General features: G+C 61.4%; 52 protein-coding genes (2 of these 52 running past the window's edge). 38 read left to right on the forward strand and 14 right to left on the reverse strand.

Annotation, left to right across the window (positions count from 1 at the left end):
- From FA04_RS06220 to FA04_RS06235, 4 genes are all read right to left on the reverse strand, one after another.
- Nucleotides 1-247 carry the 5' portion of an amino acid ABC transporter ATP-binding protein gene (locus FA04_RS06220; RefSeq protein ID WP_064816988.1) on the reverse strand. The gene continues 530 nt to the left of window position 1, outside the view, so the window shows 247 of its 777 coding nt (coding positions 1-247); the start codon lies at nt 245-247; its stop codon lies beyond the left edge, outside the window.
- A 17-nt stretch (nt 248-264) separates the two neighbouring features.
- Nucleotides 265-1,422 (reverse strand): amino acid ABC transporter permease, encoded by a 1,158-nt coding sequence (locus FA04_RS06225; RefSeq protein ID WP_034796753.1) that lies wholly within the window; start codon nt 1,420-1,422, stop codon nt 265-267.
- 4 nt (nt 1,423-1,426) lie between these two features.
- Complete coding sequence (locus tag FA04_RS06230; RefSeq protein ID WP_034796751.1) at nt 1,427-2,620, reverse strand: amino acid ABC transporter permease; 1,194 nt, start codon at nt 2,618-2,620, stop codon at nt 1,427-1,429.
- Nucleotides 2,621-2,713: 93 nt separating this feature from the next.
- Complete coding sequence (locus tag FA04_RS06235) at nt 2,714-3,739, reverse strand: amino acid ABC transporter substrate-binding protein (RefSeq protein ID WP_034796750.1); 1,026 nt, start codon at nt 3,737-3,739, stop codon at nt 2,714-2,716.
- 340 nt (nt 3,740-4,079) lie between these two features.
- On the opposite strand from FA04_RS06235, the gene FA04_RS06240 reads away from it, so the two are divergent.
- Nucleotides 4,080-5,270 (forward strand): cystathionine beta-lyase, encoded by a 1,191-nt coding sequence (locus FA04_RS06240; protein ID WP_034796748.1) that lies wholly within the window; start codon nt 4,080-4,082, stop codon nt 5,268-5,270.
- 110 nt (nt 5,271-5,380) lie between these two features.
- Here FA04_RS06240 and FA04_RS06245 read toward each other — a convergent pair whose 3' ends face one another.
- Both FA04_RS06245 and FA04_RS06250 read right to left on the reverse strand, forming a co-directional pair.
- Complete coding sequence (locus FA04_RS06245; RefSeq protein WP_034796747.1) at nt 5,381-6,547, reverse strand: FAD-dependent monooxygenase; 1,167 nt, start codon at nt 6,545-6,547, stop codon at nt 5,381-5,383.
- 9 nt (nt 6,548-6,556) lie between these two features.
- Complete coding sequence (locus FA04_RS06250; protein WP_034796744.1) at nt 6,557-6,802, reverse strand: zinc-finger domain-containing protein; 246 nt, start codon at nt 6,800-6,802, stop codon at nt 6,557-6,559.
- A 174-nt stretch (nt 6,803-6,976) separates the two neighbouring features.
- Between FA04_RS06250 and FA04_RS06255 the strand changes: the two genes are divergently transcribed.
- From FA04_RS06255 to FA04_RS06290, 8 genes are all read left to right on the forward strand, one after another.
- The gene (locus FA04_RS06255) at nt 6,977-7,762 is read left to right on the forward strand and encodes an alpha/beta fold hydrolase (protein WP_034796743.1); all 786 of its coding nucleotides are present in this window, start codon (nt 6,977-6,979) and stop codon (nt 7,760-7,762) included.
- Nucleotides 7,763-7,850: 88 nt separating this feature from the next.
- Complete coding sequence (cysE, locus tag FA04_RS06260) at nt 7,851-8,678, forward strand: serine O-acetyltransferase (protein WP_034796741.1); 828 nt, start codon at nt 7,851-7,853, stop codon at nt 8,676-8,678.
- A 99-nt stretch (nt 8,679-8,777) separates the two neighbouring features.
- Entirely contained in the window at nt 8,778-8,981 is a 204-nt protein-coding gene (locus tag FA04_RS06265; RefSeq protein ID WP_034796738.1) for a DUF3126 family protein, read from the forward strand.
- 279 nt (nt 8,982-9,260) lie between these two features.
- Nucleotides 9,261-9,617, forward strand: a complete 357-nt coding sequence (locus tag FA04_RS06270) for a phasin family protein (RefSeq protein ID WP_034796735.1) — start codon at nt 9,261-9,263, stop codon at nt 9,615-9,617.
- 240 nt (nt 9,618-9,857) lie between these two features.
- Nucleotides 9,858-10,211, forward strand: coding sequence for an ATP-dependent Clp protease adapter ClpS (clpS, locus tag FA04_RS06275; protein ID WP_034796732.1), 354 nt, complete (start codon nt 9,858-9,860; stop codon nt 10,209-10,211).
- 9 nt (nt 10,212-10,220) lie between these two features.
- Nucleotides 10,221-12,737: an ATP-dependent Clp protease ATP-binding subunit ClpA gene (gene clpA, locus FA04_RS06280; RefSeq protein ID WP_034796722.1), complete on the forward strand. Its 2,517-nt coding sequence runs from the start codon at nt 10,221-10,223 to the stop codon at nt 12,735-12,737.
- Nucleotides 12,738-12,932: 195 nt separating this feature from the next.
- The gene (locus FA04_RS06285) at nt 12,933-13,670 is read left to right on the forward strand and encodes an AzlC family ABC transporter permease (protein ID WP_034796721.1); all 738 of its coding nucleotides are present in this window, start codon (nt 12,933-12,935) and stop codon (nt 13,668-13,670) included.
- Nucleotides 13,667-14,011, forward strand: a complete 345-nt coding sequence (locus tag FA04_RS06290) for an AzlD domain-containing protein (protein WP_034796719.1) — start codon at nt 13,667-13,669, stop codon at nt 14,009-14,011. Before FA04_RS06285 ends, FA04_RS06290 begins: the two co-directional genes overlap by 4 nt.
- Before the next feature lie 88 nt (nt 14,012-14,099).
- Here FA04_RS06290 and FA04_RS06295 read toward each other — a convergent pair whose 3' ends face one another.
- The 4 genes from FA04_RS06295 to FA04_RS06310 are packed head-to-tail and all read right to left on the reverse strand — an operon-like array spanning nt 14,100 to nt 16,958.
- Nucleotides 14,100-14,516, reverse strand: coding sequence for an HIT family protein (locus FA04_RS06295; protein WP_034796718.1), 417 nt, complete (start codon nt 14,514-14,516; stop codon nt 14,100-14,102).
- Nucleotides 14,517-14,559: 43 nt separating this feature from the next.
- Complete coding sequence (locus FA04_RS06300; RefSeq protein ID WP_034796717.1) at nt 14,560-15,747, reverse strand: GNAT family N-acetyltransferase; 1,188 nt, start codon at nt 15,745-15,747, stop codon at nt 14,560-14,562.
- 4 nt (nt 15,748-15,751) lie between these two features.
- On the reverse strand, nt 15,752-16,477 hold the full coding sequence (locus tag FA04_RS06305; RefSeq protein ID WP_034796716.1) for a glycerophosphodiester phosphodiesterase: 726 nt from the start codon (nt 16,475-16,477) through the stop codon (nt 15,752-15,754).
- 13 nt (nt 16,478-16,490) lie between these two features.
- Nucleotides 16,491-16,958 (reverse strand): RidA family protein, encoded by a 468-nt coding sequence (locus FA04_RS06310; protein WP_034796713.1) that lies wholly within the window; start codon nt 16,956-16,958, stop codon nt 16,491-16,493.
- A 145-nt stretch (nt 16,959-17,103) separates the two neighbouring features.
- On the opposite strand from FA04_RS06310, the gene FA04_RS06315 reads away from it, so the two are divergent.
- The 8 genes from FA04_RS06315 to rseP all read left to right on the forward strand — a co-directional run bounded on the left by FA04_RS06315 (nt 17,104) and on the right by rseP (nt 24,370).
- A complete protein-coding gene (locus tag FA04_RS06315) occupies nt 17,104-17,931 on the forward strand; it encodes a cell envelope integrity EipB family protein (RefSeq protein WP_034796712.1) in 828 nt (275 codons plus the stop codon).
- A 182-nt stretch (nt 17,932-18,113) separates the two neighbouring features.
- Entirely contained in the window at nt 18,114-18,881 is a 768-nt protein-coding gene (rpsB, locus tag FA04_RS06320; protein WP_034796710.1) for a 30S ribosomal protein S2, read from the forward strand.
- Nucleotides 18,882-19,133: 252 nt separating this feature from the next.
- Nucleotides 19,134-20,057, forward strand: a complete 924-nt coding sequence (tsf, locus tag FA04_RS06325; RefSeq protein WP_034796708.1) for a translation elongation factor Ts — start codon at nt 19,134-19,136, stop codon at nt 20,055-20,057.
- A gap of 192 nt (nt 20,058-20,249) precedes the next feature.
- Nucleotides 20,250-20,972 (forward strand): UMP kinase, encoded by a 723-nt coding sequence (gene pyrH, locus FA04_RS06330; protein ID WP_034796706.1) that lies wholly within the window; start codon nt 20,250-20,252, stop codon nt 20,970-20,972.
- Between the two features lie 53 nt (nt 20,973-21,025).
- Complete coding sequence (frr, locus tag FA04_RS06335; protein WP_034796704.1) at nt 21,026-21,586, forward strand: ribosome recycling factor; 561 nt, start codon at nt 21,026-21,028, stop codon at nt 21,584-21,586.
- A 42-nt stretch (nt 21,587-21,628) separates the two neighbouring features.
- Nucleotides 21,629-22,372 (forward strand): isoprenyl transferase, encoded by a 744-nt coding sequence (locus tag FA04_RS06340; RefSeq protein ID WP_034796702.1) that lies wholly within the window; start codon nt 21,629-21,631, stop codon nt 22,370-22,372.
- A complete protein-coding gene (locus FA04_RS06345) occupies nt 22,372-23,205 on the forward strand; it encodes a phosphatidate cytidylyltransferase (RefSeq protein WP_034796700.1) in 834 nt (277 codons plus the stop codon). Before FA04_RS06340 ends, FA04_RS06345 begins: the two co-directional genes overlap by 1 nt.
- A gap of 31 nt (nt 23,206-23,236) precedes the next feature.
- Nucleotides 23,237-24,370 (forward strand): RIP metalloprotease RseP, encoded by a 1,134-nt coding sequence (rseP, locus tag FA04_RS06350; protein ID WP_034796698.1) that lies wholly within the window; start codon nt 23,237-23,239, stop codon nt 24,368-24,370.
- A gap of 84 nt (nt 24,371-24,454) precedes the next feature.
- Here rseP and FA04_RS35575 read toward each other — a convergent pair whose 3' ends face one another.
- A complete protein-coding gene (locus FA04_RS35575) occupies nt 24,455-24,679 on the reverse strand; it encodes a hypothetical protein (protein WP_162251000.1) in 225 nt (74 codons plus the stop codon).
- Between FA04_RS35575 and bamA the strand changes: the two genes are divergently transcribed.
- The 6 genes from bamA to lpxB are packed head-to-tail and all read left to right on the forward strand — an operon-like array spanning nt 24,621 to nt 31,402.
- Complete coding sequence (gene bamA, locus FA04_RS06355; RefSeq protein ID WP_034796697.1) at nt 24,621-26,954, forward strand: outer membrane protein assembly factor BamA; 2,334 nt, start codon at nt 24,621-24,623, stop codon at nt 26,952-26,954. The two genes, FA04_RS35575 and bamA, sit on opposite strands and share 59 nt — an antisense overlap.
- A gap of 46 nt (nt 26,955-27,000) precedes the next feature.
- Nucleotides 27,001-28,068: a UDP-3-O-(3-hydroxymyristoyl)glucosamine N-acyltransferase gene (gene lpxD / locus FA04_RS06360; protein ID WP_034796696.1), complete on the forward strand. Its 1,068-nt coding sequence runs from the start codon at nt 27,001-27,003 to the stop codon at nt 28,066-28,068.
- Nucleotides 28,061-28,525 (forward strand): 3-hydroxyacyl-ACP dehydratase FabZ, encoded by a 465-nt coding sequence (fabZ, locus tag FA04_RS06365; RefSeq protein ID WP_034796695.1) that lies wholly within the window; start codon nt 28,061-28,063, stop codon nt 28,523-28,525. The genes lpxD and fabZ overlap by 8 nt, the downstream gene beginning before the upstream one ends.
- A complete protein-coding gene (gene lpxA / locus FA04_RS06370; protein ID WP_034796694.1) occupies nt 28,522-29,337 on the forward strand; it encodes an acyl-ACP--UDP-N-acetylglucosamine O-acyltransferase in 816 nt (271 codons plus the stop codon). Before fabZ ends, lpxA begins: the two co-directional genes overlap by 4 nt.
- 5 nt (nt 29,338-29,342) lie before the next feature.
- Nucleotides 29,343-30,230, forward strand: coding sequence for an LpxI family protein (locus FA04_RS06375; protein WP_034796693.1), 888 nt, complete (start codon nt 29,343-29,345; stop codon nt 30,228-30,230).
- On the forward strand, nt 30,227-31,402 hold the full coding sequence (lpxB, locus tag FA04_RS06380) for a lipid-A-disaccharide synthase (protein ID WP_034796692.1): 1,176 nt from the start codon (nt 30,227-30,229) through the stop codon (nt 31,400-31,402). Before FA04_RS06375 ends, lpxB begins: the two co-directional genes overlap by 4 nt.
- Before the next feature lie 199 nt (nt 31,403-31,601).
- Here lpxB and gltA read toward each other — a convergent pair whose 3' ends face one another.
- Complete coding sequence (gene gltA, locus FA04_RS06385; protein WP_034796688.1) at nt 31,602-32,891, reverse strand: citrate synthase; 1,290 nt, start codon at nt 32,889-32,891, stop codon at nt 31,602-31,604.
- A gap of 315 nt (nt 32,892-33,206) precedes the next feature.
- Between gltA and FA04_RS06390 the strand changes: the two genes are divergently transcribed.
- The 9 genes from FA04_RS06390 (at nt 33,207) to exoR (ending at nt 46,927) form a co-directional block, all read left to right on the forward strand.
- Entirely contained in the window at nt 33,207-35,681 is a 2,475-nt protein-coding gene (locus tag FA04_RS06390; RefSeq protein ID WP_034796761.1) for a ComEC/Rec2 family competence protein, read from the forward strand.
- Nucleotides 35,682-35,864: 183 nt separating this feature from the next.
- Nucleotides 35,865-36,947: a tonB-system energizer ExbB gene (gene exbB, locus FA04_RS06395; protein WP_034796759.1), complete on the forward strand. Its 1,083-nt coding sequence runs from the start codon at nt 35,865-35,867 to the stop codon at nt 36,945-36,947.
- Between the two features lie 3 nt (nt 36,948-36,950).
- Nucleotides 36,951-37,376, forward strand: coding sequence for a TonB system transport protein ExbD (gene exbD, locus FA04_RS06400; RefSeq protein WP_034796684.1), 426 nt, complete (start codon nt 36,951-36,953; stop codon nt 37,374-37,376).
- A 204-nt stretch (nt 37,377-37,580) separates the two neighbouring features.
- Nucleotides 37,581-38,246 (forward strand): protein-L-isoaspartate O-methyltransferase family protein, encoded by a 666-nt coding sequence (locus FA04_RS06405; protein ID WP_034796677.1) that lies wholly within the window; start codon nt 37,581-37,583, stop codon nt 38,244-38,246.
- 288 nt (nt 38,247-38,534) lie between these two features.
- Complete coding sequence (locus FA04_RS06410; RefSeq protein ID WP_034796676.1) at nt 38,535-39,902, forward strand: TolC family outer membrane protein; 1,368 nt, start codon at nt 38,535-38,537, stop codon at nt 39,900-39,902.
- A 208-nt stretch (nt 39,903-40,110) separates the two neighbouring features.
- Nucleotides 40,111-40,914 carry a PopZ family protein gene (locus FA04_RS06415; RefSeq protein WP_034796675.1) on the forward strand — a complete coding sequence of 268 codons (804 nt, stop codon included), beginning with the start codon at nt 40,111-40,113 and terminating at the stop codon, nt 40,912-40,914.
- Between the two features lie 121 nt (nt 40,915-41,035).
- Nucleotides 41,036-43,876, forward strand: a complete 2,841-nt coding sequence (locus tag FA04_RS06420) for a valine--tRNA ligase (RefSeq protein ID WP_034796674.1) — start codon at nt 41,036-41,038, stop codon at nt 43,874-43,876.
- A gap of 499 nt (nt 43,877-44,375) precedes the next feature.
- Nucleotides 44,376-45,653 (forward strand): outer membrane protein transport protein, encoded by a 1,278-nt coding sequence (locus FA04_RS06425; protein ID WP_034796673.1) that lies wholly within the window; start codon nt 44,376-44,378, stop codon nt 45,651-45,653.
- Between the two features lie 467 nt (nt 45,654-46,120).
- Nucleotides 46,121-46,927 (forward strand): exopolysaccharide production regulator ExoR, encoded by an 807-nt coding sequence (gene exoR, locus FA04_RS06430; RefSeq protein ID WP_034796672.1) that lies wholly within the window; start codon nt 46,121-46,123, stop codon nt 46,925-46,927.
- A gap of 70 nt (nt 46,928-46,997) precedes the next feature.
- On the opposite strand, the gene xth is transcribed toward exoR, so the two are convergent.
- The gene (xth, locus tag FA04_RS06435) at nt 46,998-47,789 is read right to left on the reverse strand and encodes an exodeoxyribonuclease III (protein WP_034796671.1); all 792 of its coding nucleotides are present in this window, start codon (nt 47,787-47,789) and stop codon (nt 46,998-47,000) included.
- Nucleotides 47,790-47,995: 206 nt separating this feature from the next.
- On the opposite strand from xth, the gene FA04_RS06440 reads away from it, so the two are divergent.
- A complete protein-coding gene (locus FA04_RS06440; protein ID WP_034796670.1) occupies nt 47,996-49,459 on the forward strand; it encodes a phospholipase D-like domain-containing protein in 1,464 nt (487 codons plus the stop codon).
- Nucleotides 49,460-49,520: 61 nt separating this feature from the next.
- On the opposite strand, the gene erpA is transcribed toward FA04_RS06440, so the two are convergent.
- Entirely contained in the window at nt 49,521-49,853 is a 333-nt protein-coding gene (gene erpA / locus FA04_RS06445) for an iron-sulfur cluster insertion protein ErpA (RefSeq protein ID WP_034796669.1), read from the reverse strand.
- Nucleotides 49,854-50,065: 212 nt separating this feature from the next.
- Here erpA and FA04_RS06450 point away from each other — a divergent pair, with 212 nt between their 5' ends.
- The 5 genes from FA04_RS06450 to FA04_RS06470 form a co-directional block, all read left to right on the forward strand.
- Nucleotides 50,066-51,283, forward strand: coding sequence for a deoxyguanosinetriphosphate triphosphohydrolase (locus FA04_RS06450; RefSeq protein WP_034796668.1), 1,218 nt, complete (start codon nt 50,066-50,068; stop codon nt 51,281-51,283).
- A 96-nt stretch (nt 51,284-51,379) separates the two neighbouring features.
- A complete protein-coding gene (argS, locus tag FA04_RS06455; protein ID WP_034796661.1) occupies nt 51,380-53,140 on the forward strand; it encodes an arginine--tRNA ligase in 1,761 nt (586 codons plus the stop codon).
- A gap of 63 nt (nt 53,141-53,203) precedes the next feature.
- Nucleotides 53,204-56,095, forward strand: a complete 2,892-nt coding sequence (locus tag FA04_RS06460; RefSeq protein ID WP_034796649.1) for an SPOR domain-containing protein — start codon at nt 53,204-53,206, stop codon at nt 56,093-56,095.
- A 154-nt stretch (nt 56,096-56,249) separates the two neighbouring features.
- The gene (gene nagZ / locus FA04_RS06465; protein WP_034796757.1) at nt 56,250-57,266 is read left to right on the forward strand and encodes a beta-N-acetylhexosaminidase; all 1,017 of its coding nucleotides are present in this window, start codon (nt 56,250-56,252) and stop codon (nt 57,264-57,266) included.
- A 53-nt stretch (nt 57,267-57,319) separates the two neighbouring features.
- Nucleotides 57,320-57,509: the start of a segregation and condensation protein A gene (locus FA04_RS06470; RefSeq protein ID WP_034796647.1), read on the forward strand. Its footprint extends 677 nt past the window's final position; the window shows 190 of its 867 coding nt (coding positions 1-190); the start codon lies at nt 57,320-57,322; its stop codon lies beyond the right edge, outside the window.

The following is a 57,509-nucleotide window of genomic DNA, read 5'->3' on the forward strand; positions in this document are numbered from 1 at the left end:
TGAGCTCGATGCCGTCGACGACGATCTTGCCCTTCTGGTGCTCTTCGAGCCGATTGATGCAGCGGATCATCGTCGACTTGCCGGAGCCCGACGGGCCGGCAATGACGATGCGCTCGCCCTTCATAACCTTCAGGTTGATGTCACGAAGGACGTGGAAGTCCCCGTACCACTTGTTCATTCCAGTGATTTCGACTGCGACATCCGTTGCGGAAACAGTCATTTTGGAAGCAGTGGCTGCGTTTGCCATGCGATCCTCCCCTCATTTTATCGTTTATGGGCCGTGTCGAGCACGCGTTCCATGAAACCTGAATAGCGCGACATACCAAAGCAGAAAAGCCAGAATATGAAGCCAGCGAAAATTAGCCCTGAGATCGGCGTCACCGAAGAGGCCCAGTTGGCGTCCGTGAAGTTGAAGCGGACGATGCCGAGCAGGTCGAACATGCCGATGATCGACACCAGTGACGTGTCCTTGAAGAGGCCGATGAAGGTGTTGACGATGCCCGGAATCACGAGCTTCAGCGCCTGTGGCAGCACGATGAGGTTCATCTTCTGCCAGAAGCTGAGGCCGAGGGAATCCGCGCCCTCATACTGCCCCTTCGGGATAGCCTGGAGGCCGCCGCGCACCACTTCGGCCATGTAGGCCGAGGCAAAGAACGACACGCCGATCAGTGCACGCAGGAACTTGTCGAAGGTGACGCCCTGCGGCAGGAACAGTGGCAGCATGACGCTCGCCATGAAGAGCACGGTAATCAGAGGGATGCCGCGCACCAGTTCGATGAAGGCGGTGCAGAGCATCTTGATCACAGGCATATGCGATCGCCGCCCCAGTGCCAGAAGAATGCCGAGTGGCAACGACACGGCAATGCCGACGAACGAAAGGATGAGCGTCACCATCAGACCGCCCCAGAGCGGCGTCTCGACGTAGGTCAGTCCGAACCAGCCGCCGGGAAGCAGGATCAAGGAAATGATCGGCAGCACGGCGAAGAGCAGGATGGCGTTGATGCCCTTGAAGGGAGCCTTCGGGATCAACATCGGAATGAGGAAAAGCACGAAGAGGATGCCGACCAGCGTCGGTCTCCAACGCTCATCGAGCGGGTAGCGGCCGTAGGCGAATTGGTCGAGTTTTGCGTTGACGAAGGCCCAGCACGCACCGCTCCAGCCATCCGGCTGCGAGCCTCCTTGAGCAACCGTGGCGCAAACGCCACGGCCGCCGCCGGTCCAGGCGGCGTCGATGAAGAGCCACTGGATGGCCGGAGGCACGAGCCACGCAAGCGCAAGCAGGCTGACGATGGTGAGCACCGCATCCTTTGGCGTCGCGAACAGGTTTTCGCGCAGCCAATGGACGATGCCACCTTCGGCGACCGGCGGGGCGGACCCTTCGATCATTGAGGTACGGACAAAAGTTGCCTGGTGTGTGTTCATGATCTTATCTCTCCACCAGGGCCATGCGGGCATTGAACCAGTTCATGAACAGCGACGTCGCAAGGCTCAGCGACAGGTAGACGACGATCCAGATCGTGACGATCTCGATCGATTGTCCTGTCTGGTTGAGGATGGTGCCACCGACGGCGACAAGATCCGCGTAACCGATCGCAACGGCGAGCGACGAGTTCTTGGTAAGGTTCAGATACTGGCTGGTGAGCGGCGGAATGATGATCCGGAGCGCTTGCGGAACCACCACCAGTCGTGTCGTCAGGCCGGGGCGTACACCGAGCGCGTGCGCGGCTTCCGTCTGCCCCTTGGATACGCCGCGGATGCCGGCACGCACGATCTCGGCTATGAAGGCGGCCGTGTAGAACGAGAGCGCCAGGAACAGCGACAGGAATTCCGGTCCGATGACCGAGCCGCCGGTGAGGTTGAATTTGCCGGCGACGGGGACGTCGAAGGTGATAGGCGATCCCGTGGCAAGGAAGACCAGCAACGGCAGACCGATGATCAGGCCGAGCGACGCCCAAAGAACCGGGAAACGCTGTCCGGTGGCCTCCTGCTTCTTGCGCGCATAGCGTGACAGGAGGAAGCTGGCGACGATCGCGAGGACAAAGGCTAGAACCGTGTACAGCGAACCGTCACCAAAGATCGGCTTGGGAAAGGCAAGGCCGCGGTTGTTGAGGAACATGTTGAGCGGCAGTGCTGCCGATTCACGCGGCTGCGGCAGGATCGCCAGGACGCCGCTGTACCAGAAGAAGATGACCAGCAGTGGCGGGATGTTGCGGAAGATCTCGACATAGGCGAGCGACAGCTTGGCGATCAGCCAGTTGTGCGACAGGCGGCCGATCCCGACTGCAAAGCCGATGATGGTGGCGGTGAAAATACCGCAGACGGCGACCAGCAATGTGTTGAGCAGGCCGACGACAAGTGCGCGCTGATAGGTGGAATCGCTGGTATAGGCGATCAGCGATTGCCCGACGTCAAAACCAGCGCGTCCATTGAGGAAGCCGTAACCGGAAGCGATGTTCGCCCGTTTGAGATTCTCGATCGTGTTGTCGGCCACCCAATAGACGAAGGCCCCGAGTAGGACGACGGTAATAACCTGATAAAAGATGCCGCGGACCTGCGGGTCGTTGATGATCGACCCCGACGGTTTCGATTTCTCAGGCGTAGTTGTGACGCCAATCGCCATGCAATGCCTCTTTCCCCTTTTTCACCCTTTTGGGTGTTTTTATCGTTGGGACGGGGAAGCGGTTGTCCGCTTCCCCGGTATTTTCGGTTCGCTTTAGCGGACCGGCGGAGCGTACTGGATGCCGCCCTTGTTCCACAGCGCGTTGAGGCCGCGCTCGATCTTGAGCGGGCTGCCGGCGCCGATGTTGCGGTCGAAGACTTCGCCGTAGTTTCCGACGGCCTTGATCACGTTCACGGCCCATTCGTTGGTGAGGCCGAGGTCGGTGCCGATCTTCGAGTCAGCTTCGACGCCGAGGAAGCGCTGAACGTCCGGGTTGGTGGACTTCTTCATTTCTTCGACGTTGGCCTGGGTGACGCCGAACTCTTCAGCCTGGATCAGCGCGTAGTGAACCCAGCTGACGATATCGAACCACTGGTCGTCACCCTGGCGCACGGCCGGGCCGAGCGGCTCCTTCGAGATGATTTCCGGCAGGATCATGTGATCGTCCGGCTTCGACAGCGTCAGACGCAGCGAATAAAGGCCGGACTGGTCGGTCGTGTAGACGTCGCAACGGCCGGCGTCATAGGCGGCGTTGACTTCTTCAAGCTTTTCGAAAACGACCGGATTGTACTGCAGGTTGTTCGACTTGAAGTAGTCGGCGAGGTTGAGCTCGGTGGTGGTGCCCGTCTGCACGCAGACAGCGGCGCCCGAAAGCTCCAGCGCGGATTTGACGTTCAGGCCCTTGCGAACCATGAAGCCCTGGCCGTCATAGTAGTTGACCGGGCGGAAGTTGAAGCCGAGCGCGGTGTCGCGGTTGATCGTCCAGGTGGTGTTACGGGCAAGCACGTCGACTTCGCCCGACTGCAGCGCCGGGAAGCGTTCCTTGGCGGAGGTCGGGGTGTACTTCACCTTGCTGCCATCCGCGAAGATCGCGGCGGCGATTGCCTTGCAGTAGTCTACGTCGAATCCGCTCCAGTTGCCCGAAGCATCCGGCGCTGCGAAGCCGGCGAGACCGGTGTTCACGCCGCACTGGACAAAGCCCTTGGCTTTGACGTCATCAAGAGTAGCGCCCGAAGCCGCCTGTGTGCCAATCCCCATGACAGCAGCGCCAACGAGAGCTGTCAGAATTCTTTTTGCCATTTTTAGAACCTTTTTCTGTTGTCGTTAGTTCCAGTCTGCACCGTCGCGTCTCCTAGCGCGGTGAGCCTCCGCCACCCTCCTGGCGCGAGTGTCGGCTATCTCATGCTCAATTTCCATGAGGGTCAAGAGAGGCCGCCGATTTTCTGGTTTTGCATGTGAAAAACTCGAAACAAGCCAGAAAGTTAGGCAGATCTTGGGGGTGTGAATCACGCTCTGGCGGAAAATTCGCCAGAAGTGGCCTCGCGACGGTCAAAACGACGCTTCATGATTTTTGCCACTTGACCGCGATTGTGGCTCGTTCGAAGAGTTTTGCATTCGAAATCTAGAAGCGGAATGAGCAATGGCAGACAGTGGCAATGTGAACGGCAAGGCAGGCATCAACACGCGTCTCGCCCATAGCGGCAACAACCCCTCCGATTACTTCGGCTTCGTCAATCCGCCGGTCGTGCACGCCTCCACGGTGCTGTTCCCGAACGCCAAGACCATGGAGACGCGGGCGCAGAAGTACACCTACGGCACCCGCGGAACGCCGACCACGGACGCGCTCTGCGACGCGATCAACGAACTCGAAGGGTCCGCCGGAACGATCCTCGTGCCTTCGGGGCTGGCGGCGGTCACGGTGCCGTTCCTCGCCTATCTCTCGGCCGGCGACCACGCCTTGATCGTCGATTCGGTCTACTTCCCGACGCGCCATTTCTGCGACACGATGCTGAAGCGACTTGGCGTCACGGTCGAATACTACGATCCGATGATCGGCGCTGCGATCGAGAGCCTGATCCGCCCGAACACGCGCCTGGTACACACCGAAGCACCGGGATCGAACACCTTCGAAATGCAGGACATCCGCGCGATTGCCGATGCCGCCCATCGCCATGGCTGCATCGTCACCATGGACAATACCTGGGCGACGCCCGTCTACTTCAAGCCGCTCGACCATGGCGTCGATGTGTCGATCCATGCGGCCACCAAGTATCCGTCCGGCCATTCGGACGTGCTCTTCGGTACCGTTTCGGCCAATGCCGAGCACTGGCCGGCCCTGACAGAGGCCATGGTGACGCTCGGCGTCTGCGTCTCGCCCGATGACAGCTACCAGATCCTGCGTGGCCTTCGCACCATGGGCATCCGTCTCGAGCGGCACCAGGAAAGCGCCCTGACGCTGGCGAAATGGCTGGAAACACGCGACGAAGTGGCCCGCGTGCTGCATCCGGCGCTGCCGAGCTTCCCCGGCCACGAGCTCTGGAAGCGCGATTTCACCGGCGCGAGCGGCATCTTCTCCTTCGTGCTGAAGGCGGAGAGCCCTGACCGCTTCAGGGCCAAGGCGCACGCCTTCCTCGATGCGCTGAGATTGTTCGGGCTCGGCTATTCCTGGGGCGGTTTCGAAAGCCTCGCGCTCCATGTCGGTCTCGGAGATCGCAAGGTGGCGCTGGCGCCGACCGAAGGTCCGGTTCTGCGCCTGCAGATCGGCCTTGAGGACGTGCCGGATATCCGGCGCGACATCGAAGCGGGCCTGGCTGCGGCAAACGCCGTTTGACGAAGGCAATGACGGACGCCGCGGTCATCCGCGGCGTTCTGCTTTTCTGGACTAGATCTTTCGCGCGCCGGCAGTTTATCGAACGGATCGCGGTGAATGGCCGTCGCTTCTTAGCGCTCCGGCGCCCCGTAGCCGTAGAGCCAGTCGAGGTCGGCTGCGAGCGCGTCGGGCCCCTTGAGCTTCAACACCATGTCGCGGCCGATACGCACCGGGCCGCGGGCGTGATAGGCGAAATGGTTGAAGGCCGCACGGCGGCGGACGCGCGCGATGCGTGGCCTGCGAAGCGCCTCGAATTTCCGCAAGGAATCCGCGACGCTGAGGTTTTCAGACAGGCAAGCCGCAAGCGCGGATGCGTCCTCGATGGCCATGGCCGCACCTTGCGCCGCAAAGGGCGTCATCGCATGGGCCGCGTCGCCGATCAGCACTGTTTTTTGACCATCATGCCAGGCGCCGTCGTCGACGGTGCAGAGCGGCCAGTAGGTGGGCGCCACGGCCTTATCGAGAAGCGAGCGGATGCCTGGGCTCCAATCGGAAAAGGCGTTGAGGCAATCCTGGCGCCGCGCGTCCGAATCCTTGCCGACCCAGATCGCGTCGGTCTCCTTGCCCTCGATGATGGCGACGAGATTGAAACCGCCGACTTCCCGCAGAGGATAGGCAACGAGGTGGGCGCGCGGGCCGAGGAAGGCGGTGACCTCACCGCGCTTGAGCACGCCTGCAGCAAGGTCGCCTGCAAGCGTCATGCGCCAGGCGATATTGCCGGAGAACCGGACACGGCCGGCGGCGGGCACGGTTTCGCGCAGCCGCGACCAGATGCCGTCGGCGCCGATGACGACGTCCGGCATGCGCCCCGTCACTGCCGCGATCGCCTGGTCCCCGGGCTTGTCGATCTGGCATCCAAGGTGGAGACGGCAGCGCGGTTCGGATTGAACAGCCTGAAACAGCATTTTCTGAAGGCTGGCTCGGTGGAGAACGGCATAGGGCGCATGCCAGCGGCGGCGCGCGAAGGTCCCGGCCGGCACGCTGGCAAGCGCGCGCAGAGAGCGGCCGTCAACGAGCCCGATGCGCTCGGGCTCCGTCCATACACTCTCAAGCTGCGCCAGCAGGCCGAGCTCGATGAGGATACGGGAGGCGTTCGGTGAAAGCTGCAGGCCGGCTCCAACCTCGGTCAGTGCCGTCGCCCGCTCGATGATATCGACGTCGAAGCCGCGCCGGGCAAGGCATAGGGCAGCCGTGAGGCCGCCGATGCCGGCACCGATGATCGCGACGGGGCGCGACATCGTCGCTTATCAGGCGGCTTTATGGGCGAAGAGGCAGCCGGGGGGATTGGTTTCGGTCGCCTTCAGCTTCGGATTGTAGCGATAGAGCGTAGAGCAGTAGGAGCAGACCTTCTCGTCGTCGTCACCCATGTCGATGAAGATGTGCGGGTGATCGTAGGGAATGGATGCGCCGGTGCACATGAATTCCTTGACGCCGATTTCGATTGCCTGATGTCCGCCGTCGTTCTGGAAATGCGGGATGCTGTGGCCGGCCATGTCATGCTCCGATGAATGCAAGTCTGAAGGTCAAATTTGGCGGCACCATAGTCAGCTTTGCCGGAAATGTGTAGCGGCAAAGCTGCCGCAGTTGTGGTTTTTGCCGGTGCGGGGTTTCGCCCGCCAAGGCGACGAACTAGGTTGCGCCGGATCGATATGCCCAAGGATGAATAGATGGATCTCACCCCGCCGCCGTTTTCCCGTTTCAATCATGACGGTCTGGAGATCGCCTTCTTCGACGAGGGCGACCCGTCCGGCGCGCCCGTTCTGCTCATTCACGGCTTTGCATCCAGCGCCAACGTCAACTGGGTTTTCCCGGGCTGGCTGAAGACGCTGGGTGACGCCGGCTACCGCGTCATCGCGCTCGACAACCGAGGTCATGGCAAGAGCAGCAAGCCCTACGACCCGGAACTCTACCACCCTCAGCAGATGGCGGGTGACGCCGCCGCATTGCTTGGGCATCTCGGGATCGCCGAGGCTCATGTCATGGGCTATTCGATGGGCGCTCGCATCTCGGCCTTCCTGGCGCTCGCGCATCCCGACCGCGTGCGCTCGCTGGTCTTCGGCGGGCTCGGCATCGGCATGGTGTCGGGGGTCGGGGATTGGGATCCGATTGCCGACGCTCTGGTGGCGCCGTCGCTTGACGACGTGACCCATGCGCGCGGGCGCATGTTCCGCGCCTTTGCCGACCAGACCAAGAGCGACCGGCAGGCGCTTGCGGCATGTATCTCGACCTCGCGGGATCTGCTGACGGCACAGGATATGGCGCGCATCGAGCAGCCGACGCTGATTGGCGTCGGGACGACCGATGACATCGCCGGATCGGCGCAGGAACTGGCAGCGCTGATGCCGCGTGCGCGTGCGCTCGACATTCCGGGTCGCGACCATATGCTCGCCGTCGGCGACCGGGTTTTCAAGAAAGCGGTGCTCGAATTTTTGGCAGAGATCGATCGCATCTAGCGTATCGTCATTGCCGCCAGACGCCATTTAAGTCACGCCTGATTTCCCCTATAGTGATAGCAGGCACGGACAAGGAAGGAGAGCGACGATGGTCGCCAAGACCGAACTTCGCCAGGCAGAAGCGCTGCAAGTGATGGACCCGATTTGGAATAGCCTGCGCGAAGAAGCCCGGATTGCCGCCGAGCAAGACCCAATGCTCGCGGCCTTCCTCTATTCCACCGTGGTCAATCAGCACTCTCTCGAAGAAAGCGTGATCTACCGCATCTGCGAACGGTTGGATCACCCGGATCTGCAGGCAAACCTTTTGCGCCAGACCTTCTCGGAGATGCTGGAGGACTGGCCGGAATGGGGCACCATTCTGCGTGTCGACATCCAGGCCGTCTACGACCGTGACCCAGCCTGCACCCGCTTCATCGAGCCGGTGCTCTATTTCAAGGGCTTCCATGCGATCCAGACGCATCGCCTGGCGCATTGGCTATTGAAGCGCGGCCGCAAGGATTTCGCCTTCTACCTGCAGAGCCGGGCGTCGAGCGTCTTCCAGACGGACATCAACCCCGCCGCCCGCATCGGCCGCGGCATCTTCCTTGATCATGCCACCGGCCTTGTCGTCGGCGAGACCGCGGTCATTGGTGACAACGTCTCGATCCTGCACGGCGTGACGCTCGGCGGCACGGGCAAGGAAGGCAGCGATCGCCACCCGAAGATCGCCGACGGTGTGCTGATTGGCGCCGGCGCCAAGATCCTCGGCAATATCCATATCGGACACTGCTCGCGCGTCGCTGCGGGTTCGGTCGTGCTGAAACCGGTGCCGCCGAAGTCGACGGTCGCCGGCGTACCGGCAAAGGTCGTGGGCGAGGCCGGCTGTTCCGAGCCGTCGCGCCAGATGGACCAGATCCTTGCCAGCTTCGATATCTGACATGCGGGAACCGGTGTGTAGCCTCTTTCGAGGGGTTTACACCCGCCGATGCAGCGTGCGAGAAGCGCCGCACAGTTTAAACGGCTACGGAGACGTGTTTTGAAGCCCGAAGAAATCCGCAAGCTTGAAGCCTACTTCAAGCGCACCTTCAATCAGCAGATGGTCGTCAAGGCTCGCCCGAAGAAGGACGAGTCCGCTGAAGTCTATCTCGGTGACGAGTTCCTCGGTGTGGTCTTCCGCGATGAGGAAGACGGCGAGCTTTCCTACAACTTCTCCATGGCGATCCTCGACATCGACCTCTAAGTCGCGACGCCGGACGCTTTCAGTATAAACCCCGAAAATCCATGGGATTTTCGGGGTTTATTGTTTTGTGCGGGATGTTGATGTCTTGCTGGGCAATTGCTCGCTAGTGCTTATCTTGCGGCTGTAGCGAGCGCAGCAAGAAATTTCATGCCGAACCGCGATATTTCATCAAGTTGTTGCATCTGTTGTATTTTATTGCATCGCACACTCGTCTTGACTTTTTGTGCAGTGCACATAGACTGAAGCCTCCAGATCAGGCCGTCACCAAGGAGACACCGGATGTTCAACTTCGACGATGCAAACAAGAAGAGCAAGGAAGCCATTGATGTGGCTGTGAAGAGCTATTCCGCTTGGACCAAGGGTCTCCAGGCTATCGCGACCGAAGCTGCCGACTTTTCGAAGAAGTCCTTCGAGGACAGCGTCGCGCATGTCGAAAAGCTGACGAGCGTCAAGAGCGTCGAGGCTGCTTTCGAACTGCAGACCAACTTCGTGAAGTCGAGCTACGAAGGCTTTGTCGCCGAAGCAACGAAGATCGGCGAAATGTATGCCGACCTCGCCAAGGACGCCTACAAGCCCTACGAAGCGCCGGTTGCCAAGGCAACGGCAGCAGTCAAGGCCGCCGCTGCAGCAGCCTGATCACCGGCTAAAACAATTTCTCAATAAAAAGGCCGGTCGCAGCGCTTGCGACCGGCCTTTTTGTTTTTCGCATAAGCTGTGCGCAGCCCAAAGAAAGTTGATCAATCTTGCCGGTCAACGTGCGATTATGATTGCAGTGTGTTGGTTCGGTCTTAAAATCTGAAAACGAACCATTAGATAAAGGGCAAGCAGGCTGCGGCCGAGTTCGATGGGTCGCTACTGTACAAGGAACTGACAAGAATGATCGCCATGCCGGTCCGGATGCAGCAAGGTAGCGATGATGAGGGGAACGGCAACAACCGCATCACGTCCGTCATCACGCGTACCAAGCCGAAGACCAAAAAGCCGAGTTTGTATCGCGTTCTGCTTTTGAATGACGATTACACGCCGATGGAATTTGTCATCCATATTCTGGAGCGCTTCTTTCAAAAGAACCCGGAAGAGGCGACCCGCATCATGCTCCACGTCCACAATCACGGTGTGGGAGAGTGCGGCGTCTTCACCTATGAGGTCGCCGAAACCAAGGTGACGCAGGTGATGGACTTCGCCCGGCAGCATCAGCATCCGTTGCAATGCGTCATGGAAAAGAAATGAGGAACTAACGTGCCAACATTTTCGCCCAGCCTCGAAAAGGCGCTGCACCAGGCACTGACTTTTGCCAACGAGCGCCACCACGAATACGCTACGCTCGAGCATCTGCTTCTGGCATTGATCGACGATGCCGACGCGGCGGCCGTGATGGGCGCCTGCAACGTCAATCTTGAGACGCTGCGCAAGACCGTAACCGATTACGTCGACAACGAACTGTCGAACCTGGTGACCGGCTACGACGAAGATTCCAAGCCGACGGCCGGGTTCCAGCGCGTGATCCAGCGGGCGGTGATCCACGTGCAATCGTCCGGCCGCGAGGAAGTGACCGGCGCCAACGTGCTGGTCGCGATCTTCGCCGAGCGCGAAAGTCACGCAGCCTATTTCCTGCAGGAGCAGGAGATGACCCGCTACGACGCGGTCAACTTCATTTCGCACGGCATCGGCAAGCGGCCCGGCAGCTCTGAGTCCCGTCCTGTGCGTGGCTCTGACGATCATGAGAGCGAGCAGAAGCCCGCGCGCGACAACGAAGAGGCCAGCGCCAAGAAGCAGCAGGACGCGCTGACCGCCTATTGCGTCAACCTCAATGAGAAGGCGAAATCCGGCAAGATCGACCCGCTGATCGGCCGTCACGCCGAGGTGAACCGCACCATCCAGGTGCTGTGCCGCCGCTCGAAGAACAATCCGCTCTATGTCGGGGACCCCGGCGTCGGCAAGACGGCGATCGCCGAAGGCCTTGCCAAGCGCATCATCGAAAAGAAGGTGCCGGAAGCGTTGCAGGATGCGACGATCTTCTCGCTCGACATGGGCACGCTTCTTGCTGGCACGCGCTACCGTGGCGATTTCGAAGAACGGTTGAAGCAGGTCGTCAAGGAGCTCGAGGACTATCCGGGCGCCGTGCTCTTCATCGACGAGATCCATACGGTCATCGGCGCCGGAGCTACGTCCGGCGGCGCGATGGATGCATCCAACCTTTTGAAGCCGGCGCTTTCCTCCGGCGCGATCCGCTGCATCGGTTCGACCACCTACAAGGAATACCGCCAGTTCTTCGAGAAGGATCGGGCGCTGGTCCGCCGTTTCCAGAAGATCGACGTGAACGAGCCGACGATTGCCGACGCGATCGAGATCATGAAGGGGCTGAAGCCTTATTACGAGGAATATCATCACCTGAAATACTCGAACGAGGCGATCAAGGCCGCGGTCGAGCTTTCGGCCCGCTACATCAACGACCGCAAGCTGCCGGACAAGGCGATCGACGTGATCGATGAATCCGGTGCCGCACAGATGCTTCTGCCCGCCAGCAAGCGCCGCAAGCTGATCACCGAGAAGGAGATCGAGGCGACGATCGCGACGATGGCGCGCATCCCGCCGAAGACCGTCTCCAAGGACGACGAGGCCGTGCTTGCCAATCTCGAGCGAGAGCTGCGCTCGGTCGTCTACGGCCAGGACCTGGCGATCGAGGCGCTCGCTTCGTCGATCAAGCTGGCGCGTGCCGGCCTGCGCGAACCGAACAAGCCGATCGGCTGCTACGTCTTCTCCGGCCCGACCGGCGTCGGCAAGACGGAAGTCGCCAAGCAGCTTGCGACCTCGCTCGGCGTCGAGCTCCTGCGCTTCGACATGTCGGAATACATGGAGCGGCATACGGTTTCGCGCCTGCTCGGTGCACCTCCCGGCTATGTCGGCTTCGACCAGGGCGGCCTCTTGACCGATGGCGTCGATCAGCACCCGCATTGCGTGCTGCTGCTCGACGAGATCGAGAAGGCGCATCCGGACCTGTTCAACATCCTGCTGCAGGTCATGGACCATGGCTCGCTGACGGATCACAACGGCAAGAAGATCGACTTCCGCAACGTCATCCTGATCATGACGACCAATGCCGGCGCATCGGAAATGGCCCGGGCCGCCATCGGCTTCGGTTCTTCCAAGCGTACGGGCGAAGACGAAGAGGCGCTGAACCGCCTGTTCACGCCGGAATTCCGCAACCGTCTGGATGCGGTCATTCCGTTTGCTTCGCTGCCGACACCGGTTATCCACCAGGTGGTTCAGAAGTTCGTCATGCAGCTTGAAACCCAGCTTGCCGAGCGCAACGTCACCTTCGACCTCGCGCCGGAGGCGATCGCCTGGCTTGCCGAAAAGGGCTACGACGAGAAGATGGGCGCGCGACCGCTGTCGCGTGTCATCCAGGAAAACATCAAGAAGCCGCTCGCCGATGAAATCCTCTTCGGCAAGCTGAAGAAGGGCGGTGTCGTCAAGGTGACGATCGGCACGAAGGCCGATGGCACCAAGGGCCTGCTGCTCGATGCCGTTCCTGAGACGACGCCAATCAAGCCGAAGGCGGAAGTATCCCGCCCGGCGATGAAGGCCGCCAAGCCGAAAAAGGCCGAGGACAAGGAAGAGGTGGGCGCCGAGCCTGCGCCGAAGTCCAAGCCGAAGAAGGCTGCCGCCAAGGCGTCAACGGATGACGAGGCCGGGGCGGGCGACGCGGCTCCAAGAAAGGGCCGCACGGTGCCGAAGGTGCCGCGCAAGAAGTAGCTCCCCCCGCAAGACACGTTCGACGGTGCTGGATGCAAACCATCCGGCACCGTTTTTCTTTAAAAACGAAATGAGAAGAGCCTGCGTGGTTTTTCGTCCGCGTGCCGGTCTGATAGCCTATATTCGGTCATGCTTATCCCGGACGATTCGATCCGGGGTGGTCGTAGTCGAGTTGAAAACAATCCGGAATCGCCGATGAAGAGAGAAGAAGACGAGCAATCTTCGCTCGCCTGGTTCGGGAAAGGCATGCGCGGCATTTTCAGCCTGCCGGCCTTCATTCTGATGTTGTCCTTTGTCGGCTTCTGTTCGCTGACGGCTCAGGCCGGCATCCCGGTCGAGCAGGTGGTCTTCATGGTCGGCATGGTCTGGGCGCTTCCGGCCAAGGTCATTCTCGTCAGTTCGATGATGAGCGGAGCCGGGCTCGCGACCGCGTTCCTCGCGGTCTCGCTGTCGTCCGTACGGCTGATGCCGATGGTCGCCGCGCTGATACCGGAGCTGCGCGGGTCGCGCACGCCGACTTGGCTTCTGCTCTTCCTGTCGCATTTCGTCGCGATCACCGCCTGGGTTTTCGCGATGGAGAAGGTGCCGCACGTGCCGCGCGAGCGGCGCGTCGCCTTTTTCGCGGGCTTCGGCATCACGCTGGTGGCGGCAAACATGCTGCTCGTCGCTGTCGTCTACCACTTCGTCGCCGATTTCCCGCCGATCGTTGCCGGCTGCCTTTTCTTCCTGACGCCGGTCTACTTTCTCGCCTCGATCTGGCATTCGGCGCGCCATCCCGTCGTCTATGTGGCGTTGCTCTTCGGTCTTGCAGGCGGGCCGCTGTTCTACTGGCTGTTTCCGGAATTCGACATCCTGCTCGCCGGCCTCGTCGGCGGTACGCTTGCCTGGCTCATCGAGCGCCTCTGGCGCCGTCGCAAGGAGGTGAGAGGATGACCTGGCAGGATGGTTGGTGGGCCTATGTCTTCATCGCGATTGCCGGCTGGCTGGCGACCGACATCTGGCGCTGGTTGGGCGTCATCACAGGCAACAGGCTGCGCGATGATTCCGAGGCGCTGAACTGGGTGAGGGCGGTTGCCACCGCGCTGGTCGCAGCGGTCATCGCAAAGCTTATCCTCTATCCGACCGGCGTACTCGAACAATCTCCGCTCTGGCTGCGCGCAGGTGCCGTCGCGCTCGGGGCGGCCGCCTTCTTCCTGTTCGGAAGAAAGCCGGCGATCGGGATCGCGTCAGCGATTGCCGCGTTGGCGCTGGGCCTGTGGTGGTTGGGTTTTTAGGCCGGGTGAGGTGCTTTCACCTGACCGTCGGTTAAAGAGCCGGCGCGTCGCCGGCTCCCTGGCTCCTGCGCGGATAGTATGAGCGCGATCAGAGCGCCTGCCGAACCTTTTCGGCATTGGCAGCCAGAACGGCGCCGTCTTCCATCGTGCCGGAATGCGGCTTCAGCGGCACGCCTGCTTGCCGCGGAATGACGTGGAAGTGCAGGTGGAAGACCGATTGTCCGGCCGGTGCTTCGTTGAACTGCATGATCGTCACACCATCGGCGTCGAAAGCTTCCTTGGCGGCAACGGCCAGCTTCTGTACGGTGGCAATCAGCGCCGGCAGCGTTGCTGCATCGGCGTCGAGCAGGTTGCGCGAAGGGGATTTCGGCACCACGAGCAGATGGCCTTCTGCCTGCGGCATGACATCCATGAAGGCGATCGTCGCGTCGTCCTCGTAGACGCGGTGCGAGGGAATTTCGCCGCGCAGGATCTTGGCGAAAATGTTGTTGTCGTCGTAGCTCATTGTTCTTCCTCGTGTAATGAAGCCGGCCTTCACGAAAAGGGGGTCAGTCGTCCTGCCGTTCACCCTTTCGGAAAGGTCCGTGCTCGGCAAGAAACTCGCCCGTTTCCTCCACATCCCTGCGCTCGCGCTGAAGATAGTCGCCGACGGCGCGGGCAAGTCCCGGATGTGTGATGAAATGGGCGGAATGGGTGGTGACGGGCATGTAGCCGCGCGCAAGCTTGTGTTCGCCCTGGGCGCCAGCCTCGACCCGTTTCAGCCCCTTGGCGATCGCGAAATCGATCGCCTGGTGATAGCAGACTTCGAAATGCAGGAACGGGTGATCCTCGATGCAGCCCCAGTGGCGACCGTAGAGCGCATCGCCGCCGATGAAGTTGATCGCGCCGGCGATGTAGCGGCCGTTGCGGCGTGCCATCACCAGCAGGATATCGTCGGCCATGCGCTCGCCAATGAGCGAATAGAACGCGCGCGTCAGATAGGGGCGGCCCCATTTGCGTCCGCCGGTGTCCATGTAGAAGGCGAAGAACTCGTCCCAGATCGATTCCGTCAGGTCGCTGCCGGTCAGCCAGTCGATCGAAATGCCGTTTTCGAGCGCAGCCCTGCGCTCCTTCTTCAGCGCCTTGCGTTTGCGTGAGGCAAGGGTCTCCAGAAAATCGGCGTGGGAGCCATAGCCTTCATTGGTGAAGTGGAACTGCTGGTCTGTGCGGTGCAGGAACCCGGCGCGCTCAAGCGCAGGGATCTCGGCTTCGGGCGCGAAAGTCACATGTGCCGAAGAGACATCGTGTCTGCGGGCAAGCTCTTTCAGGCCCGCGGCAAGCGCATCCTGAACGGCGTTCGTATTTTCGTCCGGTGCCGAAAGCAGCCGTGGTCCGGTCGCAGGCGTGAAGGGGATGGAACTTTGCAGTTTCGGATAGTAGCGGCCGCCGGCGCGCTCGAAGGCGTCTGCCCAGCCGTGGTCGAAAACGTATTCGCCCTGGCTGTGGCTCTTCAGGTAGCAGACGAGGCCGCCGCGCAATTGCCCGTCGCCGCCTTCAAGCAACAGATGCTGGCCGAGCCAGCCGGTCTTGGCCGTCGCCGACCCGGACTCTTCGAGCGCCGAGAGATAGGCATGCGAGAGGAAGGGATTGTAGACGCCGCCAGGAAACGCCTTCGATGCACCGGACAGCACATTCCAGCGTGCCGCCGGTATATCGGTGAAGGATTGCGCGATGCGGAGGGTGACGGCGTCTGACATTACTTTAGGAAACCAGGGCCTCCCGCGGGTCGAAACCCTCGAAGGTCATCTGATCCGCATGGGCAAACGTGTAGGCTTCGGCCTGCCGGTCGCGCACGGTCCAGGTGATGATCGTCTTGCCGAGCGTCCGTTCCTTGGTGATGAACGAGTTCGGCAGGTGGCCGTAGTGGTAGGAGATGAAATCGAGCCCGAGCTGCATCGCTTCCTCATGCACGAAGAAGGTCTCCGGATTGGCACCTTCCGCGGTGAGGCCCAGCGGGTAGGGCGCGTCGAGCGCCTTCAGGTCCTTGAGCAGCCAGTGATCGAAGCTCATCAGCGCAACGTGGCCCTTGTAGCCTTCGAGCGTTTCGAGCACGGCGGCGGCAAAGCCCTCGTCGTCGCCCTTGCGGCCCTTGAGCTCGATGACGAGCGGCACCTTGCCGGCAACCAAGCGCAGCATCTGCGTCAACGTCGGCACCTTGTCCTTCGTGCCGCCGATCGCCATCAGGCCGAGTTCGCCGGCGGTGCGCGAGCGAACGTCGCCCTTGATCCCGCACAGGCGCTGGGTGTCGTCATCGTGGAAGACGACCGGAATGCTGTCGGCGGTATACTGCAGATCGCATTCGATCGCGAAACCGGCGTCGACGGCGCGGGAGAAGGCCGAAAGCGTATTCTCCCACACCTGCTTGTTCATGTCGTGATAGCCGCGATGGGCAATCGGTTGGGCCTTCAGCCAGGAAATATCAGCCATGCCGGGCACTCTGTCAGGCGACTTCGATGACGGCGTCGATCTCGACGGCGGCATTGAAGGGAAGGGAAGCCATGCCGACGGCGGCACGCGCATGCTTGCCGGCTTCACCGAGCACGGTCGCAAGCAGATTGGATGCGCCGTTGATGACCAGATGCTGCTCGACGAATTCCGGTGTCGAGGCGACGAAGCCGTTGATCTTCACCAGGCGTCGGATGCGACCGAGATCGCCGCCGAGTGCTGCCTTGGCCTGGGCGAGGATGTTGATCGAGCAGAGTTCGGCGGCGCGTTGTGCGCGGGCCACGTCCACATCCTTGCCGACGATGCCGGTCACAGCGACCTTGCCGTCTTCCATCGGAAGCTGTCCGGAGATGTAGAGCATCGAGCCGCTGATGACGTAGGGCACGTAGTTTGCAACCGGGGTCGCAGCCTGGGGAAGTGTGACGCCGAGGTCCTTGAGGCGCGCTTCGATCTCTGCCGACATGGAAAGCTCCATTGTTGTCTTTTGTGTTAAAATCCTGCATTCAGGCCGGATCGCGGCGGGCACCGGCTTTTTCCTGCGAACGCCGCCTCGCTTCTGCCGAACGCTTGTTTATAGCATTGCCGGCGAGTCCAACAGGAGGAAACGGATGTTTCATAAAGGCTTCGGTCTCGTCACTTTGGGCAGCGCCTGTTTCGCCGTCATGACAGTATCGGGCGCCACGGCGGCACACGCAAACGCCCTTGTGCCGCACCGCGCCGTCTATGATCTCGAACTCAAGGATGCATCGGATCGTTCGGGCATTGCCGGAATGTATGGTCGCATGGTCTACGAGTTCAATGGCTCGGCCTGCGCGGGCTATACCGTCAGCTTCCGTTTCGTCACCCAGGTCGATACCGGCGAGGAAGTGCGCCTGACCGATCAGCAGACGACCACCTATGAAGATCTAAAGAATGGCAATTTCCGCTTCCTGACCCGCTCCTTCACCGATGAGAAGCTGGACAAGGAAGTGCGCGGTACGGCGCATGAGGAAAAAGCGGGCGTTAAGGTCGAGCTGACCGCGCCGGACAAGCGCGAAATCGAGCTTGCGGCGAGCCGGTTTCCGACGGCGCACATGATGGAGGTGATCTCGCGAGCGAAGAAAGGCGAGAGCCTCTTTGAGGCGCGCATCTTCGACGGCTCCGACTCGGGTGACAAGACCTTGATCACCTCGACCTTCGTCGGCAAATCGCGCAAACCCACGGCGGATGAGCCGGATGCCGGCAAGGCGGGCAAGCTCAGCGGCGACAATTACTGGCCGGTGACCATCTCCTATTTCAACGATGACAAGAGCGGCGACGCGCTGCCGATCTACCGTATGTCGTTCAAGCTCTACGAGAACGGGATTACCCGCGACCTGACGATGGACTACGGCGATTTCGTCCTGAGCGGCAAGCTTGCGGACCTCGAAGTGTTCAAATCCGAGGACTGCAAATAGCCGATTGCGGTAAAAAGCGGCGTTTGCGGCTTGATTTCTCGGGCGGTTGCCGTTAAGGGGCTGCCCATTCCACACGTGAAGCTTGGGATGTTCCGGGAGAAATCCGGATCGTTCCGCCGGTGGGCCGGTCGAAAGACATGCTCGACGCTTCGCGGAGGTTCAACCGGAAAAGGAGAAAAGGCATGGCATTGCCTGATTTTAGCATGCGTCAGCTTCTGGAAGCTGGCGTTCACTTCGGCCACCAGACGCACCGCTGGAACCCGAAGATGAAGCCGTACATTTTCGGCGATCGCAACAACGTTCACATCATCGACCTCGCACAGACCGTGCCAATGCTGTCGCGCGCCCTGCAGATCGTCAGCGACACCGTTGCCAATGGCGGCCGCGTTCTGTTCGTCGGCACCAAGCGCCAGGCGTCCGAAATCATCGCTGACGCTGCCAAGCGTTCGGCCCAGTACTACGTCAACGCTCGCTGGCTCGGCGGCATGATGACCAACTGGAAGACGATTTCGAACTCGATCCAGCGCCTGCGCAAGCTCGACGAAATCCTCTCTTCGGAAGCTTCGGGCTTCACCAAGAAGGAACGCCTGAACCTCGAGCGCGAACGCGAAAAGCTGAACCGCGCTCTCGGCGGTATCCGCGACATGGGCGGCACGCCGGACCTGATGTTCATCATCGACACCAACAAGGAATCGATCGCGATCGACGAAGCCAAGCGCCTCGGCATCCCGGTTGTCGCAGTCATCGACTCGAACTGCGATCCGGACCAGATCGACTATCCGATCCCGGGCAACGACGACGCTTCGCGCGCCATCGCTCTCTACTGCGACCTCATTGCACGCGCTGCCATCGACGGCATCGCACGTCAGCAGGGCGCATCGGGCCGTGACCTCGGTGCATCTGCCGAAGCTCCGGTCGAGCCGGCGCTCGACGAGGCCTCCGACGCCTGATCGGGCCTTGGCGGCAGGTGAGCCTGCCGCCCCCAATGAAATGTCGGGACAAGGCCGTTTGTGATGAAAATCTGAACGGCCTTGTTCTTTTCAGCCGGGGATGGCGCTGATCCGTTCGGATCTTTGGAGCCGAGCAACCCCGTGATGGTTCAGTCATCACGGTGTCACATTGAAAAGCCATTCCCTGCCACACCTCCTGGTACCGCGCCCTTAAGGGCAGCGCGCCAACCAAACAGACAAAGAGGCAATAAGATGAGTGTAACTGCAGCAATGGTGAAGGAACTGCGCGAAAAGACCGGCGCAGGCATGATGGACTGCAAGAAGGCGCTCGCCGAAACCAACGGCGACATGGAAGCTGCGATCGACTGGCTGCGCGCCAAGGGCATCGCCAAGGCCGACAAGAAGTCGGGCCGCACGGCTGCTGAAGGCCTCATCGGTATTGTCAGCGGTGGCGTCAAGGCTGTCGTCGTCGAAATCAACTCCGAGACCGATTTCGTTGCCCGCAACGAAGCCTTCCAGGAACTCGTCCGCGGCGTTGCCAACGTAGCGCTGACCACCGACGGCTCGGTTGAAGCCATCGCGGCTGCAAACTACCCGGCAACCGGCAAGTCGGTCGACGAGACCATCAAGGACGCGATCGCCACCATCGGCGAGAACATGACGCTTCGCCGCGCAGCCCTGCTCAAGGTCGAAGACGGTGTTGTCGCCACCTACATCCACAACGCTGCCGGCGACGGCATCGGCAAGCTCGGTGTTCTCGTCGCCCTGAAGTCGATCGGCGACAAGGAAGTTCTCTTCTCGGTTGGCCGTCAGATCGCCATGCACATCGCTGCGACCAACCCGCTCGCGATCCGTGCGGACGAAGTCGACGCCGCTGTTGCCGAGCGCGAACGCAACGTCTTCATCGAACAGTCGCGCGCTTCGGGCAAGCCGGACAACATCATCGAAAAGATGGTCGAAGGCCGCATGCGCAAGTTCTTCGAAGAAGTCGCTCTGCTGTCGCAGGCCTTCGTCATGAACCCGGAAATCACCGTCGGTCAGGCCGTCAAGGACGCTGAAAAGCTCGCTGGCGCACCGATCGAAGTCACCGGCATGGCTCGCCTGCTGCTCGGCGAAGGTGTCGAGAAGGAAGAGTCCGACTTCGCTGCAGAAGTTGCAGCCGTCGCCAAGGGCTGATTTCTTCACCCATATTGGGAAAACCTTGGGGCATCGCGTGACAACGCGGTGCCCTTCGTGTATCCGGCTTCGTCAATGCGCTGGACCCGCCGGAAAATACGCCGTTGCGGTTGAAACCATGGTGCGCAATGTGTCCTTATGCGCTGTGCGCCGCCATCGTGCGCACGCGCGCCGATCTGTTCAGGAGCGATGATGCCGGCCGAGCCACTCTACAAACGCGTTCTACTCAAAGCCTCCGGTGAAGCTCTCATGGGCAGCCAGGGCTTCGGCATCGATGTGGCGGTCGCTGACCGGATCGCCGCAGATATCGCCGAAGCGCGCGCCATGGGCGTCGAAGTGGGCGTGGTTGTCGGCGGCGGCAACATCTTCCGCGGCGTGGCCGTCGCTTCCAAGGGCGGCGACCGGGTAACCGGCGACCACATGGGCATGCTGGCAACCGTCATCAACGCGCTGGCGCTCGCAACGTCGCTGCGCAAGCTCGACATCGATACGGTCGTGCTTTCGGCAATCGCGATGCCGGAAATCTGCGAGAGCTTCTCGCAGCGCGCAACGCTCTACCATCTTTCCCTCGGCCGCGTCGTGATCTTCGCCGGCGGCACGGGCAATCCCTTCTTCACGACCGACTCTGCCGCCGCCCTTCGCGCCGCCGAAATGGGCGCGCAGGCGATCTTCAAGGGCACCCAGGTCGATGGCATCTATTCCGCCGACCCGAAGAAGGATCCGGACGCGACCCGCTTCGACCGCCTGACGCACAGCGAAGTCCTCGAGAAGGGGCTTGCCGTCATGGATGTTGCCGCCGTCGCGCTTGCACGCGAAAATGCCATTCCGATCGTTGTCTTCTCCATTCATGAGAAGGGTGGCTTTGCGGAAATATTGACCGGCGGCGGTCGCGCGACCATCGTCACAGACAATTAAGAAGCTGCAGAACGGCCCTCGGGCCGGCGAATGATAGAACGGGAGTTTCGACCATGAGTGAAGGTGTTGACCTGAAGGAACTGAAGCGTCGCATGGATGGCGCCATTTCCGCATTCAAGAGCGATATCGCGTCGCTCCGTACCGGCCGCGCGTCGGCGAACGTTCTCGATCCGGTGACCGTCGAAGCCTATGGCTCACGCGTGCCGCTCAACCAGGTGGCGAACATCACGGTTCCCGAGCCGCGCATGCTGTCCGTCTCGGTCTGGGACAAGCAGATGGTCGGCGCTGTGGATCGCGGCATTCGCGAATCGAACCTCGGCCTCAATCCGATCATCGACGGCCAGAACCTGCGCATTCCGCTGCCGGAACTCAACGAAGAGCGCCGCAAGTCGCTCGTCAAAGTGGCACATGACTACGCCGAAAAGGCGAAGGTCGCCGTGCGCCACGTGCGCCGTGACGGCATGGACGACCTGAAAAAAGCCGAAAAGGATGGCGACATCGGTCAGGATATCAGCCGTTCTCAGTCCGAGCGCGTGCAAAAGATGACCGACGAAACGATTTCCGATATCGACCGCTTGCTCGTCGAGAAGGAAAAGGAAATCATGCAGGTCTGATCTGCTCTGCTCGTGATCTGAGTCTCCTTTCGCGGACGCCTTATGCAAAACCTCACTTCCACGACCGTTCCGGAACATGTTGCCATCATCATGGATGGCAACGGGCGTTGGGCGAACGCGCGTGGTCTGCCGCGCACGATGGGGCACCGCAAGGGTGTCGAGACCGTTCGCGCCGCCGTCAAGACGGCGGGCGACTTGGGGATCCGCTACCTCACGCTTTTTGCCTTTTCCTCGGAAAACTGGAGCAGGCCGGCGGCGGAAGTCAGCGATCTGATGGGGCTGCTCAAGACCTTTATCCGCCGGGATCTTGCCGATCTGCACCGCGAGAATGTCCGCATCCGAGTCATCGGTGACCGCTCCAACCTCAGAGGCGACATTCTACCGTTGCTGGTGGAGGCGGAGGAAACGACGCGGGCAAATACCGGGATTACGCTCGTCATTGCCTTCAATTACGGCGCCCGGGACGAAATGACACGAGCCATGCGGCGGCTGGCGACGGAAGTCGCCGAAGGACGCTTGCGGCCGGAAGACATCAACCCCGAGCGTATCGCGGCGATGCTGGACACGTGGGACATTCCCGATCCGGACCTGATCATCCGCACCAGCGGCGAAGAGCGTCTCTCGAATTTCCTTCTTTGGCAGGGCGCCTATTCGGAACTGATCTTCGTTCCGGAGTTGTGGCCGGACTTTACGCGCGAAACGTTCCTGGCGGCGCTTGAAAAATACGCCTGCCGCGAGCGCCGCTTCGGCGGCGTCGCCGAGCCTACGTTGGCGGTCGGTTCCTGATGCAGACTGAACTTAAGCTTCGTATCGCTTCGGGCGTGGTCCTCGCAGCGGTGACACTGGCGGCGACCTGGTTCGGCGGTTTGGCGTTTCAGTTGCTGTCGGCGCTGATTGCGCTGCTCGTCTATTATGAGTGGTCGACGATCACGGACCTCCAGGAGCGGGATTTCCAAGGCAATGCCGTTGGCTGGCTGGGCGTCGTGATCATCGCCGGCCTGATCGTGACCGGCTATATCGGCTACAGCCTGCCGGTCCTGGCCGCTTTTGTAGTTCTCACTGTCCTTTGGGTATTTCTGCAGAAGACCAGTTGGTGGCTGCCGGGCGGCATCGCCTATGCCGGGCTGACCGGCATTTCGCTTGCGGCCCTTCGCGGCGCCGACGATCTTGGCTTGATGGCGACGCTGTTCGTCTTTGCCGTCGTCTGGGCGACCGACATCTTCGCCTATTTTACCGGCCGCGCGATCGGTGGACCGAAGCTCGCGCCACGCATATCGCCCGGCAAGACATGGTCGGGTGCCATCGGTGGTACAATTTGCGGCATCGTTGCCGGTGTTGCCGTCTTTATGGCTTATTTTTCACTGCAAGATCTCCGCATTCCGATCATTGCGCTGGTGCTTTCCGTCGCCAGCCAAGTGGGAGACTTGTTCGAATCCTTCATCAAGCGCCGTTTTGGGGTGAAGGATTCCAGCCGTCTCATTCCGGGGCATGGCGGCGTTATGGATCGGGTCGACGGGTTGATTTTCGCGTGTGTCGCGGCGTTGATTCTGGTCATGATTCAGTATTTCGTCAGCGATGGGCGCCAGATCGCTTTCGGATCCGTCCTGTATAGCCTTTGAGCTTAGGCCCGCGGGTGCTTGAGGAACGTTCATGACATATCTGCTTGATGCCCTTCAGATTCTGACCGGCTACGTCGTCCCATTTCTTCTGGTGCTGACGCTGCTGGTCTTTGTGCACGAGATGGGCCACTACCTCGTCGGCCGCTGGTCGGGCATCCGCATTCTGGCTTTTTCGATCGGCTTTGGCCCTGAGCTCGTCGGCTGGACCGATCGGCACGGAACGCGGTGGAAACTGGCGGCGATTCCCCTTGGCGGTTACGTCAAGTTCTACGGCGACGAGGATGCGGCGAGCGTGCCGGACTACAAGCGCCTGGAGGCGCTGGCGCCGGAAGAGCGCAGTCAGACCTTCCTCGGCGCCAAATTGTGGAAGCGTGCGGCAACCGTCGCCGCCGGACCGATCGCAAACTTCATTCTCGCCATCGCCATCTTTGCCGTGCTGTTTTCCGTCTACGGGCGTCAGGTCGCCGATCCGGTGGTTGCGCGGGTGAATGAGAACAGTGCTGCTGCGCAAGCAGGTGTCGTGCCGGGAGACCGTCTGATTTCGATCGACGGCACTCCGGTCGTCACCTTCGACGACGTTCGCCGCTACGTCAGTGTTCGCCCGGAAATGCCGATTTCGATCCGAATCGAACGCAACGGCGCGATGCTCGATCTGTCCATGGTGCCGCAGCGTACCGAGCTCACGGATCAGTTTGGCAACAAGATGGAAATCGGCGTCATCGGTATCCTGACCGATCAGGAAGCCGGCAATTTCCGCACGGTCAACTATGGTCCGATTGAGGCCGTCGGGCAGGGCGTCCTGCAAAGCTGGCACGTTGTCACCGGTACTTTCGACTATCTCTCCAATGTCGTGACCGGGCGGATGAAGGCGGATCAGATCGGCGGACCGATCCGCGTCGCCAAGGTCTCGGGACAGATGGCGACGCTTGGAATTCCGTTTTTGCTGAATATTGCCGCGATCCTGTCTGTTTCCATAGGATTGCTTAACCTCATGCCCGTTCCGGTGCTTGATGGCGGCCACTTGATGTTCTATGCGGTTGAGGCCTTGCGCGGAAGGCCGGTGGGCCCGGCCGCGCAGGATGTCGCCTACCGGATCGGTTTTGCCATGGTGCTGATGCTCATGGTCTTTGCCACCTGGAACGACATATCGATGTTCTTCGGCTAGCGTTCGGCCGGGGAAACGGCGAGGGGGATTTCGACGGATACTGTGAACGATTGGTTTTCAACGGCTTGCGACGAAAGGTTTTGTTTACGATAAATCGAAGCTGTAGTGGCCGTTAAGCCACGGTTCGAATTGAAGTAAACAGAAATTAACGAGCTGGCTTGCTTGTATGGGAAAAGCGGTTAAAACGGCAACCGTGACCGGAGTCGGCACGAAACTGCCGCGCGACGTTTGGAAAAGGTAAGATTTGAACATGAAAGCTGGTTCAAGGTTTTTGAACGCGGTGTCGGCGGCTGCGCTGTCAACAAGCATTGTTGTTTCCGGCGCTGGTGTTGGGTTGCTCGCAGGCACGTCCGTTGCAGAAGCTGCGGTCATCAATCGTGTCGAAGTGCGCGGCGCCACGCGCGTCAGCGCTGAGACGGTTCGCGCCAACATCACGATCGTTCCGGGCAAGAGCTTCAACAACACCGACATCGACGCTTCCGTGAAGCGCCTGTATGCGACCGGCTACTTCTCCGACGTCAGCATCAACGTTTCCGGCGGCACGCTGGTCGTCAGCGTCAGCGAGAATCAGCTCGTCAACCAGGTCGTCTTCAACGGCAACCGCAAGATCAAGGACGACAAGCTGCAGGGCGTTGTGCGCACGCAGCCGCTCGGTCCTTATAGCGAAGCGACGGTTGAGACGGACATTCAGTCGATCAAGGACGCCTATGCGGCGATCGGTCGTGGCGATGTCACGGTGACGACGCAGGTCGTTCCTGTGGCCGAAGGTCGCGTCAACCTCGCGTTCGTCATCAACGAAGGCGAGCGCACCAAGATTTCTCAGATCAACTTCGTCGGCAACGAAGCGTACAGCGACGGTCGCCTGCAGTCGGTCATCGCGACGAAGGAATCGGGCATCTTCTCCTTCATTACGCGGAAGGACGTCTACAATCCCGACAAGCTGCGCGCGGACGAAGAACTGTTGCGTCAGTTCTACTACAACCGCGGCTACGCCGACTTCCAGGTCGTTACCTCGGATGCGACCCTGAATGAAGCGACCAACGAATACACGGTGACGATCACCGTCGAAGAAGGTCCGCGCTACGACTTTGGTTCCGTCAACGTCGAATCGACCGTTGAGGGCATCAACGCCGAAGAACTGAAGGGGCTTATCGTCAGCCGTCAGGGTTCGGTCTACAAGGCCAAGGACGTTCAGGCGACGATGACCGAGATCTCGAAGCGCGTCGCTTCGGCTGGCTACCCGTTCGCTCGCGTCACGCCTCGCGGCAACCGCGATCTCGGCAACCACACGATCGCCGTCGACTACCTCGTCGACCAGGGCGAGCGCGCCTATGTCGAGCGAATCGAAATCCGCGGCAACACCCGTACCCGCGACTACGTTATCCGTCGCGAGTTCGACATGGGTGAAGGCGACGCCTTCAACCAGGAAATGGTAGCGCGCGCCAAGCGTCGTCTCGAGGCTCTCGGTTACTTCTCGACTGTCAACGTTTCGACCGCTCCGGGCAGCGCCGCTGACCGTGTTGTTGTGATCGTCGACGTACAGGATCAGTCGACCGGTTCGTTCGGTATCGGTGCAGGTTACTCCGCCGGTAGCGGTGGTGGCTTCCTCGTCGAAGCTTCGATCGAAGAGAAGAACTTCCTCGGTCGCGGTCAGTACATCCGCGTCGCCGCTGGTCGTGGCGACGAAAGCCGGACGTACAACGTTTCGTTCACCGAGCCGTATTTCCTTGGCTACCGTCTGGCTGCAGGCTTCGACGTCTTCAAGAACGAAAACGACTTCGATGACGACAACTATAGCTACGAAGATCAGGGCTTCAGCCTGCGCGTGACCGCGCCGATCACCGAGAACCTGTCGACGACGCTGCGTTACAATTTCACGCAGTTCGACTATAGCGGTAACGTCGCGAAGCTTTCTTCGCCGTACGTTCGCGCGGTCGAGGGTGGCAATTGGGTTCGTTCGTCGGTCTCGCAGTCGATCACCTACAACACGCTCGACGATGCGCAGCTGCCGCATGACGGCATTCTCGCGACCTTCACGCATGAATTCGCCGGCCTCGGTGGTGACTCCGACTTCTACAAGATGACCGGTAAGGCCAAGTGGTACTACACCGTTAACGACGAAGCCGACATCATCGCTTCGCTCGGCGGTAGCGCCGGCCATATCTTCGAAACCGGTAGCGATCTGCAGGTCTTCGACCAGTTCCAGCTCGGCACCAGCGACATCCGTGGCTTCGAGCGTAACGGTGTTGGTCCTCGGGACAAGGCAACGGGCGATGCGCTCGGCGGTACGACCTACTTCACGGCTTCGGCCGAGGCGACGTTCCCGCTTCCGGGTATCCCGCGTGACAGCGGCTTCCGCGGTGCGGTCTTCGCTGATGCCGGCACGCTTTACAGCAACCAGGTCCAGATGGCCCCGGGCGAGACCGTGCAGGGCAACAACTCGTCGCTGCGTGCATCGGTCGGTGTTGGTCTGATCTGGGCTTCACCCTTCGGTCCGCTGCGCGTCGACTACGCATGGCCGATCGCCAAGGAAGATTTCGACAAGGTTCAGAACTTGAAGTTCGGTATTTCCTCGTCGTTCTGATAAGAAGCAGTCCAGAACTGCCAGAAAAGATCGTTCTGGAGTGTACATGGAACAGAACTGGTTTTTTCCGCCCCACGATGGGATCCGCCTGGGCGACCTGGCGGATCGAATTGGGGCGGAATTGGTGGATGTCGCGGTCGCTGACCGTGCTGTCCGCTCCGTAGCGCCGGTCTATCGGGCAAAGCCCGGGGACGTCTGCTATATGTTGTCTCGCAAGAGCCGTGCCGAACTCGAAACGTGTGAGGCATCGGCGATCATTTGCGATAAGACGATTTCGTCTCTCGTCCCTGCACATATTCCCGTCCTTTTGACAGCGCGCCCGCACACGGCCTTTGCGCTTGCTGGCACGTTGTTGCACGAGATTGCGATGCGTCCGGCTCGCAATACGAGCCTGCGCGGCATCGCGCCTGGCGCGTTCGTGGATCCGACCGCGCGGCTTGAAGACGATGTCGAGGTCGAACCGACGGCTGTGGTTGGTGCTGGCGCCGAGATCGGCCGCGGCACGCGGATCGCGGCCGGCGCGGTCATCGGCCCAGGCGTGCGCATCGGTCGCGAGTGCACGATTGCCGCAGGTGCAAGCGTGCTTTGCGCTCTCGTCGGCAACAGCGTGATCATTCACCCCGGCGCTCGCATCGGTCAGGACGGCTTCGGCTATGCGCCGGGTCCGAAAGGCGGGATGATCAAGATCGTTCAGGTCGGACGGGTGATCATTCAGGATCATGTCGAGATCGGCGCGAATACGACCATCGACCGTGGCACGATGGATGACACAGTGATCGGCGAGGGTACGAAGATCGACAATCTCGTTCAGATCGGTCACAACGTGCGCATTGGTCGCTATTGCGGCATCGTCAGCGGGGTCGGCATCGCCGGCAGCACAAAGATCGGCGATGGCGTCATGATCGGCGGCGGCAGCGGCGTCAATGGCCATATCACGGTTGGTGATGGCGTCCAGATCGCCGCCATGAGCGGCGTGGCGGCTGATGTTCCCGCCGGCGAACGGTACGGCGGTATTCCAGCGCGCCCGATGCGTGATTTCCTGCGCGACGTTGCGGAAATGGCCATGCGGGCAGAGGAAAGACAGAAAAAGAAGAAGGGCGGCGCGAATGAGTGAAGCAGCAACGGTTCTCGGCACGGCGGATATTCAGGAAATCCTGAAACTGCTTCCCCATCGCTACCCATTTCTGCTCGTCGATCGCATCATCGAGATCGACGGCGACAATTCGGCGATCGGCATCAAGAACGTTTCGGCGAACGAGCCGCATTTCACCGGCCACTTCCCGGAGCAGCCGATCATGCCGGGCGTCCTGCTGGTCGAGGGCATGGCGCAGACCGCCGGCGCGATCTGCGCCCGCAAGGTGGGAACCGGCACGAACCTGGTCTATTTCATGACCATCGACAATGCCCGTTTCCGCAAGCCGGTCGTGCCCGGAGATCGCGTCGAATTCCATGTCGTGAAGCAGAAGCAGCGCGGCAATATCTGGAAATTTCACTGTGACGCAAAAGTTGACGGGCAACTTGTCGCAGAAGCTGATATCGGCGCGATGATAGTCAGCAAGGAAGACGCCTGAACATGATTGCAGCATCTGCGAAGATCCACCCGTCCTCGATCGTCGAGAGCGGTGCTGTGATCGGCGAGAACGTCAAGATCGGCCCGTTTTGCTACATCGGGCCGAAAGTCGTTCTGGGCGACGATATCGAGCTTCTCAGCCATGTCGTGGTGATCGGCCGGACGACCGTCGGCAAGGGAACGAAGATTTTCCCGAACGCCGTGGTCGGCGGTGATTCCCAGAGCGTTCACCACAGCGCCGTCGATACCGAGCTTCTGATCGGCACCAATTGCACGATCCGTGAAGGCGTGACGATGAACACCGGAACCGTCGAGCATGGCGGTAAGACGGTCGTCGGCGATAACAATCTCTTTCTCGCCAACTCGCACGTGGCGCATGATTGCCGCCTCGGCAGCAACATCATCCTGTCCAACAATGTGATGCTGGCGGGCCATGTCACGGTCGAAGATCGCGTCATTCTCGGCGGCGGCTGTGCGGTCCACCAGTTCACCCGCGTCGGCCGTCAGGCCTTTGTCGGCGGTCTGTCAGCTGTCAGCTACGACGTCATTCCCTATGGCATGCTCAACGGCAATCCCGGCCTGCTGAGCGGTCTGAATGTCGTCGGCATGAGCCGGGCTGGCATCGATCGTGCAACGATCCATGTGGTTCGCCGCGCCTACAAGCAGATCTTCGAAGGGCCGGAATCGATCCGCGCCAATGCCGCAGCGATTCGCGAAGACTATATGGATTGCGCGCCGGTCATGGAAATCCTCGATTTCATCGGCGCCGAGAGCGACCGCGCGCTATCTTCGCCGCAACGCGGCAAGGCCTGACCGTGATGTCTTCTGCTGCGAGCCGCGCGGCGACCAGCGGCCGGCTCGCAATCATCGCTGGTGGCGGCGCGCTGCCTCATCACGTCGCCGAAGCGGTTCGTGCACGCGGCGAAGATCCCTACATCATCGCGCTCACGCGTGAAGCGGAAGAATCCGATTGGGTCGATTTTGACCATTCGGTTCTGGCGATCGGCGATTTCGCCAATATCAGCCGCACATTCAAAGAAGAGGGCATCGACCGCGTCGTCTTGTCCGGGTGGGTTCGGCGTCGGCCGGAGTGGCGCGATATCCGCCCGACGTTGCGGACCCTCGCAAAGATACCGTCAGTGCTGAAGACCTTGGTCTCGGGCGGGGACGATGCGGTTCTGCGCATGGCGATGCAGCTGATCGAGGCAAGCGGCGCGCACGTCATCGGCGTGCACGAGGTGGTACCCAATCTCCTGGCCGAATCGGGCCCCATCGGTGCTGTGAACCCTGACGGTGACGACCAACGCGACATAGAAGCGGGCATCGCTGCGGCCAACGCGCTCGGCGCGCTCGACGTGGGGCAGGGGGCGGTTGCGGTCGGCGGGCGTGTCGTAGCGCTCGAGGGCGCCGAGGGCACGGACGCCATGCTGGAGCGCGTCGCCGTCTTGAAGGCGGAGGGCCGCGTCTCTTCGCGCCGGCGCGGCGTTCTCGTCAAACTTTGCAAGCCGGGACAGGATCTGCGCGCGGATCTGCCGTCGATCGGCCCGTCCACCATCGCGCTTGCCGAGCGGGCCGGTCTTGCCGGTGTTGCCGTCGAAGCCGGACGGGCGCTGGTGCTGGAACGTAGCGAAGTGGTCAAGGTCGCCGATCAAGCGGGGCTTTTTGTCGCCGGAGTGGAGCGCACGTCCGGAGGTATCAGACGATGAACGCGCCACGTTACAAGCTCGCAGTGATCGCGGGTGAAGTTTCCGGCGACCTTCTGGGTGCCGATCTCGTCCGCGCGCTTCGGGCGCAAAGCCATTCCGACGTCGAACTCGTCGGGGTCGGCGGCGAGGCGCTGGAGGCCGAGGGCCTTCGCTCGTTGTTCGACTATTCCGAACTGTCGATCATGGGCTTCACCCAGGTGCTCGCCCGTCTGCCGAAGCTGATCATGCGTATTCGCCAAACGGCAAAGGCGATCATCGCAGCCCGACCCGACGCGCTTCTGATCATTGATAGCCCGGATTTCACCCACCGCGTGGCGCGAAAAGTGCGCGCCGCATTGCCGGATCTGCCCGTCATCAACTACGTCTGCCCGAGCGTCTGGGCCTGGAAGCCGGAGCGAGCACCGCGCATGCGCGGCTACGTCGATCACGTGCTCGCCGTCTTGCCGTTCGAGCCGGAGGCGATGGAGCGGCTGCAAGGCCCCCCGACCACTTATGTCGGCCATCGCCTTGCAAGCGACGCCAATGTGCTCGCCGTTCGCGCAAGCCGCCAGCCGCGCCTTGCGGGCGCCAAGGACGGGCGTGTTGAGACATGCCTTCTATTGCCGGGCTCGCGCTCCAGCGAGGTCGGTCGCCTGCTGCCGATCTTCCGCGCGACAGTCGAGGAACTCGAAGCCCGCCATCCGGGAATTCGCTTCCTGCTCCCGACCGTCCCGCGCCAGGAGAAGCTGGTGCGGGAAATTACCGCATCCTGGACGATCCAGCCGGAAATTTCCGTCGGTGCGGCCGACAAATGGGCGGCCTTCGATCGAGCCGACGCGGCGATTGCTGCTTCGGGTACGGTCATTCTGGAACTCGCTTTGGCTGGCGTGCCCGTGGTTTCAACCTATGCGCCGGATTTCCTGGTGAAGTTCCTGCACAAGCGCATCCGCATCTGGAGTGGCGCACTGCCGAACCTGATCGCGGATTTCCCGATCGTCCCGGAATATTTCGGCGAATCGATCCGCCCCGGGGCCTTGACGCGCTGGACGGAGCGGCTTTCGGGCGCAACGGCGCAGCGGGCCTCGATGCTCGACGGTTACGCGCTGGTGCAGCAGCGCATGACGACCGATCATCCGCCGGGCGAGATGGCAGCCAAGATCGTTCTTGGCTATCTCAACAAGAGCAAGCCGTAAGACTTAGCGCCGCCCGAGCGCGCGATTGCCGCAATACTTCTGAAGATGGTGCCTGGTGCAAAGTGTGCGCTAGGGTGGCGTTGTGTTGCCGCCATTGCGAGACCGGCCACAACTGGTCAGAAACGTCGATCCTAGCCTGCAAAAACAAAAGCCCGGTCATCGCTGACCGGGCTTTGTTGTCTCTGCTGATTTGTCAGTCTTAGCGCTTGGAAACCGGCACGTAGTCGCGCTGCGGAGCGCCGACATAGAGCTGGCGCGGACGGCCGATGCGCTGTTCCGGATCCTCGATCATCTCGTTCCACTGCGCGATCCAGCCGACGGTACGGGCAAGCGCGAAGAGAACGGTGAACATGGTGGTGGGGAAGCCGAGAGCCTTCAGCGTGATGCCCGAGTAGAAGTCGATGTTCGGGTAGAGCTTCTTCTCGATGAAGTACTCGTCGGTGAGCGCGATGCGTTCGAGTTCCATCGCCACTTCGAGAAGCGGATCGTCCTTGTGGCCGAGTTCGGCGAGCACTTCATGCGTGGTCTTCTGCATGATCTTGGCGCGCGGATCGTAGTTCTTGTAGACGCGGTGACCGAAGCCCATCAGGCGGAACGGATCGTTCTTGTCCTTGGCGCGGGCGATGAATTCCGGAATACGGTCGGCCGTGCCGATTTCGGCAAGCATGTTGAGCGCCGCTTCGTTGGCGCCGCCGTGAGCCGGGCCCCAGAGGCAGGCGATGCCGGCCGCGATGCAGGCGAACGGGTTGGCACCCGACGAGCCGGCGAGGCGAACCGTCGAGGTCGAAGCGTTCTGTTCGTGGTCGGCGTGCAGGATGAAGATACGGTCCATGGCGCGCGACAGAACCGGGTTGACGACATATTCTTCGCAGGGAACGGCAAAGCACATGCGCAGGAAGTTCGAGGCGTAGTCGAGGTCGTTCTTCGGGTAAACGAAGGGCTGGCCGATGTGGTACTTGTAGGCCATGGCCGCAATCGTCGGCATCTTGGCGATCATGCGCAGCGACGCAACCATGCGCTGGTGCGGATCGGTGATGTCGGTCGAGTCGTGGTAGAAGGCAGAAAGCGCGCCGACGCAGCCGCACATGACGGCCATCGGGTGTGCGTCGCGGCGGAAGCCGGTGAAGAAGCGCGACATCTGCTCATGCACCATGGTGTGGTGCGTGACGCGATAGTCGAAGTCAGCCTTTTGCGCCTTCGTCGGCAGTTCGCCGTAAAGCAGCAGGTAGCAGACTTCCAGGAAGTCGCCGTGCTCGGCGAGCTGTTCGATCGGATAGCCGCGGTGGAGCAGCACGCCTTCGTCGCCGTCGATATAGGTGATCTTGGATTCGCACGACGCCGTCGACGTGAAGCCCGGGTCGTAGGTGAACATCTTTGTCTGCTTGTAGAGCGAGCCGATGTCCACGACGTCAGGGCCGATGGACCCAGATCGCACCGGAAGATCCGCCGACTTTCCATCGAGTGTTACAACCGCGGTTTTATCAGTCATCGGACCCTCCGTCTTATGGCAACGTGGCACACAGACGTGCCACGACAATGAACGTTGCGAATTTGCTATATGATTTATTTTCGACTGCCAAGCTGTACGAAAGGCAAATTGTGCGATGCGAAAATGTGCATATGGCGACGCAATAATGGCATGTTACGGCAATAAGTCCAAAGAGATCAATAAGCTCGTCCGATGATGGTGCGGTACCATTCTATATAGGTTTGCCGCTTTTTTCGGCAGATAGCGCCTCGGTTGCAGTTGCGCTGCGTTGGTTGCATGATCGACCGCGAAGTCAGGGTCCAAAGTGCGGGCGCAATGAGCGAAACGGAAATTCGGCAAGCGTCGCTCGACGTCGAACGCGGAAGCTTCAGGCTTCCCGAATCCGATGCCGCCGTTGTCGCCGCGACATTACCTACGCGAGGCCGGTTCTTCCTGTTTCTCCGGCCATCGTGGCAAGCAATTGCGGGCCGCGCAGCTCGTTTCCGGCCTGCCGCGCTTAAACCGGCATTCCTCGCCGCGATCGAAGAGGAACGGGCATTCGGTCACGGTTTCGTGTTGATCCCGGTGTTCTTGATCTTCGGCGTGCTCGCCTGGCTGGCGCTGCCCTTCGATATCCGGATTGCCAATCTTGCAGTGCTGCTGTGCATTTTCGGAATAGCAGCGCTGGCCTGTCGGTGGCGGCTGGCGCCTTTGAGGGCTCCGTTGATTGCGGTTACGCTCTTCATCTGCGGCATGCTGCTGGTCGCGATCGAGACGTGGTGCATCGACACGGTTGTTCTCGACGCTCCGGTGACCACGAACCTGCGGGGCGTGGTCTTTTCGCGCGAGCAGGACGATCGCGGCCGCTGGCGCTACGGGCTGGAGATCGAGGAAACGAGCCGGCCAAAGCTGCGCCGCCAGCCGCTGAAGGCGACGCTGGTGACGCGGGGCTCCGGAGAGCCGTTTCCGCTCGGCGCGATGGTCGAGGGCAGGGCGCGGCTGTCTCCGCCCTCGGGTCCGGCGCTGCCCGGCCTGAACGATTTCGCCTTCGACAGCTATTTCAAGGGAATCGGCGCCGTCGGGTTTTTCTACGGCGCGCCCAAACTATCCGAGAAGGTGGCGACCGAAGAGCCCGAGGCGGCTTTCTCGCTGCGTTCGGCAGCGGCGAAAACGATGGCCGCAATGCGGGAAACGGTTGGCGAGAGGATCCGCGCCTCGATCGGCGGCGATACCGGCGCGCTTGCGGCGGCTCTGGTGACCGCAGAGGAAAGGGCCATCAGCCGGGAGACGGTCGAGGTGCTGCGACAGGCGGGGCTAGCGCATGTGCTGGCGATCTCCGGCCTCAACATGGCGCTGGCAGCCGGCACGTTTCTGATCGGCGCACGCACTGCTCTCAGCATGGTTCCGGGGCTGGCGCACCGTGTGCCGATCAAGAAGGTTGCCGCTGCCGGTGCGCTGCTGATGGTCTGCCTCTACATCCTCATTTCCGGCGGCGCCGTATCGGCACTTCGCGCCTGGATCATGATCTCGATCATGCTGGTCGCGGTGTTTTTCGACCGCATGTCGATCAGCCTGCGCAACGTCGCGCTCGCCGCAATCGTCATCGTGGTTCTCATGCCTTCGGCTGTGGCCGGGCCAGGCTTCCAGATGTCCTTCGCCGCCACCCTGGCGCTGGTTGCCGGCTACGGGCGCTGGCGCGAACGGCGCACCGGCAAGGCCGAAGCGGCTGGCGGCCGCAGCAAGGGGCGCCTCATCACCGGCGTCGCCGCAGGCATCCTCATCACCTCGCTCATCGGCGGCCTGGCAACGTCGGTCTATTCGATCGCCTACTTCCACAGGCTGCCGGCCTATGGCCTGCTCGCAAACATTCTCACCATGCCGCTGATCAGCATCGTGATCATGCCCTTCGGTCTGTTCGCCATGCTGCTAATGCCGTTCGGGCTTGAGCATCTGCCTTTGATGGCGATGGCGTGGGGTCTCGATCGGATGCTCGACGTCGCCCGGTTCGTGACGTCGCTCGATGGCGAGGTCGTGACCGGCCGCATCGGACCCATCGGCTTCGTGCTGATCGCGATCGGCGGTGTTTTTCTCTGCGTGCTGCGCAGTTGGCTGGCAATCTCTGGCATCGTGCTGATCTGTGCAGGCTTCTTCAGCCTGGCATTGGAAGATGGGAGCCGGCCCGACATCGTGATCGCCGAGGACGGACGCATTCTCGGTCTGGTCACGGATGATGCCATCGCAACGAACCGGCCGCGCCCGCCGGACTTCATATTTTCGCAATGGCAACGGGCGCTCGCCGTGGGGGAGCACGAGCGGCCGGTCATGCTCCCGCCTGCAGCCGATGATCTTTACCCGGCTATGGAACAGGCGGTCCGACGAGCGCCGCCGATCGATGGAGAGAAGGCTACGGCGATCCGTGCGGATTTTTCATCGGCCATCGAGGCAAGCCGGCCAGGTCGATTTGTCTGCCGCGACAAGCAATGGTGTGCGGCGCGCAGCGCCATCGGCTGGACGATCGTCACCCTCGAAAACCCGCGCCTCTTTCCCGCCCTGTGCGATCAGGCAGACCTGATCGTGGTCGCCGCGCGGGTCGATGTGGAAGCGTGCGCGCCGCGCCGAGCCCGCATCGTCGACGCACGGACGCTGCGCCGCACGGGCGCAATCGAAATTCGGGCGGAGCAGCAGGAAGGGCAGGGCTCACCCGTCATGCAAATCCGGCCGGCTTTCACGACGCTTGCCCGTCCCTGGGAGCGCCATCGCACCTATGATTGGCGCAGCGACACCTTCATCGAAGATCAGCCGACGCCCTGAAAACGCCTGTCCAGTTCCGGCTATGGGTGGTTGCGAAATTATTCTTGATTGATAAACTCCACAAATCCTTGTCATTCGGTTTTCCTTTGCTTAAAGAGCCCCGGAAGCGCGCAAGGGTAGCGGCGGATGACGGAAAACCCTTCGCCCTGACACGACGAAATGGACCAGTACGTGAGGAACGAGATGCCGAGACGAGCCCGATCGACGATCAATTTGTTGGCAGCCGCGATGCTGGTCCTGTCCTCCGCAGCTTCGCCAACGGCCGCCTTGGCCCAAGCGACGACGCAGGCACCCGCGGTTAATGGTACGCAAAGCGGCGCAACAGCGCCGTCCGAATCCGCGCCGACGGCAGAAAGTCAGGGCACGGCCGTAACCGTTCCGCCGGCGGAACCGGCGACACAGGCGCAGCCGACACTGCAAGCTCCTGCCGCTACGTCGGGCGAGGGGGCGCCGGTAGCCGTTGAAGGCGCCCCGGTGACGGCGGAAAGCACGCCTGGAACGGGCGAGGGTGCAGCAAGCCAAGTGTTGCCGCATGATCTTTCGCCGATTGGCATGTTCATGGCCGCCGACGTGGTGGTGAAGAGCGTGATGATTGGCCTTGCGCTGGCGTCCGTCGCCACCTGGGCGATCTTTGTGGTCAAGCTGCTGGAACTCTTTGGCGCCAAGGCGCGCCTGACGCGCGCAGTTCGCCTGCTGTCGGCTGCCAACGGCCTGGCAGACGTCAAGGGAGCCTTTGACGGCAAGTCGGGACCGGCGCCCGAAATGGTCGCCGCGGCGATCGACGAAATGGCCCGCTCGGAGGCGGTGATCGACCATGCGCCGACAGGCGGCCTGAAGGAGCGTGTTTCCTCGCTTCTGACCCGCATCGAGGTTCGCGCCGGTAAGCGCATGACAAGTGGCACCGGCATCCTGGCCTCGATCGGCTCCGTCGGCCCGTTCGTCGGCCTTTTCGGCACGGTCTGGGGGATCATGAATTCCTTCATCGGCATCAGCAAGGCACAGACGACCAATCTGGCGATCGTGGCGCCGGGCATCGCGGAGGCGCTTTTGGCGACCGCTATCGGCCTGGTGGCGGCGATCCCGGCCGTCGTCATCTACAACTATTTTGCCCGCTCGGTCGGTGGCTACAAGGTCATTCTCGCCGATGCTGCGGCGGCCGTGGAACGGCTCGTCAGCCGCGACCTCGACCATCGCCTGGCCCGCAAGGCGCAGCCGCGCCGCCAGGACTTCGGTCACACCGAGACGACCATCGCAAGGATCGGGTGACCTATGGCCGGAAAAATCAGCGACGGTGGCGGCGATCTCGATGAAAACGCCGAGATCAACGTCACCCCCTTCATCGACGTCATGCTGGTGCTGTTGATCATTTTCATGGTGGCGGCGCCGCTCGCCACCGTGGACATGAAGGTGGACCTGCCGCAATCGGCCGCAAAGCCGGCTCCGCGGGACGACAAGCCGGTCTTCGTGACTTTGAAGGCCGATCTGGCTCTGGCGATCGGCAACGATGAGACGGCGCGCGAGAGCTTTGCCGACGAGTTGAAGCGCCTGACCGAAGGCAATACAGAGACGCGCGTTCTGCTGCGCGCGGACAAAGCCGTCGACTACGGTGAGCTGATGACGGTGATGAACCTCATTCAGAACGCCGGCTACACCAAGATTGCCCTCGTTGGGCTGGAAGGCGCGCCGGGACGCTGATCCCGGCCGGCAATCGTGTTGCCTCCGCCATTCGCAGTGCAATTCCCTCCCGTTTTTCCGGCGCAGATTGCCGCTATCGCTTGAAACCGGCCGGGCGCCGATTTATGAGCTTACCTCAAAGGCTTTCCGACGGGAGCCAGAAGACGATCGTGCGTGCTTGCCCGAAAGCGGGCGCCGCGCCTATCCGGACACGAGGGCACTACCATGAATTTCGAAGCAGCGCGCACCAAGATGGTGGACAACCAGATCCGCACGACGGATGTCACGTCCCACTCGGTCCTGTCCGCGTTCCTGAGCGTGCCGCGCGAGGAGTTCGTGCCTGCCAAGATGAAAGAGCTTGCCTACATCGACACGGATATCTCGCTTGAGGTTACCAATGGCAACGCACCGCGTTTCCTGATGGAGCCGTCGCCGCTCGCCAAGCTTCTCCAGCTGGCCGAAATCGCCAAGTCCGATGTCGTCCTGGAGATCGGCTGCGGCACCGGCTACGCGTCCGCACTGCTGTCACAGGTTGCAGGTTCGGTCGTTGCGCTCGAAAGCGATGAAGGCCTCGCCGCCACCGCGACGGAAACGCTGTCTCGCCTCGGCTACGACAACATCGCCGTCGTGACCGGCGAACTCGAGAAGGGATATGCCGCCGAGGCACCCTATGACGTGATCTTCGTTCACGGCTCGGTCGAAGTCCTGCCGACCGCTTTGTTCGAGCAGCTGCGCGATGGCGGGCGGCTGGTCGTCGTTGAAGGATTTGGCAATGCTTCTCGCGCTAAACTCTATGTGCACGAGCACGGAAAGACGTCCGAGCGCCCCGATTTCAACACCGCGGTCAAGCCGCTTCCCGGCTTCCGTCGTGCACAGGAATTTGTTTTTTGAGGTCCCGCTTATTGAGGGATATCAACAATTAATTGCGTTGCTAAAATAACAATGTTGCCAATTCGCAACGCGGTACTTGTTTCTTTTTGAAATGGCTGCGCAGAGTATGGCTGCGCAGTTGTCGGAATGCTGATTCCGGGTTTCAAAGAGTGCAGTGGTAGTGATTTGCTCACCAGTGGGCGGTGTGAGCGCTTCATCGCCGTGTCTAGTTGGGGTCGCTTTTTGCACAAAGAGCGGCGCCGCGGAAATAGAGGGCAGGCTCTGCCGCCCCGATCGGAGAGAGAAGTAATGGTGTCGATTGTCCGCAAAGCGGCCCTCCTGGCCGCCGTTTCGACAAGCTTGCTGCTTGCACCGCACGCAGTACTGGCCGAAACGATCTTCGGCGCAATGGCCAAAGCCTACGCAAACAACCCTGACCTGAACGCCGCGCGGGCCGGCCTCAGGGCGACCGACGAGAGCGTGCCGATTGCCAAGTCCGGCTTTCGCCCCCAGGTGGCGGCATTCGCGTCCGGAACGCTTTCGACCATCGACAGAGAAAAGACCCTGAGCGAAGACCTCCACCAGGGACAGGTCGGCATCACCGTAAACCAGATGGTGTTTGACGGCTTTCAGACGCTGAACAATGTGCGCGCCGCTGAATCGAACGTCTTTGCGACCCGCGAATCGCTGCGCGCCAACGAGATATCGATTCTCCTTTCGGCCGCGACCATCTATTCCAACATCGCGCGCGACCAGCAGCTCGTATCGATCCGCAAGCAGAACATCGCCTTCCTTCAGGAGCAGGTTAACGCGGCGAAAGCCCGTCTCGATGTGGGCGAAGGCACCCGAACGGACGTGAGCCTCGCCGAAGCCTCGCTCGCCAACGCCCAGTCGCAGCTTATCGTCGCCGTCGCTCAGTTGAAGCAGAGCGAAGCGACCTATGTACAGATCGTCGGCGATGTGCCGCGCGGCATCAAGCAGGCTTCGCCGGCTTCGAAGGCCCTGCCGCGCACGCTCGATCAGGCCGTCGCGACAGGTCTGCGCGAAAGCCCGATCATTCTGTCGGCGCAGTACTCCGTTGATTCGGCCGGTTATCAGGTCAAGTCGGCGGAAGGCACGATGCTCCCCGGTGTGACGCTGCAGGGCCAGGTTGGCCGCACCACCGGCAATGCCAGCCAGTTCGATAGCAATGCATCGAGCATTACGGCTCGCCTCGAAGTTCCGATCTATCAGGGTGGCGCCGAGTACGGCCAGATCCGCCAGGCCAAGGAACGTCTCGGCCAGCAGCGCATCCTCGTCGATTCGGCGCGTGCGGCGGTACAGCAGACTATTGTCTCCGCCTATGCTCAGCTGGAAGCCGCGATTGCGCGCATCTCCGCCAACAAGGCGCAGATCTCCGCCGCCAAGCTGGCTCTCGATGGCGTGATCGAAGAGCGCAAGGTCGGCCAGCGTACAACACTCGACGTGCTTGATTCGCAGCAGGACGTGCTTCAGGCACAGGAACTTCTGGCCGTTGCCCAGCGCGACGCGGTCGTTGCGAGCTATTCGCTGCTTGCTGCCGCCGCGCGGCTGACCGTGAAGGATCAGGGCCTGCAGGTTGCCGAATACCGTGCCGAAGAGCACTACGAAGTGGTCAAGGACAAGTGGTTCGGTCTGCGAACCGTTGACGGTCGCTAAGGCGTCCGTTCGCATCATTGAGCACCTGCTAACGCCTCGGGTCTTCCCCGGGGCGTTTCTATTTTTTCCCCTGAAAACAAATCTGTGCAAGAATCCTAAGCGTTGATTCGTGGCGTATGTTTCGTTCGCGAACTCACTTAAGGTTTGTCGGAAATCGGCGCATGTCCAGTTTTGGGACACATGTCTGCCGCGTCAAACGAGGATGGAAATGGCACAGCTCAATGTCGCGCGTGAACCGTCGATGGATGAAATCCTGGCATCCATTCGCAAGATCATTGAGAGCAACGAACCCGGGCAAGCCGGATTTGCGCCGCAGGAGCAGTTCGAGGACGAGGGCAACGACGAGATCGAGCTGACCATCGACAGCGAGATCGAGACGATCGCCTTTGGCCGACGCGATGAGGCGCCCAAGGCCGCGTTTGTCGAACCGGTCGTGGACAGCCAGGCCGGGCTGTCGGAGCCGTCGCCGGTAGCGCAGCCGCCGCTTTCACTTGCCGATGTCGCAGCACGGGTTCGCGCCGCGTCCGAGCGTCATACGACGGGCTTTGCCGGACGTGAGGTGCCGCCTGCGCCGCAGGTCGTCGCCATTCAGGACAGTCCGGTCGTCACCTCGCGCATGGCGGCGGTTTCCGCGCCGAAAGCGCCGGTGATCGAGCCCGCTGCTGCTGTTGAGGCGCCGGCAGAGCCGGAAGTCGTAGCGCCGCCGCCAGTCGAACTCCCGGAAGTTCTAAGCGCGGTTCCGCCGGTGGCCGCCGTCGTTCCGCCGGAAGCGCCCGCGCCGGAGACGGCGCTTGCGGCGATCGTCTCGCCGGAGGTCGGCCGCAAGGTCGCTCAGTCGTTCGGCGATCTTGCCCACGCAGTGGATCAGGAATCGCGGCGTTCCTTTGATGAAATTGCCGAAGCGATGCTACGGCCGATGCTGCAGGAATGGCTCGATGACAATCTGCCGACGCTTGTCGAGCGGCTCGTCCGCGAGGAAATCGAACGCGTCGCGCGCGGCCCCCGCCGCTAAAAGCCGAATCCGAACACGAAAGAAGCCGCGCGATCGTCGCGGCTTTTTGCGTTCGTGTTGACTTGCACCGGCCGTTCCGGTTTACAAGACGCTGACATCAATCTCGTAAATTGGCTCCAAAATGCTTGATAAGACCTACGATTCCGCATCCGTCGACCCGCGTATCGCCAAGAAGTGGGACGAAGAAAACGCGTTTCGTGCAGGGGCGGGTGCCAAGCCCGGCGCCGACAGTTTCTGCATCGTGATCCCGCCGCCGAACGTGACGGGTTCGCTGCACATGGGCCACGCGCTCAACAACACGCTTCAGGACGTGCTCGTTCGTTTCGAACGCATGCGCGGGAAGGATGTGTTGTGGCAGCCGGGCATGGACCATGCAGGCATCGCCACCCAGATGGTCGTCGAGCGTAAGCTGATGGAGAGCCAGCAGCACCGCCGGCAGATGGGCCGCGAAGCCTTCATCGAAAAGGTCTGGGAATGGAAAGCCGAATCGGGCGGGCTCATCTTCAACCAATTGAAGCGTCTTGGCGCGTCCTGCGACTGGTCGCGCGAACGCTTCACCATGGACGAAGGGCTGTCCGAAGCCGTTCTCGAGGTCTTCGTTTCGCTCTACAAGGAAGGCCTGATCTACAAGGATAAGCGCCTGGTCAACTGGGACCCGAAGCTTCTGACCGCGATTTCGGATCTGGAGGTCGAGCAGCACGAGATCAACGGCAACCTCTGGCACCTGCGCTATCCGTTGGAGCCTGGCGTAACCTTCGATTACCCGGTCGCCTTCGATGAAGAGGGCAAGGCGACCGAGTGGGAAAAGCGCGATTACCTCGTCGTCGCCACGACGCGTCCTGAAACCATGCTCGGAGACAGCGGCATCGCGGTCAATCCGGAGGATGAGCGCTACAAGCCTTTGATCGGCAAGCACGTCATTCTGCCGATCGTCGGTCGCCGCATTCCTGTCGTTGCCGACGACTATGCGGATCCGACCGCCGGTACCGGTGCGGTGAAGATCACGCCTGCGCATGATTTCAACGACTTCGACGTCGGCAAGCGCGCCGGTCTGCGCGCGATCAACATCATGACGATCGAAGGCCGCATCACGATCAAGGACAACGAGGATTTCCTCGAAGGGCTCAGCGATCCGGCTGCCCTCCACGGTGCCTGGGACGAACTCGAAGGCAAGGACCGATTCGAAGCGCGCAAGATCATCGTTCGCATCTTCGAAGAGGCGGGCCTGCTCGACAAGATCGAGCCGCACAAGCACATGGTTCCCCATGGCGACCGTGGCGGCGTGCCGATCGAACCGCGTCTGACAGAGCAATGGTATGTTGACGCGAAGACGCTGGCCAAGCCCGCGATCGCCGCCGTCAAGGAAGGTCGGACCAACTTCGTTCCAAAGAACTGGGAGAAGACCTACTACGAGTGGATGGAAAACATTCAGCCCTGGTGCGTTTCGCGCCAGCTCTGGTGGGGGCACCAGATCCCGGCCTGGTACGGTCCGGACGGTCAGGTCTTCGTCGAAAAGACCGAGGAAGAGGCGCTGCACGCGGCGATCCAGCATTATCTGGCGCATGAAGGCCCGATGAAGGCCTATGTCGAGGATCTGCTCGAGAACTTCAAGCCGGGCGAAATCCTGACGCGTGACGAAGACGTTCTCGACACCTGGTTCTCCTCGGCGCTTTGGCCGTTCTCCACGCTCGGCTGGCCGAACGAGACGCCGGAACTGGAGAAGTACTATCAGACCGACGTGCTGGTCACCGGTTTCGACATCATCTTCTTCTGGGTCGCCCGGATGATGATGATGGGCCTGCACTTCATGAAGGATGCCGACGGCACTCCGGTCGAGCCTTTCCATACGGTCTATGTCCATGCGCTCGTTCGCGACAAGAACGGCCAGAAGATGTCGAAGTCGAAGGGCAACGTCATCGATCCGCTCGAACTGATCGACGAATACGGTGCTGACGCCTTGCGCTTCACGCTGGCGATCATGGCGGCCCAGGGGCGTGACGTGAAACTCGACCCGGCCCGCATCGCCGGCTACCGCAACTTCGGCACCAAGCTGTGGAACGCGACGCGTTTTGCCCAGATGAATGGCGTTACCAGCAGCGATGGTTTCATTCCCGAAACCTCATCGCTCACCGTCAACCGCTGGATCCTGACGGAGCTGTCGCGGACCATCCGCGACGTCACCGAGGCGCTCGATGCCTATCGCTTCAACGACGCGGCCGGCAGCCTCTACCGGTTCGTCTGGAACCAGTTCTGCGATTGGTACCTCGAACTGCTGAAACCGATCTTCAGTGGCGAGGACGAAGCGGCAAAACGCGAGTCGCAGGCCTGCGTCGCCTACGTTCTCGACGAGATCTACAAGCTGCTGCACCCGTTCATGCCGTTCATGACGGAAGAGCTCTGGGCGCAGACGGCAGGCGAGGGCCAGGAGCGTTCGACGTTGCTGTGCCACGCCGAATGGCCGGCGCCGTCCTATGCTGACGACACGGCGGCCGACGAGATCAACTGGCTGATCGATCTGGTTTCGGGCATTCGTTCGGTCCGTTCGGAGATGAACGTCCCGCCGGCGGCAACCGCGCCGCTGATCGTTGTCGGTGCCAACAACCTGACGCGCGAGCGCCTGCAGCAGCATGCGCAGGCCATCGGTCGTCTGGCGCGCGTCGAGCATATCGACCACGCCACTGTTGCGCCGCGCGGCAGCGCCCAGATCGTCGTTGGCGAGGCAACGGCCTGCCTGCCGCTCGGCAACCTGATCGACCTTTCCGCCGAGAAGGCCCGACTTGAGAAGGCGATCGCCAAGGTGGAAGCCGAGCGCGAGCGCATCCTCGGCAAGCTGGCCAATGAGAAGTTTGTCGCCAACGCAAAGCCGGAACTGGTCGAAGCGGAACGTGAACGCCTCGTAGAGCTCGATCTCCAGAAGGAATCGCTGAGCGTTGCGCTGACGCGCGTCGCCGAGGCCGGTTGAGGCCGTTAATCGACGGATTCAACGAGAGGGCGTTCAAGAGAATGCCTGACCGTCAGAAATCGAAATCCGCGGCAGAAATGCCGCGGATTTTTTATTTTAGAAATACAAGATAGACTTCAGCCTATCGAGATTTGGCATTGATTCGATCAGTTGAATCTGCTGCGCGGGTCATTAAGCGCGCGTGGCGTTTGAGCGGAACTTCAACGGAGTTTTTCGCTGTTCTACCGCAAAAAGCGATAATGTTGTTCAGGCGACACAGGTTTTCGATGGTTTGGAAATCCATTCTAATTCAGTGGATTTCATCCATGATTTTGAAAAAATGGTTCCGATCTGGCGCCATTGTGGCTAAATCATGAGAATCTTACGTAAATTCTGTGACCGATCGAGCCTGCTAACTGCTAGATCTCGCATTTGCGATTTCACGGGATCGTGAGAATACTTCGGCCCACACGACATGAGGTGGAATGTCGCAGTTTTGCAGTGCAGGGGGAGGAGCTGGATGGCTCACATGAATTTAAAGCGGGGTGTTCTGTCGGTAGCAGCGGGTTTGCTGTTTGCCTCCGCCGCGCACGCGGGCGGTCTTGAGCGCGGCGGTTACAACATCGATCTGCTGTTCGACCCGTCGGATTATGCGGGGGAAGCGTCGGCGACCTACGTCAATCCGCAGCGCGAATTGAAGAACGTCCGTGATACCGATACCGGGAACACCAACATCCTTACCGGGACTTTTGGTGGCGGCAATCTCAACAACAGACCGAATACTGCTGACGACACCGAGAGCTACTGGGTTCCGCGCGTCGGCGTTAAGGCAGCCTTTGGTGACAGCGTCGACTGTATGGCTGACTACTCCCAGCCCTGGGGTGCCCACACCAATCCGGGGCAGAACTGGGCCGGTGCCAACAGCAATATCGAAACCAAGGTAGAGAGCGACAACTACGCCGCGACCTGCTCCTACAAATGGGACATGGGGCCAGGCCAGTTCCGTGTGATCGGCGGCGTCTTCTATCAGGAAGTCAACGGCTTCAAGGAACGGCTGGTTCAGGATTATACAGGCACGCCGCTCGCTGGTGCCTTTACCGGCATTGGCAGGCTCGAGCTTGGAGGGCATGGCTGGGGCTGGCGCGCAGGTGCTGCCTACGAAATCCCCGAGTATGCCTTGCGAGCGAGCCTCGTGTACAACAGTGCTGTCGATCTGGATAACCTCTCGGGCTTCATCGACCTTCGCCAGTTGGGCTTCGTTGTACCGGGTGTGGGCCTTGTGACCGGTACGAAATACGACGTAAACGGTGCGGCTTCGATGCCGGACTCGCTGGAACTCAAGCTGCAGAGCGGCTTTGCACCCGGTTGGGCGGCATTTGGCTCGGTGAAGTGGACGGACTGGAGCCAGCTTCAGGTTCTGAAGTTCTGCCCCGCCACGGTCTCCCGTACTACGCCATGCACGAGCCTTGATCTTCTCTACCGTGACGGCTGGACGATCACCGGCGGTGTCGGCCACAAGTTCAATGATCAGTGGAGCGGCGCCGTCAGCCTGACCTGGGACCGCGGCACCAGCCACGGTTATGGAACGCAGACCGACACCTGGACGCTGGGAACCGGTGTTTCCTACACGCCGACCGAGAACCTTGAGTTCCGTCTTGCTGGTGCTGTCGGCATCATGACCGGCGGCAGTTCCGGTGCGGTGAAGTATGGTGACGACGTCATTGGTGACGACGTTTCCTACGATTTCGACGACGACTTTGTCGGTGCCATTTCGACATCGATCAAAGTGAAGTTCTGATCCTTCGTCATCTGATCCTGCAAGGCCCGGTTTTACCGGGCCTTTCTTATGTGTGGAGCCTCTTAACCACGCGTCCGCACTGTCCCGCAATGTGACGATTCAGCAACACTTTTAATGCTAGAGTTTGCTAGGATCAGACTCGTTCCGGCTATGTCCATTTCCCGCCACAAACAGGGAGCAGCGATATAGGGACAAGCCTGCAATGTGAGTGCGATACCTGCAGCGTTTGGGGTGAAATGAAACTTGGATCGATGACCGTCATGAGAAATGTGGCCTCCGGCACGCCAGTGCAAGTGGTCCATTAAAATGACTGCTTCGGGGACTATGTCGAAGTTTCATTGTGGAAAGGTTGCGCCGGCTTTGTCGGCGGAGTTGGTGCAGTTCCCGGCGGCGGGTCGTCCGGGCTTGTGTGTTTGCAGCGGTGATGGGTTCGGCGTGGCCGGCTGGAACGGAAGAATTAGACTGTGATGCTTGCGGGTGAACTAAAGTCACTAAAGGTTGCGATACTCGGCGTGTCGCTGGCGGTCTGTGGGACCTTCGCCATGCCGGCCTACGCTTTTGATCCCGGTGCGGGCGTCACCAAGGAATCAGGTCCGTTCGCGCTCTTCAAGTTCGGGTTTTCCGCCTACAAGAATGGCCGCAAGGACGAGGCCGTAGAAGCTTACAAATACGCGGCCGAGAAGGGCCACACCGGATCCCGCTGGGCCCTCGCCAACATGTACGCCTATGGCGACGGCGTCGCCGAGAACGACCTCGAAGCCTTCAAGATCTATAGCGAAATCGCCCAGGAGGGCGTGGAGCCGGGGTCGGAAGACACCGGTTACTTCGTCAACGCGTTGATCTCCCTTGCCGGCTACTATCGCCGCGGCATTCCCGACAGCCCGATCAAGTCCGACATGTCCCAGGCGCGCCAGCTTTATTTCCAGGCGGCATCGACCTTCGGCGTCGCCGAGGCGCAGTTCCAGCTCGCGCGCATGCTCTTGTCGGGCGAGGGCGGTAGCGTGAACGTTCAGCAGGCCAAGAAATGGCTCAATCGTGCGCGCAAGAGCGGTCACGCCGGCGCCATGGGCGTCTTTGGCAATGTGATTTTCCAGGAAGGCCAGACCGTTCGTGGTCTCGCGTTCATGACTGCGGCACTCGACCAGTGTTCGCCGAAGGATCGGCCCTGGATGCAGTCGATGCAGGAGCAGGCCTTCTCGCTTGCCAGCGAGGACGATCGACGCACGGCAATCGCACTGTCGCAGAACCTGCACATGCAGGGCGACGACGACTGATTGTCATCGTCGAGCGGTCCCCGAACCGCCGCCGGCCCAGGGACCATTCTCCACACTGGAAAAACGCGCCTTAAGCGGGCGCGAACGCAAACGTCCCGATGACGGGCACGTGGTCCGAAGGCTTCTCCCAGGCGCGGACATGCTTGTCGATGGATGTCGACACCAGCCGATCGGTCGCCTCCGGCGACAGCATCAAATGGTCGATGCGGATGCCGAAATTTTTCGGCCAGCAGCCGGCCTGATAATCCCAGAACGTATAGAGCGGCACAGTGTCCGACGTCGCGCGCACAGCGTCGGTGAAGCCGAGGTTGCGCAGCCGGCGAAATGCGGCGCGCGTTTCCGGCAGGAAGAGGGCATCGTTCTGCCAGACCTTGATATCCCAGCAGTCGTGTTCCTCGGGGATGACGTTGTAGTCGCCGGCAAGGATGAAGGGTTCTTCGAGCAACAGGCGCTGCTTCGCATAGGCCTCCAGCCGGCGCATCCAGGCGAGTTTGTAGGGATATTTCTCGCTGTCGACGGGGTTTCCGTTCGGAAGGTAGAGCGAGCAGACGCGGATCACGCCGCCTTCGACCGAGAAGACACCTTCGATGAAACGTGACTGTTCGTCCGTATCGTCACCAGGCAGGCCGCGATTGACCTCGTCCGGCCGCAGCTTGGAAAGCAGCGCGACGCCATTGAAGCCCTTCTGGCCGTGTGTTTCGACATGATAGCCAAGCGCCTCGATCTCGAGGCGCGGAAAGCCGTCGTCGACCGATTTGATCTCCTGCAGGCAGACGATATCCGGTCCGCTTTCCTTCAGCCAGGCCAGCAGGCTGTCGATTCGCGCCTTGACGCCATTGATGTTCCAGGTGGCAATCTTCATGGCTCGAAACGCCCTTCCATGTCGGTTAAGTCCTTGGCGGGGTCATTTCTAGCCGCTCCGGATTCTTTTGACAAATCCGTTACCTGCGGGTTTTCAACAGCGCGCGCGAGCAGCACCGACGCTTCCCATGAGGGGGCAGCGGTCGATACGGTATACGCTGCAGGCGTCGAATTGATTCCGCCCGTTGGCGGGCTATAGTCCCGCCCATGATCGATCTCGTGCAGAATTATTGGCCGCATATCCTGGCGCTTTTGTCCTTCGCGCTGGGCATTCCTGCCGCCATTCATGCCGCGATGACGAAGGACGACGTGCGCGCCGCGGCGGGCTGGGTCGGTGTCGTCCTGCTTTCGCCGATCGTCGGCGCGCTGATCTATGCCGTTGCCGGAATCAACCGTATCCGGCGCTCCTCGATCGGCTCGCAACGCGCTCTGTTGCGCGGGCAGGGGCCGGATCAGTTCGGCCGCTTCGACGTTTCGGATGCCGACATATCGGTGCAGTTCGGAGAACGATTTGCGGCGATGAAGATCCTCGGCGACCGCGTTTCACGCCATCGTATGTGCACGGGCAACCGTATTTCGGTGCTCGCCGGCGGCGATGCCGTCTATGCCGCGATGCTGGAAGCGATCGCCGGCGCCCGGCGCTCGATCCTGCTCGAAAGCTATATCTTCGATCGCGACGTCATCGGCCTGCGCTTTGCAGACGCCCTGATCGCGGCGGTGGCGCGGGGTGTCGAGGTGCGGGTGCTGATTGACGCCGTAGGCGCGCGCTACTCGGTGCCGAGCATTGTCGGTCATCTTGAGGCGGCGGGCGTTCCGACGGCGGTTTTCAACGGCAACATCATCATGGGGCTACGGCTGCCCTATGCCAACCTGCGCACGCACCGCAAGATCCTCGTGGTCGACGGTCAGGTTGCCTTTGCCGGCGGCATGAACATCCGGGTGGGCTTCACCAGCGAGATCGCCGGTCAGGCGCCGGCACAGGATACGCATTTCCGCATGGCCGGACCGGTGGTCGCCGATATCTTCCAGGTCTCGTCCGAAGATTGGCAATTCTCAAGTGGCGAGGTTCTGGCGGGCCCCGCATGGGCGATCGAAGAGGCACCGCTGCCGGCGGATGGGCCGTCGGTACTGATGCGCGCCGTGCCATCCGGACCTGACGCCACCAATGAGACCAATCACAAGATGCTCATGGGGGCGTTTTCGGTCGCGCAGAAGAATATCCGCGTGATGTCACCCTATTTCCTGCCGGACCGCGAACTGATCAGCGCGCTCGTCACCGCCGCGCGCCGCGGCGTCGAGGTGGATATCATCGTTCCCGCAGTCAACAATCTGCTGCTGGTCGACAGGGCGATGACTGCGCAGTTCGATCAGGTGCTGAAGGGCCATTGTCGTGTCTGGCGGGCGAAGGGCGCCTTCAACCACTCCAAGCTTTTGACCGTGGACGAGCGTTGGGCCTATGTCGGGTCTACCAATCTCGACCCACGCTCCCTGCGCCTCAACTTCGAATTCGACTTGGAGGTTCTCGACCGTGGTTTCGCCGAGGCGATCAATGGCACGATCTCCGACATTCTCGCCTCAGCCGAGCCCGTTACGCTCGAAAGGCTGCGCAAAAAGTCTTTCGCGGATCGATTGGCGAACCGCATTCTCTGGCTCGGATCGCCCTATCTCTGACGCAAACGGCTCCGTTCGTTGTTGAAACGGAGCCGGCTAAGAGAGACGTGGGGCGCTGGCGTCAGATGGAAAAACTCGTTCCGCATCCGCAGCTTGCAACCGCGTTCGGATTCTTGATCTGAAACGACTGGCCGAGCAGGTTGTCGACGAAGTCGATTTCCGAGCCGCCCATATAGACGAGCGACAGGCTGTCGATCAGGACCTTGGCTTCGTTCTTTTCCAGCACCAGGTCGTCGTCATTGCTGCTGTCGACCAGGTCGAACTTGTAGGAAAAGCCCGAGCAGCCGCCGCCCTCGACGGACACTCGCATGGCGTTGTTGTGGCTGTCTGAACGCAGGATCGTGGCGATCCGCTTCGCTGCAGCGTCCGAGAGGGTCACGGTTTCATGCGTCATATCTGCCTCCTGCCGGGGTCAAGAACCGGAGAGAATTGCCCTGTGTTAAAGCATGCGATCTGGTCGGTTTCGGGGCCTCTTTCAAGACCCGCGGCCAAGCCGTTGCTTCCGCTTGCGGAATCGGTCGATCTTGCATCACGCGTTTCCGTAGCTTTCACTATAGGTATGAAGGCTTGAATGTCCCGTCAATGGGACGACGAATTAGGTGGAAGATGACATTCGACAAAAATGCGCTCGGCTTCGGTTATGGTGAACATGCGCCGTTCGCGTCGAATCCCTGGATGACGCGCGGCAGGCTCTTTCCCGAAGCGACGAGCGCGACGCGCTCCGATTTTCAGCGCGACCGCGACCGCATCGTGCACACCACTGCGTTTCGCCGCCTGAAGCACAAGACGCAGGTCTTCATTGCCGCTGACGGCGATCACTACCGCACCCGTCTGACGCACACGATCGAGGTGGCGCAGATTGCCCGGGCTCTGGCGCGCGCGCTCAAGCTCGACGAAGATCTGGCCGAAGGCGTCGCTCTCGTGCATGATTTCGGCCACACGCCCTTTGGCCATACGGGCGAGGATGCCCTTCACGAGATGCTGAAGCCCTATGGCGGCTTCGATCACAATGCCCAGTCGCTGCGCATCGTCACCAAGCTCGAGCGGCGCTACGCCGAGTTCGACGGGTTGAACCTGACCTGGGAGAGCCTGGAAGGTCTGGTCAAGCACAACGGGCCGTTGCTGACCGCGGACGGTGAGGGCACGCGAGGGCCCGTGCCGCAGCCGATCCTCGACTATTGCGCGCTGCATGATCTGGAACTGGCGAGTTTTGCGAGCCTCGAAGCGCAGGTCGCGGCCATTGCTGATGATATCGCCTACAACACCCATGATATCGATGACGGTCTGCGGGCTGGCTATCTCACCTTCGAAATGCTCGAAGACGTGCCGTTTCTCGCGCGCCTGATGCGCGAGGTCCATGACCGCTATCCCGGTCTTGAAAGCAGCCGCTTCACGCATGAGATCATGCGGCGTCAGATTACCGCGATGGTCGAGGACGTCATCGGCGTCGCGCAGCAACGGATCGGCGAGATAAGGCCGCAAAGTGCTGCCGATGTGCGCCAGGCCGGCACCGTGATGGCAACCTTCTCTGAGGAGATGGGCGAGACGGACAAGCAGATCAAGCGCTTGCTGATGACCCGGATCTACCGGCACCCGGAAGTCATGCGCGTGCGCGAAAATGCAGCCTCGATCGTCTGCGATCTCTATCATGCCTTCATGGACGACCCGCAGCTGATGCGTGAGCACTATTGGATCGACCAGATTGCCGGCATGGCGGAGCCGGCGCGGGCGCGGCACGTCGGCGACTACCTCGCCGGCATGACCGACACTTTTGCGATCAGCGTGCACAAGCGCTTGTTTGACCATACGCCCGATTTGCGCTAGGGACCCCCCGCCCGGAGGCTTGCGGTTCGGCCGAACCGAGCCTCCTTTTTGAGTTTTGCGCCGGTCACTTGTGGCCGGGAAAAGCGGACGGATCAGATGAATCTCTTCACGGACTTCGAATCAAGAATTAAGGACATTCTCGAAACGCTTGAAAGCGTTCGAGAAAAGCGATCCGAGCTTGACTTCGGCCGTGTCAATGTCGAGCCGCCACGTGATCCGAGCCATGGTGATGTTGCGACCAATGCTGCGATGGTGCTGGCAAAGCCGCTCGGCATGAATCCTCGCGCGCTTGCCGAACTCATCGTCGAGAAGCTCAAGCAGGATCCGGAAGTCACCGACGTCTCCGTCGCCGGTCCGGGCTTCATCAACGTCCGCCTTTCTGTTTCCTACTGGCAGAAGCTGCTGTCGGGCATGGCGCGTGCGGGCGTCGACTACGGCCGTAGCGCTGTCGGTGGTGGCCGCAAGGTCAACGTCGAATACGTATCGGCCAACCCGACCGGCCCGATGCATGTCGGCCATTGCCGCGGAGCCGTTGTCGGCGACGCGCTGGCCAACCTTTTGGCCTTCTCCGGCTATGAGGTCACGAAGGAATACTACATCAACGATGCGGGGTCGCAGATCGACGTTCTCGCGCGGTCCGCATTCCTGCGTTATCGCCAGGCGCTGGGCGAAGAGATCGGCGAGATCCCGCCGGGCCTTTATCCGGGCGACTATCTCGTGCCGGTCGGCGAGGCGCTCGCCGACGAATTCGGCACGAGCCTCAGGCTGATGCCTGAAGACAAGTGGATGCCGCTCGTCAAGGACCGGACGATCGACGCGATGATGGCGATGATCCGCGAGGATCTCGCGGCGCTGAACGTCAATCACGACGTCTTCTTCTCCGAGCGCACGCTGCACGCGAACGGTGCTGCCGCCATCCGCACGGCGATCAACGACCTGACCTTCAAGGGCCACGTCTACAAGGGCACCCTGCCGCCGCCGAAGGGCCAGCTGCCGGAAGATTGGGAAGACCGCGAGCAGACGCTGTTCCGTTCGACCGAGGTCGGCGACGATATCGACCGGCCGCTGATCAAGTCGGACGGCAGCTATACCTACTTCGCCGCCGACGTTGCCTACTTCAAGGACAAGTTCGACCGCGGCTTCGACGAGATGATCTATGTGCTCGGTGCCGACCATGGCGGCTACGTCAAGCGCCTGGAAGCGCTGGCGCGCGCGGTCTCCGGCGGTTCGTCGAAGCTTACGGTTCTGTTGTGCCAGCTGGTCAAGCTCTTCCGCGACGGCGAGCCGGTGAAGATGTCGAAGCGCTCCGGCGACTTCGTCACGCTGCGCGATGTCGTCGATGAAGTCGGCCGCGATCCGGTGCGCTTCATGATGATCTACCGGAAGAACTCGGAACCGCTCGACTTCGACTTTGCTAAAGTAACAGAACAGTCGAAGGATAACCCGGTCTTCTATGTGCAGTATGCGCATGCGCGCTGCCGCTCGGTCTTCCGCCAGGCCGCGGACGCATTCCCGGATCTGAACCTCGAATCGGTCGATCTCGCCAGTGCCGTTCTGGGCCAGATCACGGATCCGACGGAGCTCCAGCTCGTCGCCAAGCTCGCAGAATATCCGCGAGTCATCGAGGCTGCGGCACTGGCTCAGGAGCCGCATCGCATCGCGTTTTACCTGTATGATCTTGCCGCCGCCTTCCACGCACATTGGAACAAAGGTAAAGAGAATCCGGAATTACGTTTTGTTAACGATAAAAATAGAGAATTAAGTACTGCCAGACTCGGGCTGGTGCATGCTGTCGCTTCGGTATTGAAATCCGGCCTGTCTATTACAGGCACCTCCGCACCGGAGGAAATGCGATAAGTATTGTCACCATTTTCCCACAATGCACTGGCACAGCGATACAGGCAATTGTGAGTGGAGAGCATGGCAGACAAACAATTCGCACGAAGCGGGCCGGCTGAATTCGATGTATTGGCAGACGATGATCCGTTGGCCGAACTCGCCCGGATCGTCGGTTACGATGCCCGGCCGGCCGTCCAGCAGTTGCAGGAACTGCAGCGACACCAGGAGGCGGTGCGTCAAGACCCCGCCTTCGATCTCGAAGACGAACTGCTTCGCGCGTTCGACAGCTACGACGCGCCGCGGTCCGCGCCGCAGCCGGCTCCAATCCAGCCGGCTCCGATCGAAGAGCCCCGGTTCGAGCCGGTAGCCGAACACGTCGTCGTTCACGAAGAGCCGGTGGCGGAGCCCGTCGCCGAGCTTGAAGAGCCGGTGTTCGTCCAGCCCGAACGCGTCGAAGCGGCGCCAGCCCCCGTCGCTGACGAGGACTATGCCGAGGTTCACGCCTTCTCCGTGGCGCCGCAGGTTGCCGAAGACGACAACGCCGAGGCCGTCGTCGACGAGCCGGCGTTCGATCTTGAGCGCGAACTCGAGTTGTCGCTTGGCGAAGCCGATCTGTTGTCGGACGACGTTGCCGAGGTTGCGGCGCACGTCGAACCGCAGGATATCGATCCGCGTGATCAGTTCGTCGATGCATGGCAGGCGCCGGCCGTCGAAGCCGCTCCGGTCTGGGCCGAGCCAGCTCCGGTTGCGGATGCATTTTCGGCCTATGAACAGCCGCGCTTCGATGTCGCGGCCGAAGAGCGTGAAATTGAGCCTTCCTATCAGGAAGACGTGGGCGCAGCTCAGGCAGTCGTCGAGCAGGATGCTGGCCGCGACGATCTTCTGGCGGACATAGAACGGTTCCCGGTTCCGCCGGTCTCAGCGATGGTTGCCGCTGCGGTCCAGTCGCATCCGGCTCTGCATGTGGAAACACAGCCCGTCGTGGCGCCGGTGGTCACGCCAGCGCTTGCCACTGCCGCTCCGATAAAGAAGAGCCCTTATCCCTTTACGCCCACCTTCAGCCGTGCGACGCCGGTTGCGTCCGCCTCGGGCGCCAGCCAGCAGCGTGCCTTTGCCGGCCCGTTGGTATCGTCTGTCGCAGCACCGGTGGCCGCTGTCGCAGCGCCGGTTGCTGCAGTGGCTGCTGCCCCCGTTCAGGTCGCGGAACCCTTGGTCGAGGTGGCCAAGCCAATTGCGCAGCCGGAGCACGAGCCGAGCTTCGACATCGAGAACTTCGAAATTGAGCTCTCCGACGAGGCGCTGAAGCTCGACTTCGCAGACGTCACCGTAGATGAGCCGGTCGTTGCTGCCGTCGTACCGCAAGCACCGGTGCAGCCGGTCGCGCAGGCGGCCGTTCCGCAGCGCGAGCCGGAGCGGTTCGTCGAGCCTTACGTCGCTCCCGCGCCGGTCGAGCGCCAGGAAGCACAGCCCGAGAGCACGCTGCCCTTCGATCCGTCGATGATTGCCGAAGCCGAGAACGGCGTCGCCCCGATCGCGGATATGGACGTGCCGCAGCTGCCGGTTATAGAGACCGAGAAGCCGGTCGCTTATCCGGCCGACTACGATCTCGACATCGACGCGGAAATGGCCCAGCTCTTCGGAACGCCGGCTCCGGTCAAGGAAAGCCGTCCGGCGGCCGTCGAAAAAGTGGAGCCGGCCCGTCCGGCACCGGCCGCTGCCGCTGCTCCGGCCTTCGGTCAGGGTTCGCTTGACGATTTCGACGAGTTTGAAAAGGCGATGGAAGAAGACTTCCGCCGCTCGATCGTCGAGCGTCCGGCGGTTGCCCGCGATGCCGAACGGCTTTCAGCGGCGCAGAGCCAGCAGGATGCCGGCGAATACCGCGAATATGGCACCGGCCGTCGCTCGCAGCGCACGATGTTGCTGGCAGCAAGCGTTGCCGGCGTCATCATCCTTGGTGGCGCTGCCGTCTACGCCTGGATGGGCGGTAGCGGCGCGGTCAGCTCGGCCGAAGGCCCGAAGATCATTCTGGCCGACAAGGCCCCGGTCAAGGTCGTGCCCGAGGAAAAGGGCGGCAAGACCGTGCCGAACCAGGACAAGGCGGTTTATGACCGCGTTGCCGGTGCTCAGGCTGGTGCCCCGCAGCAGGAAGCCCTGGTGTCTTCGACCGAGGAGCCGATGGATGTCGTCCAGAGGACGCTGACGCCGGAGACCCTGCCGCTCGAAGGCAGCAACGAGGCCGAAACTCTGCAGACGGCATTGCCCAACGAAGAGGACGGCGATCGCCTGCTGCCGGATGGTGCCAACGGCGAGACCGCTGCCCAGGAAGAAGACAAGACGCCGGCCGTCGCACCGAGGAAGGTGCGCACGATGATCGTCAAGCCGGATGGAACGCTGGTTGCTCGCGAAGAGCCGGTTGCAGCACCGGCGACCGATGTCGCTGGCACGACCCAGCCGCTGCCCGCAACGCCTTCGAATGAAGTTGCTGCTGCAGGCCAGGCTGCAGCCAACACCGACCAGGTTGCGCTTGCCGCAACGGGTAACGCCAACATCGAACAGGTTCCGGTGCGCAGCGTCACGACGACGGCTTCTGCCGGTGGCGACAAGGCGCCGACGCCGCAGACCCGTCCGGCCGCACAGCCTGCCGAAATCGCCCGTCCGGCGGAAGAGCAGGCCGCTCTCCCGGCTGAGACGCAGCCTGCGCAGCAGGTTGCCACGGCATCGGTTCCGGCCGGTGGCTACTTCATCCAGGTCGCATCTCTGCCGTCGGAAGCCGAGGCGCAGAAGTCCTACAACAGCCTTTCGAGCAAGTTCGGAAGCGTCATCGGCGGCCGCGGCGTCGACATCCGCAAGGCGGAGATCGCCGGCAAGGGTACCTACTACCGCGTCCGCATCCCGGCCGGTTCGAAGGACGAGGCCAATGCCCTTTGCTCCAAGTACAAGGGCGCCGGCGGAAGCTGCCTGGTTACCAAGTAAACGGGCATAATGATCGAGTTGACGAAGGGCGCGGCCGAGAAGGCCGCGCCCTTCGCGTTTTCGGGCTTCCGATTGCCCCATGACCTTGTGCATGAGTGGGGGGGCGCTGTCTTTGTGGCTTCGCGCCGGGCAGCCCGCGCTCTATGCTTTTGGGATGAGCGAATCAAAAGCATTTATCTCCGGCTGCAAGGGCCTTTCCCTCACGAGCGACGAGCGCGATTTCTTTGCAGGAGAACGCCCCTGGGGCTTCATCCTCTTCGGTCGCAACATTGGCGAGGAGCAGCAGATCTCGGATCTGGTGGCAGCCCTTCGCGACAGCATCGGCAATCCCAATGCGCCCGTGCTCATCGACCAGGAAGGCGGACGCGTTCAGCGCATCCGCCCACCGCTCGTTCAGCAGTATCCGAATGGCGCGGCGATCGGCGAAATCTACCGCCGCGACGCGAAGCTCGGTCTGCGCGCCGCCTGGCTGATGGGACGCCTGCACGCCTTTGACCTGATGCGCTTCGGCATCACCGTCGATTGCCTGCCTGTGCTCGACGTGCCCGTGCCCGGCAGCCACGACGTCATTGGCAATCGCGCCTATGGGCACGATCCCGAGACCGTCACGGCTATCGGCCGTGCGATGGGCGAGGGGCTGAAGGCCGGCGGCATGCTGCCTGTAATGAAGCATATGCCGGGCCACGGACGCACCTTCGTCGACTCGCACCACAACCTGCCTGTCGTCAGCGCCACATTCGATGAGCTTGCCGCGAGCGACTTCCTGCCCTTCGTTGCGATGAAGGACGAGGTGATGGCGATGTCGGCGCACATGGTGTTCACCACGATCGACCCGGACAATCCGGCGACCACCTCTGCGAAGGTCGTGCGCGAGATCATTCGCGGCCATATCGGTTTCGACGGCCTGCTGATGTCGGATGACGTGTCAATGAACGCGCTTGCCGGCGACATGACGACCCGCGCGCGCAACATCATTGCTGCGGGACTTGATCTCGTCTTGCATTGTCATGGCATAATGGAGGAAATGAAGGCCGTCGCGGATGTCGTGCCGGTTCTGGCCGGCGAAAGCTTGCGCCGGGCGCGGGCCGCCGAAGCCGCGTTCCGGGCGCCTGACGGTGCGAGCGAAGTCGATCTGCGGGCGGAGTTCAATGCCCTGTTTGCAACCGTCTGAGGCAAACAGAGGCTGACGGCAAACAGGGACTGAAGGAAAGGATCGGGCTGCCAGTGAGCAATGCGGGCGAAAGACAAGGCAAGCCTGCGTCGAAGGCGCCGTTGGAGCCCTTGTGGCAGGATGAGACTGCCGAGCGCGGACTGCATGAGGAAGCGCTGGTGGTCGACATCGCCGGCTTCGAAGGTCCGCTCGACCTGCTGCTGCATCTCGCCCGAAGCCAACGCGTCGACCTTTCGCGCATTT

The organism is Ensifer adhaerens (assembly GCF_000697965.2).
Lineage (GTDB): Bacteria > Pseudomonadota > Alphaproteobacteria > Rhizobiales > Rhizobiaceae > Ensifer > Ensifer adhaerens.

Excerpts from the sequence above, each read along its gene's own strand:
- exbB (WP_034796759.1), top strand. The coding sequence starts at position 35,865 with ATGCCGAGACGAGCCCGATCGACGATCAATTTGTTGGCAGCCGCGATG.
- rpsB (WP_034796710.1), top strand. The coding sequence starts at position 18,114 with ATGGCATTGCCTGATTTTAGCATGCGTCAGCTTCTGGAAGCTGGCGTT.
- FA04_RS06250 (WP_034796744.1), bottom strand. The coding sequence starts at position 6,802 with ATGGCCGGCCACAGCATCCCGCATTTCCAGAACGACGGCGGACATCAG.
- clpS (WP_034796732.1), top strand. The coding sequence starts at position 9,858 with ATGATCGCCATGCCGGTCCGGATGCAGCAAGGTAGCGATGATGAGGGG.
- rseP (WP_034796698.1), top strand. The coding sequence starts at position 23,237 with ATGACATATCTGCTTGATGCCCTTCAGATTCTGACCGGCTACGTCGTC.
- FA04_RS06255 (WP_034796743.1), top strand. The coding sequence starts at position 6,977 with ATGGATCTCACCCCGCCGCCGTTTTCCCGTTTCAATCATGACGGTCTG.
- nagZ (WP_034796757.1), top strand. The coding sequence starts at position 56,250 with ATGAGCGAATCAAAAGCATTTATCTCCGGCTGCAAGGGCCTTTCCCTC.
- FA04_RS06290 (WP_034796719.1), top strand. The coding sequence starts at position 13,667 with ATGACCTGGCAGGATGGTTGGTGGGCCTATGTCTTCATCGCGATTGCC.
- FA04_RS06235 (WP_034796750.1), bottom strand. The coding sequence starts at position 3,739 with ATGGCAAAAAGAATTCTGACAGCTCTCGTTGGCGCTGCTGTCATGGGG.
- argS (WP_034796661.1), top strand. The coding sequence starts at position 51,380 with ATGAATCTCTTCACGGACTTCGAATCAAGAATTAAGGACATTCTCGAA.
- xth (WP_034796671.1), bottom strand. The coding sequence starts at position 47,789 with ATGAAGATTGCCACCTGGAACATCAATGGCGTCAAGGCGCGAATCGAC.
- exbD (WP_034796684.1), top strand. The coding sequence starts at position 36,951 with ATGGCCGGAAAAATCAGCGACGGTGGCGGCGATCTCGATGAAAACGCC.
- FA04_RS06305 (WP_034796716.1), bottom strand. The coding sequence starts at position 16,477 with ATGGCTGATATTTCCTGGCTGAAGGCCCAACCGATTGCCCATCGCGGC.
- FA04_RS06405 (WP_034796677.1), top strand. The coding sequence starts at position 37,581 with ATGAATTTCGAAGCAGCGCGCACCAAGATGGTGGACAACCAGATCCGC.
- FA04_RS06410 (WP_034796676.1), top strand. The coding sequence starts at position 38,535 with ATGGTGTCGATTGTCCGCAAAGCGGCCCTCCTGGCCGCCGTTTCGACA.
- FA04_RS06285 (WP_034796721.1), top strand. The coding sequence starts at position 12,933 with ATGAAGAGAGAAGAAGACGAGCAATCTTCGCTCGCCTGGTTCGGGAAA.
- FA04_RS06230 (WP_034796751.1), bottom strand. The coding sequence starts at position 2,620 with ATGGCGATTGGCGTCACAACTACGCCTGAGAAATCGAAACCGTCGGGG.
- frr (WP_034796704.1), top strand. The coding sequence starts at position 21,026 with ATGAGTGAAGGTGTTGACCTGAAGGAACTGAAGCGTCGCATGGATGGC.
- FA04_RS06295 (WP_034796718.1), bottom strand. The coding sequence starts at position 14,516 with ATGAGCTACGACGACAACAACATTTTCGCCAAGATCCTGCGCGGCGAA.
- FA04_RS35575 (WP_162251000.1), bottom strand. The coding sequence starts at position 24,679 with ATGCTTGTTGACAGCGCAGCCGCCGACACCGCGTTCAAAAACCTTGAA.
- lpxB (WP_034796692.1), top strand. The coding sequence starts at position 30,227 with ATGAACGCGCCACGTTACAAGCTCGCAGTGATCGCGGGTGAAGTTTCC.
- FA04_RS06415 (WP_034796675.1), top strand. The coding sequence starts at position 40,111 with ATGGCACAGCTCAATGTCGCGCGTGAACCGTCGATGGATGAAATCCTG.
- FA04_RS06420 (WP_034796674.1), top strand. The coding sequence starts at position 41,036 with ATGCTTGATAAGACCTACGATTCCGCATCCGTCGACCCGCGTATCGCC.
- pyrH (WP_034796706.1), top strand. The coding sequence starts at position 20,250 with ATGCCGGCCGAGCCACTCTACAAACGCGTTCTACTCAAAGCCTCCGGT.
- FA04_RS06425 (WP_034796673.1), top strand. The coding sequence starts at position 44,376 with ATGGCTCACATGAATTTAAAGCGGGGTGTTCTGTCGGTAGCAGCGGGT.
- lpxD (WP_034796696.1), top strand. The coding sequence starts at position 27,001 with ATGGAACAGAACTGGTTTTTTCCGCCCCACGATGGGATCCGCCTGGGC.
- FA04_RS06315 (WP_034796712.1), top strand. The coding sequence starts at position 17,104 with ATGTTTCATAAAGGCTTCGGTCTCGTCACTTTGGGCAGCGCCTGTTTC.
- tsf (WP_034796708.1), top strand. The coding sequence starts at position 19,134 with ATGAGTGTAACTGCAGCAATGGTGAAGGAACTGCGCGAAAAGACCGGC.
- FA04_RS06375 (WP_034796693.1), top strand. The coding sequence starts at position 29,343 with ATGTCTTCTGCTGCGAGCCGCGCGGCGACCAGCGGCCGGCTCGCAATC.
- FA04_RS06270 (WP_034796735.1), top strand. The coding sequence starts at position 9,261 with ATGTTCAACTTCGACGATGCAAACAAGAAGAGCAAGGAAGCCATTGAT.
- FA04_RS06460 (WP_034796649.1), top strand. The coding sequence starts at position 53,204 with ATGGCAGACAAACAATTCGCACGAAGCGGGCCGGCTGAATTCGATGTA.
- bamA (WP_034796697.1), top strand. The coding sequence starts at position 24,621 with ATGAAAGCTGGTTCAAGGTTTTTGAACGCGGTGTCGGCGGCTGCGCTG.
- FA04_RS06300 (WP_034796717.1), bottom strand. The coding sequence starts at position 15,747 with ATGTCAGACGCCGTCACCCTCCGCATCGCGCAATCCTTCACCGATATA.
- fabZ (WP_034796695.1), top strand. The coding sequence starts at position 28,061 with ATGAGTGAAGCAGCAACGGTTCTCGGCACGGCGGATATTCAGGAAATC.
- FA04_RS06440 (WP_034796670.1), top strand. The coding sequence starts at position 47,996 with ATGATCGATCTCGTGCAGAATTATTGGCCGCATATCCTGGCGCTTTTG.
- FA04_RS06390 (WP_034796761.1), top strand. The coding sequence starts at position 33,207 with ATGAGCGAAACGGAAATTCGGCAAGCGTCGCTCGACGTCGAACGCGGA.
- gltA (WP_034796688.1), bottom strand. The coding sequence starts at position 32,891 with ATGACTGATAAAACCGCGGTTGTAACACTCGATGGAAAGTCGGCGGAT.
- exoR (WP_034796672.1), top strand. The coding sequence starts at position 46,121 with ATGCTTGCGGGTGAACTAAAGTCACTAAAGGTTGCGATACTCGGCGTG.
- erpA (WP_034796669.1), bottom strand. The coding sequence starts at position 49,853 with ATGACGCATGAAACCGTGACCCTCTCGGACGCTGCAGCGAAGCGGATC.
- FA04_RS06240 (WP_034796748.1), top strand. The coding sequence starts at position 4,080 with ATGGCAGACAGTGGCAATGTGAACGGCAAGGCAGGCATCAACACGCGT.
- FA04_RS06340 (WP_034796702.1), top strand. The coding sequence starts at position 21,629 with ATGCAAAACCTCACTTCCACGACCGTTCCGGAACATGTTGCCATCATC.
- FA04_RS06345 (WP_034796700.1), top strand. The coding sequence starts at position 22,372 with ATGCAGACTGAACTTAAGCTTCGTATCGCTTCGGGCGTGGTCCTCGCA.
- FA04_RS06310 (WP_034796713.1), bottom strand. The coding sequence starts at position 16,958 with ATGTCGGCAGAGATCGAAGCGCGCCTCAAGGACCTCGGCGTCACACTT.
- cysE (WP_034796741.1), top strand. The coding sequence starts at position 7,851 with ATGGTCGCCAAGACCGAACTTCGCCAGGCAGAAGCGCTGCAAGTGATG.
- FA04_RS06225 (WP_034796753.1), bottom strand. The coding sequence starts at position 1,422 with ATGAACACACACCAGGCAACTTTTGTCCGTACCTCAATGATCGAAGGG.
- FA04_RS06245 (WP_034796747.1), bottom strand. The coding sequence starts at position 6,547 with ATGTCGCGCCCCGTCGCGATCATCGGTGCCGGCATCGGCGGCCTCACG.
- FA04_RS06450 (WP_034796668.1), top strand. The coding sequence starts at position 50,066 with ATGACATTCGACAAAAATGCGCTCGGCTTCGGTTATGGTGAACATGCG.